This is a genomic window from Flavobacterium psychraquaticum, assembly GCF_034497725.1.
Lineage (GTDB): Bacteria > Bacteroidota > Bacteroidia > Flavobacteriales > Flavobacteriaceae > Flavobacterium > Flavobacterium psychraquaticum.
This window is the reverse complement of the sequence record NZ_JAXKVR010000028.1, coordinates 1-57671: the sequence shown is the minus strand read 5'-3', so window position 1 is coordinate 57671 and position 57671 is coordinate 1. Positions and strand designations below refer to the sequence as shown.

Here is a 57671-nt window from a genome sequence, read left to right as displayed (position 1 = left end):
AACCCTACATAAGGACCCGCTTCTAATGAAAATTTATCCGCTATTTCGTATTTGAATAGTAAAGGAATATTAATATAATTGAATTTAAAAGTTGCCTCAACATTATATACACTTCCGTCTACAAAGAGTGGCCCCTCAGATTTTGAACCTTGTGCTGAGTATAAAATTTCTGGCTGAAAAACTAACTTGTCAGCAACAGGAATTTCAATAAAAAAACCAGCATTAAACCCAACGAACATCTTTGCACCATCAGCATCATCACCAGCAAGGTTTGCGAAATTTATTCCTCCTTTTGCGCCAAATTTAATGTTCGCAACATTACTTGTTTTTTCCTGAGCACTTGCGCTTCCAAAAGCGACTAATAAAATTACTGCAAATAAGAATTTTTTCATTTTTTACTAATTTAAAATATCGACAAATGTAGGAAATATTGTAAATATTAACAAAAAAATCCTGCTCGAAAGCAGGATTGTCATTTTATAATGAATTATGAATTAGAATCTGTAATTAAATCCTAAGTTTAAAGAAGAAAAAGTTCCTCCCTCTACAGAAATTCCTTTATAACCCGCATAAACGCTAAATTCTGATACTTGAAAACCTACTTTTGGTTGATAATAGAATCCACCATCATTTTCGCTTGGTGCAATTCCTACGGCATAACCTAAATCAGCTCCTAAGAAAATACTGTCAGTAATTAAATACTGTGCTGTTCCATAGACAGGAACAAAACTTGCATCTTCAATAAAATCTTCTTTACCCATATAAAGACCGTAACCAGCACCAACACCCGCATCAAACTTATCAGAAATGGCCCAAGTATATGCAGCATCTAATCCAATAGTAAAAGAGTAAGAATCTTTGATGTCTCCCATAGGTAAACCTACATTAGCACCAACTTTGAATTTACCTTCTTGTGCATTAGCAAATCCAAATGTCAATACTGCAACAGCAGCAAATAAAACTTTTTTCATTTTTTGTTTGTTTGAAATTATAAGTAAAGATAAGAATTTAAAAGCTGAATTAAAGAAAATTCACAAAAATTAGCAAAAATGTTAAATAAAAAAATCCCGCTCGAAAGCGGGATTTTAAAAACTTTTTGAATTGCAAATTAGAATTTGTAACCTAAACCTAAACCGATGTTTGAAGTTTTGGTATCTACACCATCAAAATCAGATACATTAGATAAACCTAAAGAATATCTAAGACCAACATTAAGATTTTCAGTTACATCAAAACCAGCTCCTAAATTAAAAGCAAAATCAGTAGATTTAAAAGCATCTTTAACATCTTCACCATCTACTTTAGCTGACATTAAAAATCCAACTTGTGGACCTGCTTCTAAATTGAATTTTTCTGTAACATAAAATTTAGCCATTACTGGAACTAAAATGTAATTTGCATTAATCGCTTCATCAGAATCATTATCTTTTGCTCCTAATGCAGAAAATAACAATTCAGGTTGAACAGCAAATTTTTCAGTAACTTTGAATTCAGCAAAACCACCAACAAAAAATCCAATTTTTGAATCTGTATCAAAATCACCTGTGTAATTTGACATGTTCAAACCACCTTTAACACCAAAACTCATATTTGAAGAATCTTGAGCATTAGCGAAACCAAATGCAAAAACTGCAGCAGCAGCAAATAAAACTTTTTTCATTTTTTTATCTATTTAAAATTAATGGAACAAATTTATAAGTTTTTTTTGGATATTCGAGCACCATAAAATGGGTTATTAACACTTTTTTTAACTAAAAAAAATGCATTTCAGTGTAACCAACTATTCCTTAAGCACTAACAAACACAATGGTTTACAAAAAAACATAGGTAAAAGTTATTAACAATACGATTGTAAATAAAAATATAACTAAGTTAAAAATACGTCGAAATGTTAAAATATAGCAAAAGAAATAAGCAACCATAATAAATAGACGTAAATTCGTTTCATAATTAAAGAAAAAAAGTATGAAAAAATTATTTCTTTCAACAATACTTTTTCTTGTTGGATAAAGTGTTGCAGAGGCACAAATGGTGCAATTTGGTATTAAAGGCGGTGTAAACTTTGCTAACTACACTGGCGGTTATGTTGGTAGTTATGATTTTAAAACTATAACGAACTATCATGCCGGACTTGCGATGGAGTTAAAAATATTTGAAAATTTCGCATTACAACCTGAACTATTGTATTCTACTCAAGGTGCCGAATTAAAAGGTTTAGGTGAACAATTTAAAAATGAATTAGGATACATATCAATTCCGCTACTAGCTAAATTTTACCTATCTAGTAATAAATTAAGTTTAGAATTAGGACCACAAGCATCCGTATTAGTAAGCGAGCGAAGTACGGTTGATGCGGGAGACAGCAATACTTTTGACTTTGCAGTAGCCGGAGGATTAAGTTATAAAATTACAAAAGGTTTATTCCTCTCTGGACGATATGCCGCTGGTTTAACAGAGCCTAAAAGAGATGCTGACGTTAAAAATTCAGTAATTCAATTCGCGGTTGGATACATGTTCTAAAAAATTAAAAATTAAAGTTTTATTGAAACCATTCCATTAAATGAATGGTTTTTTTATTTTTACAAAAACATACTGCTATGAAACTAATTATCATCAATGGTCCTAACCTTAATTTATTAGGCAAAAGAGAACCTGAAGTCTACGGAAACGAAACATTTGAATCGTATTTTGCTGTTTTAAAAAACGAACATCCTTCGATAGCATTAAGTTATTTTCAGAGTAATATTGAAGGTGAACTAATTGACAAAATTCAAGAAGTAGGTTTTTCATTTGATGGAATTATTTTAAATGCAGGCGCTTATACGCATACGTCAATAGGAATTGCTGATGCCATTAAAGCAATTACAACGCCAGTGGTAGAAGTACATATTTCCAATACTTTTTCAAGAGAATCTTTCAGACATCAATCCTATATTTCGCCTAATGTAAAAGGAATTATTATTGGATTTGGATTACAAAGTTATAAATTAGCACTGCAATCATTTGTGTGATGCAACCTTTTCTACAAAATAAACGTCTATTAAATAAAGATCTGATGGTAAAAAACTTACTTCCTTTCCTAGCTTTGCTTTCTACTTTTTCCTTTGCTCAAATAAAAGGAACCGTAAAAGACGTTGATGGAAATCCACTTCCTTTTGTCAATATTTATATTGAAAACACTTATGTGGGAACCACCACGAACGAGTTAGGTAAATATGAAATCAATACCACTGAAAAGAAAAATGTGGCGCTTATTTTTCAATATCTAGGTTATAAAACACAAAAGCAAATCTTAAATATCACTAGTTTTCCTTTTATATTCGATGTTACACTTCAGGAAGAAAGCTTTGCGCTAAAGGAAGTCGTTGTGACTAATACTGAAAATCCGGCTTATGAGATAATTCGTCAAGCAATTGCTTCAAAAAAGAAAAACATGGCAAAAACGGATAAGTTTGAGGCCGATTTTTATTCTAGAGGAATTTTTAGAGTAAAAGATGTTCCCGAAAAAATTATGGGAATGAAAGTAAGAGTGCAAATAAATGAGTCTGGAGCAGATTTAGATTCAACTGGTAGCGGAATCATTTACCAATCAGAAACCGTTTCTAAAATAAAGTTTGAAAAACCAAACAACTTAAAAGAAGAAATCATAGCCTCAAAAGTAGCTGGAAACGATAAAGGTTTCAGCTATAACACGGCGATCAACACCAATTATGATTTTTATGAAAACTATGTGAATTTTGGTATTAATATGATTTCTCCAATTGCCAATAATACTTTTAATTACTACAAATTTAAATTAGAAAGTACATTTTATGACGACAAAAATCAGTTAATCAATAAAATTTTGGTTACTCCAAAACGCGATAAAGAACCTGTTTTTGAAGGCTACATATATATTGTGGAAGATTCTTGGGCAATATACGGTATTGATTTAGATATCAAAGGTTATAGAATGCAACAACCCATTCTTGAAACTATGAAGTTAAAACAGAATTTTAGTTATAATGGAACAACTAAAATTTGGGCAAAGAACATTCAATCTTTAGATTTTATTGCTGGAATTTTTGGTATTAAGTTTAATGGAACTTTCACACATGTTTTTTCGAATTACGTATTTAAAGATGCTTTCGAAAGTAAAACTTTTGGAAAAGAAATAGTCTCATTTGCCGAAAACGCCAACAAAAAAGAAAATACCTTCTGGACCGATATGCGACCTGTTCCTTTAACAGAAGAGGAAATTACCAATTATAGTAGAAAAGACAGTATTCAAACTGTCAGAGAATCGAAAGTATATTTAGATTCTATTGACGCTAAAGGAAATAAATTCAAAATTTATAAAATACTAACGGGATACAATTATAAAAACAGTTTCAAAAAATGGTCTTTTAATTATGATGGCGTTATAAACATTGGTTCTTTAGGCTTTAATACAGTTCAAGGTTGGAATTTAGACAGCGGAATTTCTTACCAAACAAGGAATGAAGAAACTGGAAAATACACCTTATTATCAACTACATTTAATTATGGTTTATCGGAAGATCGACTTCGAGTAATTGGACGTTATTATCATCGTTTTAACAACAGAAACAATGCATATATTTCCCTTTCGGGTGGAAGTAGCATCAATCAATTTAATCCAAACGAACCTATAATGAAAATTATAAATACAATATCATCCATTTATTTTAAGGATAATTACATGAAACTGTATAACAAAGAATTTGCAGAAATAAGTGGTGGTAAAGAAGTTTTTAACGGCATATTTGCAACAGGAAAAGTAGTTTATGAAAATCGTAGGCCTTTGATAAATACAACAAATTATAAGCTTTTTAAAAACAATCGCGACTATTTTTCAAATGATCCTTTGCAACCTGATAACTTTAGTTCTGTACCATTTGAACAGCATGAAGTTGTGAAAGCAAGTGTTGGAACTCGCATTCGTTTTGGCCAAAAATACATTTCGCGCCCTGATGGAAAAATAAATATTCAAAATGAAGATTATCCGGTTTTAAGCTTGTCTTATGAAAAAGCTTTTGGCACTTCAAATAGTGATTATAGTTACGACTTAATTAGTGGTGTAATCGATTATAACAAAACGTTGGGCAATAAGGGAAATTTCGGTTTGCGTTTAAAAGCCGGTAAATTCTATAATGCAGAGGACATCTCTTTTGTAGATTACAAACATTTTAACGGAAATCAAACCCACGTAAATGTATTGAGTAATTCATTAAATTCTTTTAATTTATTACCTTATTACACACAATCTACAAATGACGCCTATTTTGAAACACACGTAGAGCATAATTTTAATGGTTATATTATGAATAAAATTCCGTTATTAAATAAATTACAATGGAATTTAATTGGTGGTTTTCATCAAATTAACGTACCCGAAAGAAAACCATATCAAGAATTTACCGTAGGATTTGATAATATTGGATGGGGAAAATTCAGATTTTTACGAATTGACTATGTGAGAACTTACCAAGGTGGTTATCAAGGTGATGGTTTTATGTTCGGTGTTAAATTTTAAAAAGAGATAATTCCGTTTAAAAATAATTTAAAAAAATATCAAAACAAAAACGCTGTCGAAGTTCTAAACTTTGGTAGCGTTTTTTTTAGTCTTTTACTTTATAAAAACGTCATAACCAAAGCGAATTAAAGCAATTCCAACCACGATTAAAAAGAAAATACGTATGAATCCGTTTCCTCTTGAAATGGCTAATCTTGCACCAACCCACGAACCCATTGCGTTACAAAAAGCCATAGGAATTGCAATTGCCCAAATGATTTTACCTTTCAGAACAAATAATGTAATTGAACCAATATTCGTTGCCAAGTTTACCAATTTTGCGTTTGCCGAAGCTTGCATAAAATCGAATCCTAAAAAAGCAATAAAAGCCATAATCAATAAACTTCCGGTTCCTGGTCCGATGAATCCATCATAAAAACCAATTACGATACTGATGATAATTGCATAAACATATTGTTGCTTCATACTCATATTACTCGATTGAAATTGGCCAAAATCTTTCTTGAAATACGTATAAATTAGAAGTAAAATTAGAATTACGAAAAGCAACGGTTTCATAAAATCATTTTTCGTTACATTCAATAAACTCGAACCGAGATAAGCGAATGTAAAAGATACAATCGTCATTACAGCAAATAATTTCCAATTGATTTTTACTTGTTTCAAATATTGATAAGTTGCAATACTTGTTCCGCTAAAAGCTGGAATTTTTAACGTCCCGATGATGGTTGCAACGCTTTGAGCTGGTAATAAAATTAGAGCTGCAGGAGTCTGAATCAAGCCACCACCACCAACAATAGCGTCGACAAATCCAGCTATAAATGAAGCGATGCAAAGTAAAATTATAATGTAGGTTTCCATTATTTAGTATTCAGTTAAAAGTGTTTAGTTCAGCATAAAAAAACAAATTCCAAATCTCAAAACTAATTGGAATTTGGAATTTTAATTTTAATTTTTAACAAATTACATTCTAACAATATTAGCACCAATTGCTCGTAATCTTTCATCAATGCGTTCGTATCCTCTATCTATTTGTTCAATGTTTTGAATCGTACTTGTTCCTTTTGCAGTTAAAGCAGCGATTAATAATGAAATTCCCGCTCTAATATCAGGCGAACTCATTGTGGTCGCTTTCAATTCTGACTTAAAATCATGCCCCATAACCACAGCTCTGTGCGGATCACACAACATAATCTTCGCCCCCATATCAATTAGTTTATCGACAAAGAACAATCGGCTTTCAAACATTTTTTGATGAATTAAAACGTCGCCTTTAGCTTGCGTACAAATTACTAAAACGATACTTAATAAATCAGGCGTAAAACCTGGCCACGGTGCATCCGAAACTGTTAAAATAGAACCATCAATATCTGTTTTTATTTCATAGCCATCTTTGTGGGCAGGGATGTAAATATCGTCGCCTCTTCGTTCTAAAGTAATTCCTAATTTTCTAAATACATTTGGAATTTGACCTAAGTTATCCCAACTAACATCTTTAATTGTAATTTCACTTCTAGTCATTGCTGCTAAGCCAATCCAAGAACCAATTTCAACCATATCGGGTAAAATTCTGTGTTCGCAACCGCCTAAACTCTCAACACCTTCAATAACTAACAAGTTAGAACCAACGCCAGAAATCTTTGCGCCCATTGAGTTCAACATTTTGCATAATTGTTGCAAATAAGGCTCACAAGCGGCGTTATAAATTGTAGTTGTTCCTTCTGCTAAAACAGCAGCCATCACAATATTAGCGGTTCCTGTTACTGAGGCTTCGTCAAGTAACATATAAGCGCCTTTTAATCTTCCGTCTATTTCTACACCATAAAAATGGTCTTCTCGCTCGTATCTAAATTTCGCACCTAAATTAATAAAACCTTCAAAATGCGTATCTAATCTTCTACGTCCAATTTTATCGCCACCTGGTTTTGGAATGTAGCCGCAACCAAAACGCGCTAATAAAGGACCCACAATCATTATAGATCCTCGTAAGCTACCACCCTCTTTTTTAAACGCTTCCGTTTTTAGATAATTTACATTTACCTCATCCGCTTGAAATGTATAATCTCCAGGACCATTTTTTTGGATTTTAACGCCTAAATTCCCTAACAATGCAATCAATTTATTGACATCAATAATATCAGGAATATTAGTAACCCGTACTTTTTCAGAAGTTAACAAAACCGGACATAATACTTGTAATGCTTCATTTTTAGCACCTTGAGGAGTAATCTCTCCTTTTAATGATTTGCCGCCTTCAATTTGAAATGTACCCATGTAATTACTTATTTTTTGAATGTACTTTTATTATTTTTATTTAAAGGAGTTTTTCCGTTAGTGCTTTTCTTAACAATTCCTGTTTTTGCCGGACCAAACTGTGTTTTATTAGACACTTTCTTATTAACTTTCATCAAATCATGCGTATTTAAAAGCTCTTCATTGGAGTTTGAAAGATTAAATTTTCCTCCTGAAAGTTCTGATAAATGTCCAAAAATTACTTCATCTGCAACAGTATCTTTGTTCCAACTCAAATAACTTTTTTTCATGTGATTTGCAATTACCAAAACTAAGGCGTTTTTTAAATCACTTTCTTCCCAGCTGTTGGCAACATCAATCATGTATTTGATGTTATTTCCATAAAAACGATATTTTGGAAAATTTTGCGGATATTTTAAACGATCGGGTTTCTGCGTCAAAATATCTTTCGATGGAATAGGATAAGGCGAATCTACATCCAATCTAAAATCAGACATAATAAACAACTGATCCCAAAGTTTATGCTGAAAATCAAGTACATCACGTAAGTGTGGATTCAATGACCCCATTACTGAAATGATGTATTTGGCAGCTTTGTTTCGCTCGTCTCTATCTTCGATAGCTGTAGCTTGATCGATTAGCTTTTGCAAATGTCTTCCGTATTCTGGAATGATCAAATGCGACCGTTGCGAATTATATTCTAAATAACTTACTTGTTCTTGCATGGTTTTTTTATAATGAAATAATGCCTTCTATAGTAGAAACAGCAACATATTTATCTATTACACTTTGTGGATTTGCCATAGTAACACTAACAGAAACACTAGTAAATTTTCCTGTCTTTGATTGTTGAGTGCTAATTACAGCGCCCATATCATTAAACTCTGCTTCTACTTTCGCTATATTGTGCGAGTCTGATGGCATTATAAATTTATATAAATATTCTGATGGCCAAAGTGTTGAATTTGATAACTCTTCTTTTAATCTGCTGTAAAACTCCTCTGTTTTCTTATCCATTTTTGTGCACTTAATTAAAAAGCAAATATACTTTTTTAAGTTTAGAAAATATATTGTTAGAACTTATAAAATTTAAAAGTTGATTAGATTTCTAAAAAAAACTTACTTTTGCGCCTTATAATTTCAGATATGCATAAAGAAATTGTGGTTTTAATAGGCGGACCCAGTTCAGGAAAGACAACTTTAATTGAAGCACTTAAGCAAAAAGGACACACTTGTTATCCAGAAGTTTCTCGTGAAGTAATTAAAGAAGCACAAGAGCAAGGAATTGAACAATTGTTCCTTGAAAACCCCTTGCTATTTAGTGAATTACTTTTAGAAGGCAGAAAAAAACAATTTAGTGCGGCCCAAAATGAAACAAATTCTTTAGTGTTTTTAGACCGAGGAATTCCAGATGTTTTGGCTTATATGCATTATATTGGCGACTCCTATCCTGCTTTTTTTGATCAAGCATGCAAAGAACATCGATATAATTCTATTTTTGTTTTACCGCCGTGGCAAGATATTTATGTTAGTGATGACGAACGCTATGAAAATTACGAACAAGCGGTGTTAATTCACAAACATTTATTGGAAACTTATGAAAAATATGGTTATTCAATTGTTGAAGTGCCGAGAGATACTGTAGAAAACCGTGTGAATTTCGTATTAAACCACCTTTCTCTATAATTTTTTTTGTACTTTTATTTTTACAAATTAAAAACTCATAATGTCTGAAGCCTTACTACTTCTTCAAAAACATTGGAAACACGATAGTTTTAGAGCGCCTCAAGAAGAAATTATCCAATCGGTATTGGATGGAACGGATACTTTCGCGCTGTTGCCAACAGGTGGCGGAAAATCAGTTTGTTTTCAAATTCCGGCCTTACTTTTAAATGGGATTTGTTTGGTGGTTTCACCCTTAATTGCCTTGATGAAAGACCAAGTACAAAACTTACAAAGTAAAAACATACGAGCAATCGCTTTAACCGGTGGAATTTCACAAGATGAAGTAAGCGATATTTTAGACAATTGTCAATTTGGAAATTATAAATTCTTATACCTTTCGCCTGAACGTTTGCAACACGACTGGATTGTTGACCGATTGAAACAATTGCCGATAAACTTAATTGCTATTGACGAAGCACATTGTGTAAGTCAATGGGGGCACGATTTTAGACCAGCATATTTAAAAATTTCAGGACTTAAAACGGTTTTTCCAAAAGTCCCTTTTTTAGCACTAACAGCAACGGCTACAAAGCGAGTTCAAGCGGATATTTGTGCGAATTTAGCCTTAGAAAATCCACAATTTTTTACCAAATCTTTTACCCGCGAAAATTTAGCTTATCACGTAATAAAAACAGAAGACAAGCTTTTTAAAATCCAACAAATTCTGAAGAAGAATCCACAATCGGCTATCATTTATGTGCGCAATCGAAGGTCTTGCATTGAAACGGCACAACAACTGAATCAATTGGGATATAAAACAACCTACTATCACGGTGGATTGCCTTCAAAGGAAAAAGAAAAAAATATGCAATCTTGGTTGGAAAATAAAGTCCAAGTAATGATTGCAACAAATGCATTCGGGATGGGAATCGATAAACCCGATGTAAAAACAGTTATTCATATTCAATTGCCCGAAAATATTGAAAATTACTACCAAGAAGCAGGAAGAGCAGGAAGAAATGGCGAAAAAGCATTTGGAATTATTTTAACCAATTCGACCGATATAGGTCATACAAAAGGGCAATTTATAGATGTTTTACCCGATAAAAAATTTGTGAAAGATGTTTATATTAAATTAAATAATTTTTTTCAAATTGGCTATGGCGAGGGTTTTAATGAAAGTTATGCCTTTAATATGAATGAATTTTGTGCACGTTACAGCTTATCAATCGTGAAAGTTTTCAACAGCTTACAATTTTTAGACCGACAAGGAATTTTAGTTTTTCAAAACGAATCGACAGAAAATGTGAGTTTACAATTCATTATTCCGAGTAAGGAAATGATTCGTTACATCAGTTTACATTCGCAAGATGAACCAATTATCACTACGATTCTTCGCACTTATTCAGGTATATTTGATGTAGAAACAAAGGTAAATCCAAATTTAATAGCAAAAAAATCTAATGCAACCGAACCCGAAGTTATAAAAGCGATTGAACGCTTAGAAGAAAGTCAATGTATTATTTTACACGCAAAAAACAACGACAGTTCTATCACATTTAACGAAGTTCGGGAAGATGATTTAACAATTAATCGTGTGGCTAAATTTTTAGAACATCAAAATCAATTAAAAAAAGATCAACTAGAAAGTGTAATCGATTACATTAATGACGAAGATAGTTGCAAAAACAATCTTTTATTAGCCTATTTCGATGAAAAAACCACAACCGATTGTGGTATTTGCTCCTATTGCATCTCAAAACGAAAAACTAATCCAATTGAAAACTCAGTTTTAATTCTTCAATTACTAGAAAAATCAAATTTATCTTCACGAGAAATTGAAAATATACTTTCTATTTCTACTGAAGCCCTTATCTTTGCTTTGCAATTGCTTTTAGAAAATAATAAAATTGCAATAAATTCAAACAATCAATATTACTTATTATAATGGAAAAGCTACGGATTGTATTCATGGGAACACCCGATTTTGCGGTTGGAATTTTGGATACTGTTTATCAAAATAACTATGAAATTGTGGGTGTAATTACGGCTCCAGACAAACCTGCAGGACGTGGCCAAAAAGTGAGCACTAGTGCTGTAAAAGAATACGCCGTATCAAAAAACTTACATTTATTGCAACCTACTAATTTAAAATCGGAAGATTTTTTAGCCGAATTAAAAAGTTTAAATGCGAATTTACACATTGTAGTTGCATTTAGAATGTTGCCCGAAGTGGTTTGGAAAATGCCGAAATTAGGAACGTTTAATCTACATGCTTCTTTATTGCCAGAATATCGTGGTGCTGCCCCAATTAATTGGGCAATCATCAACGGTGAAACGAAAACAGGTGTTACTACATTTTTTATAGATGATAAAATAGACACTGGTGCAATGATTTTGAGTAAAGAGTTATTGATTGGTTCTGAAGAATCTGCTGGTGAACTTCATGATAGATTAATGCATTTAGGAAGTAAAACAGTTATTGAAACTTTACAATTAATTGCAACTGGAAAAACAACTACAACCATCCAAACAGAAAATGCAGGTATCAAAACGGCTTACAAATTAAACAAAGAAAATTGTAAAATTGATTGGTCGCAATCTGGAAAATTAATATTTAATCAAATACGTGGTTTATCTCCTTATCCTGCTGCATGGACGTTTATAAGAGATGGTGAAACCGAATGGAATGTAAAAATCTACGCAGCCAGTTTCGAAAAAAATGAACATTCACAAGAAATAGGGAAAATTTCGACCACTAAAAAAGAGATAGTAGTAACTACTAGAGACGGAATTATAAAAATCATTAGTTTACAATTTCCAGGAAAGAAAAGAATGTTAACCCACGAACTTTTAAATGGAATATCTCTTTCTGAAAATGCTGTAGTGCTGTAAGCCCTGAAAACCCTGATAAGGAACACAAAAATTAAAAATCCAAACAATGTTATTAACATTTAGTCGTTTTTATTAACAATTTAGCCGAAATTGCATTAAAATATTTGTGTAATTCAGTTATACGTCTAAATTTGTAATAAATAATTAAGTTTAACCAATTATAAATAACTTTTAACATGAACAAATCAGAATTAATCGACGCAATGGCAGCTTCTGCTGGAATTACTAAAGCAGCTGCTAAATTAGCTTTAGAATCATTTTTAAGCAATGTTGAAGGAACTTTAAGCAAAGGCGGAAGAGTATCTTTAGTAGGTTTTGGATCTTGGTCAGTATCTAACAGAGCTGCAAGAGATGGAAGAAATCCTCAAACTGGAAAAACTATCCAAATTGCTGCAAAAAATGTAGTAAAATTCAAAGCTGGTGCAGAATTAGAAGGAGCAGTAAACAAATAATATTTTTTTTACTATACAGTATAAAATCCCGATTTTTCTCGGGATTTTTTGGTTTATAATCGATTTTTCTTGAATTTGTAAAGTTTTTTTTATAACTTTATTCTATAAAAAACAGCAATATGATATCAACTTTACCAAAAAAAGGTCACTTACTTATAGCTGAGCCCACTATTTTAGGCGACGTTTCATTTAATCGCTCTGTAATTTTATTAGCAGAACACGGCGAAGAAGGTTCTATCGGATTTATCTTAAATAAACCTTTAAACTATACAATAAGAGAATTGCTTCCTGAAATTGAGGCTTCGTTTGTAATTTACAATGGCGGTCCTGTTGAACAAGATAACTTATATTTTATTCATACTATTCCTGAAATCATACCAAATAGCGTTGAAATTTCAAATGGAATATATTGGGGTGGCGATTTTGAAACGACCAAATTATTGATAAACGATGGTAAAATCACCAAAGATTGTATTCGTTTTTTTCTAGGTTATAGTGGCTGGAGCGCGAATCAATTAGAAATGGAAATGCAGGAAAACGCTTGGATTGTTACAGAAAATACGTTAAAAAGTGAACTCCTTTCAAAAGCGAGTGATCTGTTTTGGAAAGAGAAAATCATTGAACAAGGTGGCGAATATATTCTATTTTCAAATGCGCCCGAAAACCCAGCACTTAATTAAACCTAATTTTGGCATTCAATTTAACAATGATTTGTTCTACGAAATTGGATGTAAATTCTTTTTTTCTATATTTTGTTATAGGTTGAATTCCTGAAATTACATTCGTAAGAAATAATTCATCTGCTTTTTGCAAATCAAATGGAGATATTGATACTTCTTTTAATTCAATACCTTCCATTTTCTTTAAAAGCTCAATTATTTGCTTTCTCATAATTCCGTTCAAACAACCATCTGAAACTGGGGGAGTTGAAATAACATTTCCCATTTTCATAAATAAGTTGCTTTGTAGTGCTTCAACTACGTTTTTTTCATCGTTTAGCATCAAACAATTATCGTAATCGTTTTCTTTAGCGAAAATACTTCCAGTGATTTGAAGCATCTTATTATTAGTTTTTAAGGTTGAAAGCAATTGCTTTGGAATGAAAAAGTCTTTGTACAATTCTACCTCGTAAATTTCTTTTTCAATCCTATACAACTCATATTCCAAAGGACGCGCCACAACTATAAATTCAACTTCATTAGAAACTGGATTATAAAACCCGTCTGAATTTCTGAAAACAGAAAATCGAACTCTAAAACTATTGGATTTTGGTAAAAAAGAGACCAACTTTATGATCTGTTCTTCAATAAATTCCATAGTAAAACTCATTGGAATTTCCATTCTACAAATGCGCATTGAAGCCATCAATCTAAAGTAGTGATCTTCTAAAAACAACACTTTATTGTCAAGTACTTTTATTGTTTCAAAAACTGAATCACCAAATAGAAAACCTCTATTAGATTCTACTAAAACACCACTATTTTCCTGAATATTTCCGTTATAATTTACCATAAAAAAATCCCGATTAAAAACCGGGACAAATATACTCTTTATAATTTATTTTATGCCGAACCTAAGACATGTTTTAAGTCAGAAATCTGATTTTCCCAAAGCAGTTTGTTTTCTTCCATTTCATCCTCTTCTGCAAAATCTGAAATAACTATTGAAACATCTTTCGTAATTTCATCCTCTATAATTTTTAATTCAAAAAAATAATCTGTTTCCGAATTATCTTCATTTAACCATCTAAACTTGATTCGTTCACCCGATTTTTTAGAAGCTAATTTAGCTTTCTCTTCAGAATCATCCCAAATAAAAGTGAAGTACTCTCCTCTTGAATTAACGTTGTCCGCGAACCATTCAGACAAACCTGATGGTGTTGAAATATACTGATATAACAATTGTGGCGAAGATTGTATTGGAAACTCCAATTCATATTTAATTTTAGTACTCATTGCAATTGGTTTTAAAACGTGAAATATATACAATATAATTGAAAATACAAAAAAATTAATTTATTTATCTTTTTTTATAGGATAATGTTTGCAAAGAAAGGAAATAGTTTTATATTTGCACCCGCATTCAACAAGGATGTGACACAAACCTTTTGGCGAGGTAGCTCAGTCGGTTAGAGCGCAGGATTCATAACCCTGAGGTCACGGGTTCAACTCCCGTCTTCGCTACTTTCTAACACCCTAAACCGTTGATAATCAATAGTTTAGGGTTTTTTATTCCCGATTAACTCCCGACTTTTGTAAAAAGTGTACTCTATAAACACCTGTTAATCAATGTGAATAACTAAAAAAGATAAATGGGTTTTTAAACAAAAATCATATAAATTACCCCCTTTTTTATAATTTACAAATCTTAAAAATGAACTCTTATAAGTATTTTAGCCCCTGTACATTTAAAAACTATCTTCTTATATTTTAATATATACGTAATCCGACACTAATTAACAATTTAAAAAATCGGACTTTTTTGGAATAATAAAGGAAAACTCTTGAAAAAGCAATTACAACTAAAATTAAAAATTTAGAATTATTAAATAAATTAATTTATCCTTATAATAGCTTTGTCTATTTCATTTTTTTTGTAATAAACTCTATTTCCTATACCATAGGCTTTTATTTTTCCTTTTTTTGTCCAATTCCATAGTGTTGTCATATTTATATGTAGATACTTAGCAGTTTCAATTCTTGTTAAAAGTAGCTCTTGTTCTCTTTCCTTTTGTAAATGCTTTAAACGGCTTTCTAAACCGTCTAAAACGCTATTGCTAATCATTGCAACCAGTTCTTCAACTGAAATGTTTTCTATTTCGATAATTTTTTTTTGTAGCATTAGTTTATAATATTAAAAATCAAACCTAAGTAATTTAGCATTGATGATTTTAAATTTTAAATCTTCACTAAATTCGTTTTCGTAAATGAATGAAGAAATAATTTCAAACAATAAATCTTTATCAATAACATTATCAGCTACATCAACGGCTATATTTTCAATTTCTCTCATAAAACGACCCACTATAAAGCCCAAACCATTTATTTGAAAAAAATAAGCTGTTAAAACGATTGACGACCTCTTATTTCCATCATTAAAAGTGTGATTCTTATTTAAGGCATAAAATAAATAAGTGGCCTTTTCTTCAATTGTTGGATAGTACTCATCGTTTTTGACAAATTCTAAAACAGCTTCCAAATGTCCTTTGTTTTTTATTCCACTTAAGCCACCCGATTGCTCAATGATGTAATCGTGTTCTTTGATAGAATGTTCGACATCAAAATATAAATATTTCATTATCTATCTTTTAGTCGTTTAAAAACATCAATATTTTCGTCAATACGCTCTTCTAAAGTTTTGCTTTTGTCGCCTAAAAAACGGTCAAAATCAGATTTAGAAACACTATCAATATAATTTTCAAGATTTTCGTGAAAAACTCTTCTGAATCCATAATCACGACTAGCCATTTTTGTTCTAGCATCTTCAATTAATGGTTTATATAAAGGATGATTTGAAAAATTTTCCAACAAATCATTCATTTCATTTTGATTTATTTTTCTATTTAATTTTTTAGAAAGACTTTCCATTTCGTGAGCCAATCCAGTTTCATAAGATGCAATTAACTTTAAAACTTCCGCATACATCGTATCTCTTACATTTTCTGTCTGTTTAAGGTTTAGAAGTTTCTTGTATTCTAAAGCATTTTCGTTAAAAACACATTTATAAATCTTGTCGGTGTAGTAAGAATACTTAAAACTTCCTAAATCTAAATACATATTTAAAGCATTCGTAAACTCTTTTCTGTAATGTGGTTCTTTCAGTATTGAGTTCAAAAAATCACCATCTCGTTGATTGATATATTTTGTTGAGCCACCTGATTTATGATTTAAACTATCGATTACAATATCTAGAATTTTGCTTCTGATGGCTTTCGCCATTTCGCTTTCTACTAATAGCATTCCAAGATTTAAAAAAGCCCTAAAGTTAAATAACCCTAATTGCGGTGTTTTGCTAGATAAATTGGCAACAACTCCAAATTGGTCTTTAAATTCTTTAAGTGTTTTACCTTTAATAACAACATAGCCATTGTTTTTCAATTCATTTTCATTTCCCTCTAAATAACGGTCTATGGTTGCTATGTCGACATGATAAAAATCGGATATTTGGTTTTTGGTAAATCGGTATTCTTCTTTAAAATACATTCCAGAAACGCCAAGATGCACCTGAACGGTTTCTAAAACTTCATTATTATTTAAAATATTCTGTCTATCTATGTTTGAAGTTGTTAAATCTTTCATATAACCAAATTTTGTTGATAACTTTTTTATGTTTACCGCATCAATGAGGGAAACATCTCTTTTTTGTGTTGCAATGTGTTGCTATTCAAGGGTTTTGTAATTTATTATTTTTCAACAAAACTAACAACTAAATGTTTTTTTTTTTAGTTTTTAATATTTTTTAACTATTTTCTACTATACTAATTTCCTCCTCCGTTAAACCATACAACTCATATACCATTGCATCAATAGCTTTGTCGGTTGCAGTAATTTCGTTTTTGGTTGCAACGGCTTTTAGTTGTTCTTGTAAAAAGTAATCTTCCCACTCGGCTTCTTCTGATAGGGTTAATTTTACTTTCTTTTTAGCCAACTCCTTAACAAATTCTGCAAAAGTTAACTCGTACCAGTTTTCTAACTTTTTAGGTAAACTTTCTAATTCAAATTTGCGTTGTAAAGTGCGTTGGAATTTAGTTGAAACCATTTGTAATTCCTTATTTAAAGAAAGCATTAAATCTGCTTTTTTTATGAATGGAATTTGATTTTCTTGAGAAATTTCTTTAATTGGTAAAGGGTCAATATAAATAATTTTTACTTGAGCAAAAACCTTTCCTCCTTCATTTATTTGTGATTCATATAAAAACCTTATCAAGGTACTATTTAAAATTGAAAGAATAAATTTTATATCAAACTTATCATTTATAAGTAAACCATTATGTACAGTATCTAAAGTAAAATACTTTTCATTATCAATCATACAAATCGGATAAGCTCCAGTTTGTCTTAATAATATTTTTTCATTAGCTTCAAATATTTCTCTTTTTCTTGGTCTATGTAATTTTTTTGTATCATATATTATTAACTGATTTGTATCATCTAATAAATATCTATTAAAATCTGAACCTGTTAATATTTTTTCTGTAATTTCAGATTTTTCAGTAATTAGGTATTTACTATTTCCACCTGTAATAATACCTTGATTGAAGTTGATTATTTCCCTTAATGGTATTGTGTTTTTTGAAACTCTTTTAATTAACTTATCATTTATTGTAATTAACATTGATAAATCTTCATTTGATATAATTTCAGATAGTTTAAACTTATCAATTGTATAAGATTGATTTTCAAATGATTTTATATTTGAAATCTGCTTAAATTCATATTTATCACAAATTTTATTTTCAAGAATTAAAATTATAGAATCTACAGCAGCATCTTGAAAAACTAAAACACCTTTAAAATCTATTAATTCAATTATGGTTGAGTTTTCAAGGATAAATCTTCTGGATTCTTTATAATATTGATTTTTTAGTATTGTGTATGGTGTGATATAGCCAAGTACTCCACTATCTTTTAATACTTTTAAACCTTTTTCATAGAAGATAGGATATAAATTAATTCTACCATAAGCAGATTGATAATTTTTCTCTAAATAAGTTTTATCATTTTCATTTATAAATTCAGTAGGAACATACGGCGGATTTCCAATAATTACATCAAAACCACCTTTAGTGAACACTTGCGGAAATGCAGTTTGCCAATTGAATGCTTTGTCGCCCGCAATTACAGGGTCGTCAATTAAAGAGTTACCACATTTAATATTTCCGCTTAAATCGTTTAATTTTCGGTTGGGTTGAGCCGTTCGCAACCACAAAGACAATTTTGCAATTTCAACACTTTCTTCGTTTAAATCTACGCCAAACAAATTGTTTTCTAAAATGCTATTTTCTACATCGCTCAAAATAAAAGCATCTCCAAACAACTTGGCTTGCAACTCGTCTATATAAGTATGTTCTTTAATTAAAAAATCTAAAGCTTGGTTCAAAAAAGCACCACTTCCACAAGCGGGGTCGCAAATAGTTAGTTGCAACAACCAGTTGCGATATAGTTGCAACTTGTCTATAAGTGCCTGTAAAGTCTTCTTTTGTCGCTTTTTATCGGTAGTATAGTCTTCTTCATTTAGTTGCAACTGGTTTTTCTTTTCATTGCATAATGTTCCAACCGTATTTTCAACTATATACTTCGTTATGTATTTTGGCGTATAAAAAACACCGTCTTTTTTTCGCTTGGTTTTTGTTTTATCAATTACTTCGCCCTCTAGTTCGGCTTTAATTTCGTCTAATTCATTTAACGAATTTTCAAAAATATGTCCTAGAATATTAACGTCCACTTCACTTGCAAAATCGTATTCTGATAATTTTAAAGTATGAGCATATAATAAAGCATCATCAATTTTGATGTTGTCTAAAAGTTCATCGGCTTTAAACAAACCACCATTATAGGCATAGACATCAAAGTTTTTTCCTTTGTAGCCTGTATTGAGATAACCAAAGTATTTTTTAAATCGTTCGTATAGCGGAACTTCTTCATCTAACTCTTTTAGTTGATTCCATTGTTGTAAAATTAAACGAACCGAGTTTGGCGGTAATAATTGGCGGTCTTCTGCAAAGAATATAAATAAAAATCTGTCTAGAAGTTTTTGTGATTTTTCAAAAAGTGCAATGGGTTCATATTCGGGATTTAATTGCACCAAACTATGATACAATGCTCTTTTAAAAGTAGAATAATCTTTGTATAACTTTTTAGTAATTACGTCTTCCTGACTTACTGATTCGTCTTTTAATTTTTTAGCAATTCCTTTGGCAATATTTTCGTGAGCTAAACACAGGTACAATAATTCAAATTCATTTGGTTGTAACTGGAACAAGTTGAATTCAATATATTCAATTGCATTATCTATGTAGAAACGTAATTTTTCAAAGTTTGAAGTAATAATGTAAACGCAATCAGGTTGGTTGTTTTTATAACCAAATGCTTGGGTTTCAATTTTGCTTAAATCGGTTGTATTAGTTCCTTTAAGTTCAATAACGGCACTGACCTTGTTATCAATCAAAATTGCACCATCTGCTTTTTTGCTGTCTTTGACATTTTTATATTCTGTAGTAAGATTGAAATCGGGTTGCGGATTTTTAGTATATCCTAAAACATTGACAAACAAATCAATTAAAAACTCGCCTTGATATTGTTCTTCTTTACTACTGCGAATATTATCTTGAATAGTGGGGTTGTGAAAATGGTTTTTAAATTGCAACCATTTCTCATTAAGTTGTTCTTTGTTTTGGGCTTGTAGATACTTTTTTATTACTGCGTTTTGGAATAATGCCATTGAACAAAATTAAGATGTTATGTACTATAAAACCCTGATGGTTTTATAATTACTTTAAGTGTACTAAAGTAGGTAAATAATTTCTCAATTTAAAAACAAGTTATTAACATAAAAGTAAAAAAGGTTGCAATGATTTTTTTTCACACTACACCTATTAAACTAAGCAAAAAGCCTTGTAGAAGCCTACATTCATTAGGTTGCAACTGCTTTTGCAACCATTTTTGCAACCAAAAAAGCATTTCAATTGCAACTATTTTTTAAACTTATTTATTTGTTTTTATAACGCCAAAACTTTGTTTTTTTTATACCGCACTTTGTAACCATTGCGATAAATAGGAACAACATCCTTTCTTGTCCAAACCCATAGTATAACAAGCGAAACCTTTAATAGGTTTGCTGTTTCTTGGCGGATTAACAATGTATCTTCTTCTTCTTTATTTTTATTTAATAAGGAAGTAATAACGTTTTTAAATTCAAGTAATAAATCTGCTTTGTGTACATAAGTAGTTGTTTTTTGTTGTATTGTTGAAAATTAGCGATATTTTACTGAATATCAACAACTTATAACATCAACATTCATTCAACAAACATTCAACAGCAACAATCAGTACAAAATAATAATTGTTAGATAAAAATCAACAACAACGACTAGTATTGTGTTGTTGACTTATTGTTGAAACCTTGTTGCACTCGCCAACCCATATAAACAATGAGATTTAGCTACGAATTCAACATTTCAACATTAATTTACAAAAAACTCCTTATTAAATTCAAAAAACCTACCTTTTTCAGAAGTGCAACCAGTTGCAACTGGACTGCCATTTGAATAAATTTCAGAGCGATACCATTGATAACTCGAGTTTTTAGATTCTAAATTATACTTAGTTTTTAAGGTGTTTATAATATAACTATTAGAAACATTTAGCCCTCTACTTTTAAGCATTTCGCACAAATTTTTACCTGAATAGCACAATTTATCTAGTTCAAAAACGGCAAATTCATCTTTAAGCATTTCCTCCAGTTCTTTTTCAACAGAAGTTTTATTTCCTTTAATTAAGACATTCAGAGCTTCTGTATGGATTTGTTCTTTAGTAAACCACATTCTAGTTGCTTGTTTGGTTGCAACCACTCTTTCGCTCAAGAAATATGCAAATGCAGGTACTTCATCCCTAAGTAAGTCTAATAAATTTGGATTAACTGACATTCCTAAAGTTGGTATTTTACGAACCCAATAGCGTATCTCATTAAAATCGATTTTAATAAAATTTTCTTCGTTATTTGAACATAAAATAAATTTTCCAAAAAATTCAACTTCTTCTTTATCCTTTCCTTTAGATTCGGCTTTGTAATATTTAGCAGTTGAGAGGTTTTTTATTCGCTCACTATCTTCTTTTTTATCGAGTAATACCTCGTCAATTGCTATTATTAGTTTTCCTGTCCAATCTCCGTTAAACCTACTTCTAAAATCTTCATTTGTATTTAAAGTCATATTTCTTTCAAAAATTAACTTCAAGAGATTTAAAAAAGTTGTTTTTCCTGTATTACGTTCCGAACTTACCAAACATAAAATAGGAAGTACTTGCGTTGGTTTTTGCCATAACAGGGTTAAATAATCCAATCCTAGTTCGTATTGTTCATCAAAAACGTGGCGTAATAGTTTTTCGATGTTTTCCCAGTTTCCATTTGGTTGCAACGAATAAGATAAAGGTTCGTAACTATTATAAAAACCATTAATAGTTTTCTGAAAATTTAAATGTGATGGTTTATAGCAAAATCCCTCAAACTTACCGATTTTGCTTATTACATCTTTGCCAAAATCGTCTACAACTGTTTGTTTATTCCACCTTTTCAATACTTTTAAATTTTCTCCTGACATAGGAATTTCAACTTCTTTGAAATAATCAACTCCTACTCTGATGTATTTATTTATATCTTTCATACTTCAATTTTTAAACGAGCGCTTGCTGCTGGATTATTTGGTCTTTTAGTATTATCAATTTTTATAGTAACACTTCTTAAAACTTTATCCTCCATAAAAAGTCTATTCACTTCTTTTAGTATGTGAATTACTAAAATAAGATTATTGTGAAATAAAATATTACTTATAAGCTTTATTTTATCTTTAAACATTTCACAATAGAGATAAACTGATTTATCTCTATTGTGAAATGTTTGGAATGTATCAATTCCAAGTTCTAATTCGTTTAAATGACAACTTAGGTCATTTAAATACTTTTCTGTTTTTTGATTGTTTGACGATTGCATAACTAAAGACGGCTTTGAAGATTAATAAAGTCATTTATCGCTTTTCGTCTGTACAGCGTTTTTCTTCCGATTTTACACACATCAATTAACTTGTCCTTTGTTAATTGCCACAATTTAACTGTAGAAATATTCAGGATTTTTGCAGTCTCAACCCTAGGAATTAATTCGTTTGGGTTTTCTTCTCTTGTTTGGTTGTAAATCCCTAAATCCTTGATTTGGGCAACAACTCCTCTAATGATTTCATTTTTAAAATCTTCAGAGTTTTCGATTTCTAATTGGATAATTTTTTTCATTTTTAACTGATTTAAAAAACAAAGAGAGCCAAATTAAAAAACGAGATGTTAGGTTATGTTAGGTTATGTTAGGTTATGTTAGGTTATGTTAGGTTATGTTAGGTTATGTTAGGTTATGTTAGGTTATGTTAGGATAAGCTAGGTTATGCGAGGTTATGTTAGGATAAGCTAGGTTACACTAGTGAATAACGTTTATTTGACTTTAACTCAGGATTCGATAACAACTTAGATTTTTATTAAATTACATAGCTTAAAAAATGTTCATGCCTTTATTTACTGAGAACTAATAGTAAAGACTATGAAGACTTATAATATCATTTCAAACGCTATTGTTTATTATTCCAATAGTCTTCTAAGTTTTGAGCGTGTTCGCTTAGCGTTGTTTTTACATACTTCATATATTGTGTGTAACTTTTATGAGTCGTAATAGCCATAATGGTTCTGTCATCTATTTTACCATAGTGGTTGGAAACAAATGAGCGCCTACAGGTATGACTTGATATTAATTTATACTTTTCATAATAACCCCTTACTTTTCTTTTAGTTTCAGGGTCTTTAACACTACCTAGAATAACTTCATCAATTTTTGCTAATTGACAAATTAATTTTATGTTTTTGTTGAAGTTTTGGTCGGTAATTATAGGCAAAGTATTATTACGTCTTTTAAGAACTTCTTTAAGTTGAGCGTGAATTGGAATTTCAACAGTAGATTTTGTTTTTTCAGTTGCTATAATTCTAATTCTATTTTCAGAAATATTAAATTCATTCACTCTTTTTATATCAGAAACTCTTAAACCAGTCCAAACTCCAAAAATGAGCAAATCTCTAGCATCCATTAAATAGCTTTTTTCAGATAAGTCAAGCTTAAATATTTCATTAATCTCGTTTAAATTTAAGTAAGTATCTAAAGTTTCCTCCCGTTTAAAAGTAAAATTTTTACTTTCTACTTCAGAACTTACTTCATATCCTAAAACTTTAGCTTCTTTAACAAAACCTTTAATTTGACTGATATATTTTTCAATTAAAGTGTTTGAATAATTCCCCTCAATCTTCAGAAAGGAAGTAAACTTATTATGGAAATCTAAATTAATTTCTTTAGTTCTTAGTTTACTACCTTTCAAGTCTTCGAATTCTTGTAGGCGTTTTAAAGTAGTTGTATAATTCTGTATTGTTTTGCTTGAAATGAGTTCGCCTGTTCTAGGATTAATTCTCGATTTAGATTGCTCAATATAGTTACTTAAAAAATCTAAAAAGTATAAAGTTTCATCAAATCCATCAACAGGTTTGTCATTAATTTTATTTATAATAGTAACCAACCAATTCTTATCTATTAAAATACCTTTTGGATAATCTATTCTAAATTGACCTAAAATTAAATCTCTAATTTCTGAAGTTTTATTTTCTAGATCAATTTTTAATGCTTCATTTGCATTTTGTTTAACTTTGAAAGTTTTATTACTCCAATCGTTTGGAGAGATAAAAATATTCGTTTTTGCTGAACAATCAATTTTATTATGATAAAATCTAACATTCAAATTAACAGGGTCATTTTTACCCATTGCTCTAAATTTCACGTTTGCCATAGCTATTTAATTCCCGATTAATTCCCGACTTTTTACAAAACTAATGAATTTTACCAAGAATAACCAAAATTAATTTTACCAATAACATCAATAAAATAAGGGCTTACTAGCGATTTAAAATTTCACAGGGATTTACAGAAAACAAACAACCTACTCCCGTCTTCGCTACGAAAACCCGAAATTTTACAGCAATGTAAGTTTCGGGTTTCTTTTTTTTATTACAAATCATTGAAAATGAGATTAAAAACCATATTACTATTCCTTTTTATAAATTACACTTTTAACTGTGTTGCACAGTTAAAAACCATCACCAACCAAACTACTTATCCGTTTTGGATTAATGTTCCCGCTAACGAGAAAACTGAAAAGCAAGCTATTTTGATTTTTCTGCACGGAAAAAGTCTCTCTGGAACTGATTTAAATCGAGTAAAAAGATACGGGGTTTTGCGTGCAATGGAAAGAGGAAGAAAAATCCCAGCCATTGTAATAGCGCCTCAATTAGCAAAAGGAAGTTGGAATCCGGATAAAGTGCTGGAAATTTTAGAATATGTTCAAAAAAAATACAATACCGATACTTCCAGAATTTATGTTTGTGGCATGAGTTTAGGTGGATATGGAACTTTACATTTCGCAGGAAAACACGCTGATAAAATTACAGCAGCCGTTGCAATATGCGGTGGTGGAAATATTGCTGATGGTTGTAATTTAGCGAGAATTCCTCTTTGGATTCAACACGGCGATAAAGATTTTATAGTGCCAATTTCGGAATCAGAAAAAGTGGTAAATGCCATTAGAAAGTGTAAGAAAAAGGCAAATTTAATTTTTACAATTATAAAAGGTGGAAATCACAGCAGCGTGGAACAACTTTTTCACGAAGATGCTATGTACGATTGGTTATTCGCACAAAAGAGAGAATAATTTTACCAGAAATCCACTATCTTTGCGAACTATGAATACAACTTTATTATCATCTCCGCTTCAAGGATTTACCGATTTTCGATTTAGAAATGCATTCCACGAATACTTCGGAGGAATTGATACATTCTATTCGCCGTACATAAAATTAAACGGAAAATTAGTCATAAAAGGTTCGTATGAAAGAGATATTCTTCCCGAAAACAACACTACTTTAGAAGTTATTCCACAAATTATTACCAGTGATGCCGATGAGTTTTTATTTGTCGCAAAGTATGTTCAAGAATTAGGTTACAAAGAATTGAATTGGAATTTAGGCTGTCCTTATCCGATGGTAGCCAAATGTGGGATGGGTTCGGGTTTAATTAAAAACACCGATCAAATAGAACATATTTTAAAACGTGTTCACAACGAAACTGATATTATTGTTTCGATGAAAATGCGAATGGGTTACGAAAATCCGACAGAAATTTTAGATGTTTTTCCAATTTTAGACCAATATCCAATTAAAAATATTGCCATTCACGCTCGAATCGGAAAACAATTATACAAAGGCGGTGTCGATTTAGATTCGTTCCAAAATTGTTTAGCTCATACCAAACATAAATTATATTACAACGGCGATATTACTTCCGTAGCGAAGTTTCAAGAAATGCAAGAGCGTTTTCCTTCAATCGATCATTTTATGATAGGAAGAGGATTGATTGCCGATCCGTTTTTACCCTCGATGATTAAAAACAATACTACTGAATATCCTAAAAATAGATTCGAAATTTTCGAAGCATTTCACGATACTATTTACCAAGAATATGATGCATATTTATCTGGTCCAACGCCAATTCGAATGAAGATGTTAGGCTTTTGGGAATATTTTTCAGAATCCTTTTCAAATCCGCAAAAGACGTATAAAAAGATTAAAAAAGCAGGAAATAGTAAGAATTACGAAATTGCTGTTAAGGAGATTTTTAAGGGAGAAAAGTAATTACACCTTAAATCGATCGCCTATTTTCTTGCCAATAACATACGCAATTCCAACACCAAGAATTAAAATCCATAGATTCATAAAAATAAAAAATGTGAAAGCTAATGGATTTTCTAGTGAATTATAGCAATAAGTCTCCAACAAGAAACAAAAACTAATCGTTTCTTTAGTGAAAAATGTCAAGACATAACTTAAGACAAACGTAATTCCCAAAGCCGATAAAATGTAAACCAAATTTTTATTCATTGGCTTTTTACCGGTTGGCTTAAAAACGTTTCGTTCTTCTTCACTTCGTTTGTTGTTTTGAAGTGACCAAATTACTTTATTCGCTTCGTCGTCTATATTGCTCATTTTTACTTATTTTTAACCACAAAGCCTTCAAGGTTTTTGCTATTTTTTTAAAATTTCTCAAATTCTTCAAATCTGTGATTCTTCTAGAATCGGAAAAATCTGCGTTTGAAAATCCGTTGAATCCGCGTTCAAAAGGCAGCAAGTGAAACACCTTATTATCAAAACAAAATTTCGTTATTATTTATTGCAATAAAGTACTCAAAGTTTCGAAATCAACTTTTTGTTGTTCGCCCGAAACCAAGTTTTTAAGCGTAAATTCATTCGCACTTATTTCCTCCTCACCTACTAAAACAGCAAATGGAATTCCTCTTTTATCGGCGTGTTGAAACTGTTTTCCAATTTTTGTATTATCGGGATATAATTCCACTTTAATTCCTGATTGACGCAACTTTCCAATGGCTTGCATCGCGTATAAAGCTTCTTTATCGCCAAAATTCAAAAACAATGCTTTTGAAGTGGCTAAAACCGTTTCTGGAAATAAACCCAGTTCTTCAATTACCAAAGCAATTCGGTCTAAACCAAAGGAAATCCCAACACCACTCATATTTTTTAAGCCAAAAATCCCGGTTAAATCGTCATAACGACCACCACCGCCAATCGAACCCATTGCAACACCTTTTGGAGCCGAAACTTCAAAAATTGCACCGGTATAATAATTTAAGCCACGAGCTAAAGTGACATCTAAATCTAAGAAAGCAGTTTGTAATCCTAAAGTAGAAACGTTATCACAAATGAATTTCAATTCGTCCACACCTTTCATTCCTTCTTCCGACAAAACTAATAAATCGGCTAGTTTTTGTATTTTTTCAGTAATTGTTCCGGAGAAATTGAATAACGGTTGAACTTTTACGATCGCTTCTTCTGAAATTCCTTTTTCAAGCATTTCTTTTTTAACGCCGTCCTCTCCTATTTTATCTAATTTATCCAAAGCCACCGTAAAATCAATCAATTTATCAGAAGCACCAATTACCTCAGCAATTCCCGATAATATTTTACGATTGTTAATTTTAATGGTAACTCCAGCTAATCCCAATTGACTAAAAACGGAATCATATAATTGCACCAATTCTACTTCTTGCCAAAGCGAATTCGAACCTACCACATCCGCATCACACTGAAAAAACTCTCTAAATCTTCCTTTTTGAGGACGATCTGCACGCCAAACCGGTTGAATTTGGTATCTTTTAAATGGAAACTCAATTTCATTTTGGTGTTGCACTACATATCTTGCAAAAGGAACAGTTAAATCATAACGCAATGCTTTTTCAGAAATATGACTTGTTAACTTCAAACTATCTCTATTTTCTAATAAATTAGCATCGGCTTTAGCCAAATAATCACCCGAGTTCAAAATCTTAAAAATCAAGCGATCGCCTTCTTCACCGTATTTTCCCATTAAGGTTTCCGAATTTTCAAACGAAGGTGTTTCAATAGGTTGGAAGCCAAATTTCTCGAAATTCGTTTTTATCGTACTAAAAATATAATTACGCTTTGCTACTTCAGCAGGTGAAAAATCTCTTGTTCCTTTTGGTATACTCGGTTTTTGGGCCATTTTTAAATTTAGAATTTTAGGATTGGATAATATGATTGTTTCTAATGCAAATATCGGATTTATTCAACGTTTAAAAAAAAAATAACAAACTAATTAAACATATAAGTCATATGAGTTTTTTAAAAGCTTAAATGTTAAACTATAAACTTAAAAGAAGATGATTTAGAGTATCAAATTAACTTAAATGACTTATATGTTTAAAATATTTAATCCTAATATTGTGTAACAAAAAACACACTCTTTAGTCTTATAGTTATGGTAGGATTATTTAGAGAAAATACGAAAATTGCGCTTGATTCTATTAAAAGTCAGGCTTTACGAACGTCTTTAACAGTGATGATTATCGCTATTGGAATTACCGCTTTGGTAGGAATTCTTACAGTAGTTTCGGCCTTAGAGAATACGATTTTAAAAGATTTTGCCTCTATGGGTGCGAATACTTTTTCGATAAGTCAATACGATTTATCATCAGAAATTAATCAAAATGATGCTACGCAAAGGGTAAATTCAATCATTAGTTATCCGGAAGCCAAGGCTTTTCAAGACAAATATAATTTCCCTTTCACCACCACTTCTCTTTCATTTACAGCAGGTTCTGCAGTTGAAGTAAAGTACGGCGAAAAGAAGACTGACCCAGAAATTAGTATTTTGGGTGTGGATGATAATTTTTGTCCAAATAAAGGTTTAAAAGTCGCAAGTGGCCGAAATTTCAATTCCTTTGATATCGAAAACAACAATTACGTTTGTGTTTTAGGATCTGATTTTGAGAAAGGTTTGTTTGCAAATTTAAATCCAATCGATAAAGTAATTTCAATTCGTGGCGCAAAATTTAAAGTAATTGGAGTGCTGAAAGAAAAAGGCTCTACTTTTGGAAATAGTCAAGATTTACGGGTTTTAATTCCGGTTCAAGTGGCGCGTTCTCTTTTTTCGGCACCAAATATAAATTATGATTTAGATGTTATGGTAGACAACGAAGCTTTGTTAGATGAAGCGGTTGATGACGCCATTATTACGATGCGACGAGTTAGAAAACTAAATCCGATTTCAAAAAATGATTTTGGAATTGAAAGAAGTGATGATTTAATTCAGACGCTATTATCCAACACAGCTGTTTTAGGGATTTCGGCTTGGGTAATCGGAATTATCACAGTTTTTGGTTCGTCAATTGCATTGATGAATATTATGTTGGTTTCCGTTTCTGAACGAACGAGAGAAATTGGTATTAGAAAAGCTTTGGGTGCGAAAAGAACCACCATTGCTTGGCAATTTTTTACTGAAACATTAATTATTGGTCAATTAGGAGGTATAGTTGGAATTATTTTAGGAATTCTGATTGGTTTTGGAATTGCTTCTGCAATCGGATTTGCATTTGTAATTCCCTGGACAGCAGTTATTGCAGCAGTTTTAACAACATTTCTTGTTACTATTGCTTCTGGGTTATATCCAGCATTAAAAGCGTCTAAACTAGATCCAATTGAGGCTTTACGACACGAATAAAATTAACGATTCGTTAATTCATAATTACAAACAACCTTTTATCATTCGATCATTTCCATAAATATCTTTTTTTAATTCGATATTTTTGAAACCTAAATCCTCAAGTAATTCAATGGTTTCTTTTCCTAAATATTGATTGATTTCGAAAAACAGTAACCCGTTTGGTGTTAAGTTTTTTAGTGCTAGTTGAGCAATTTTTCTGTAAAACAGTAAAGCATCATTATCTTCAACAAACAAAGCTAAATGGGGTTCGAATGCTAAAACATTCTTCTTAATTTCCTGTTTTTCCATATTACGCACATAAGGCGGATTCGAAACTATAATATCAAATTGTTGTTTTAGATCTTCTGTTTCTAAAATATTTTGAAGGATAAAATTGATCTCGACTTTATTTTCTAAAGCATTTCTTTGGGCTACTTTCAAAGCTTCTTCAGAAACATCAATTGCAGAAACTTCCGCTTGCGGTAAATTCTTTTTTAAAGAAATTGGAATACAGCCCGTTCCAGTTCCTATGTCTAAAATCGTTAGCTTTTCTTTTTTGTCATTTTTCTTTTCAGTTGCAAAAATCCAATCTACCAATTCTTCCGTTTCGGGACGCGGAATTAAAGTGTGCTCGTTTACATAAAACTTCGAATCATAAAACCAAGTTTCTCCAAGGATATATTGAATCGGTTTTTCGGTTTTTAATTCAGAAATTATGGATTCCCATTTTTGAACTTCTGCTTCTGAAATTTCAAAATTCGGATTTAAGGCTAAATCAATTCGCTTCAAATTGTGCAAATATTCAGTTAAGATGAAAAAGAAACTTTCGACTTCATTTTCATCGTGAATTCCTTTTAAAGATTCGAAAAAATGAATTCTAAATTGTTTAAGTAACATTAGATTAAGTTTTAAAAATTATAATTTCTTCGTCATCCAAACCTCACAACTATTATGACCCGTATTTCCCATTGGGCCAGAAATATGTTCAAAACCAATTCGTTTATATAATTTTTGTGCAGCCGTCATAAAAGACAAAGTTTCCAAATAACACAGTTCAAAATCTTGAGATTTGGCATAATCTAAACAATTTTGAATAATTTTCTCGGCATAACCGGTTCCTCGAATTTCAGGAGCAAAATACATTTTCTGCAATTCACAAACAGAAATAGCTTCATTTTGTAAGGGTGCAATTCCACAACCGCCAACTACTTTTCCATCTTTTTCGACCACATAATAGTTGGAACGTGGCGTTTGGTAGACTTCAAATAAAGTATCTAAAATAGGATCGGCATAAGCAGTCCCAACTTTTGGTGCATCTAATTCGTGGAAAATATCGCGAATTACTTTGGCAATCTGCACATTATCTTTTTGCTGGATTTCTCTAATTATCATAGCGGTAAAAATACATAATTTGGCTGAATCGATTAGTACTTTTAAATTTTTAACATATAAGTCATTTAAGCTTTTCCAATCACGAGAGTTAAATTCGAATTAATAATTTTTTTAAAATATATAAAACTTACCTGACTTATATGTTTATTTTATTAATCATAAAAATGCTACTTTTGTGAGATGACTACACACGAATTTCACATAAAACGCTGCATTGAACTGGCAAAAAACGGTTTGGGAACTACTTATCCAAATCCGTTAGTAGGAAGTGTTATTGTTTACAACGACCAAATTATTGGCGAAGGTTGGCACAGAAAAGCAGGCGAAGCACACGCTGAAGTAAATGCAGTAAATTCGGTAAAAGACAAATCGTTATTGAAAGATGCGACTATTTACGTGACTTTAGAACCTTGTAGTCATTTTGGAAAAACACCACCTTGTTGTGATTTAATTATTGCAAATAAAATTCCGAATGTAGTAATTGGAACAATTGATCCTTTCGCAAAAGTAGCTGGAAATGGAATCAAAAGATTAATTGAAAGTGGAAAAAATGTAACCGTTGGGATTTTAGAAGAAGAATGTAACGAACTCAACAAACGTTTTTTTACATTTCATCAAAAAAAACGACCTTATGTAGTTTTAAAATGGGCAGAAACTTCAAATGGATTTATTGCTCCTTTAACTAAAGAAGAAAAGAGTCCCGTTTGGATTACAAATCCCTATTCACGTCAATTGGTGCACAAATGGCGTACCGAAGAACAAGCGATTTTAGTAGGAACGAATACAGTTTTAGAAGATAATCCAAAATTAGACGCAAGAGACTTTAGAGGAAATAATCCCATTCGAATTGTATTGGATAAATCTGGAAAAATCTCAGAACAATATAATGTGAAAGATGCGACTCAAAAAACAATTTTCATCACGGAAAGCAAAAAATTTACTTCAACTGAAAATTGTATTTATGAAAATGCTATCTTTGGAAATAGCCTTGCCAAATCTATTTTAAATATTTTGTATGAAAACGACATACAATCTGTGTTAATAGAAGGCGGAACAACCACACTGCAAACCTTTATAAATGAAGGTCTTTGGGATGAAGCAAGGATTTTTAACGGAAATGTAAAATTTCAAAACGGAATAAAAGCGCCAAAATTAATTGGTGAAAATTTTTCTCGTTTTGACATAATGGATGACCACCTTAATATTATCAGAAATTATGATTGAAGCTATTATATTTGATTTTGGAGATGTTTTTATAGATTTAAAAAAAGAAGCGATTGATACCGAATTTAGAAAATTGGGATTAACTGCTTGGCACGATGATTTAGATGTTTTGAATAAAAGGTATGAAATTGGAAAAATTGATGAATTCGAGTTTATGCAAGGTTTTCAAAAGTATTTACCGAATGCCGAATTAACTGAAATAAGAGCGGCATGGAATGCTCTTTTAGGTGATTTTCCACTGTATAGATTAGAATTCTTACAGATGATAGCGACAAAATATCGTTTGTTTCTTTTAAGTAACACCGATCATACTCATATCGAAAAATTTGAGCACCAAGAAGGTCAAACTTTTGCAAGAGATTTTTACAGTTGTTTTGAAAAGGTATATTTCTCTTACGAAATTGGCTTAAGAAAACCAGATGAAAACGTTTTTAAATACGTAATTAACAACCATAACTTAAATCCAAAAACAACCTTATTTGTTGATGATAATAAGCAAAACACCGATGTAGCCAAAGAATTAGGTTTGCAAGTGTGGACATTACAGCCTGGAATTGATGATGTTACTGAACTTTTTGATAAAAAAATTATTGAATAAGTAGTGCTTTATTTATTTCTTAGTATTTTATTCAACACTTTACCGTTTGTGCTATTTAAGCTCTTTGCGAAATACAATATAGATATATTACAAGCATTGGTTGTTAATTATCTAATCGCTTTTTGGGTTGGCTTTCTGCTTTTAGAAGATTCAACATCGTTAATTAAAATAGACAATCAAAACTGGTTCGTAGGAAGTATTTGTTTAGGTGTTATCTTTATTGTAAATTTTTATTTTACCACATTAGCAACGCAACGCAATGGGATTTCTGTTGTAACAGTCGCTTCAAAAATGTCTGTTATTATTCCTGTCGCATTAGGGGTTTTTCTATATAACGAATCATTAGGTTCAATAAAAATAATAGGAATTAGCATAGCTTTGCTAGCCATCTACTTCACTTCGCTGAAGGAATCAGGTATTTCTAAAAGCACCAATTACCTACTATATCCGAGTTTAGTTTTTTTTGGTGCTGGAATAATCGATTCGAGTTTAAAATATTTACAAACTTTTTATATTAAGACTGAGGAAGTACAATTGTTTTCTTCCTTGACTTTTTTATTTGCTTTTTTTGTGGGAATGGTAGCAATGATTTACAAATCCATCAATGGAACGATAGCAATTAGAGGAAAAAATATAATTGGAGGCATCATTTTAGGAATCCCAAATTACTTTGCCTTGTACTTTATGGTGAAGATGTTAGAAGCAAAAGCGTTTCAAAGTGCTACTTTATTTACCATTCATAACATTGCTATCGTAATAGTTTCTACCTTTGTAGGCATACTATTCTTCAAAGAAACCATTTCAAAAAGGAATGTTTTCGGAATTGGATTGGCTTTATTAGCCTTATTTTTAGTTACTTATTAAAATGTCAGATTTAGAAAACGACACATACAAAACTCTTGCACTTCCGTCAGAAGAAGTTTTATACAAAGAAAAAAACAGTAAATTCTTTGGCTATGCTTTTCCTGTAACTACAGAAGAAGAAGTAAAAGAGATATTAGAAAAACTACGAAAAGATCATTTTTCGGCAAGACATTGGTGTTATGCTTATCAAATCGGCATAGAAAAAATTCAATATCGTGCGAACGATGATGGCGAACCAAATAATAGTGCTGGAATGCCAATTTACGGGCAAATACAGTCATTTGATATTACAAATGTTTTAATTGTAGTTGTTAGATATTTCGGGGGAGTTAAACTAGGCGTTGGCGGATTGATATCCGCTTATAAAACTGCTGCTCAAATGGCATTGGAAAGTGCTGAAATTATTGAAAAAACTATTGACATTCATTTTCTTATTTGTTTTGGATACGCAAATATGAATAAAGTGATGCGCATAATAAAAGAAAAAAATCTACAAATAGTAGCTCAGAAAATGGAAATGGATTGTGAAATTGAAATTGCAACCCGAAAAAAAAGTGCCCAAAACATATTGGACACTTTTGAAAGCTTGTACGAAATTAAGCTAACTAAAATTTAATTTTCACAGCCCATTTATCTTCTCTAAAACATAATCTGGGGGCAACATTGGGCGGCCCGTTTTCATATCTACAAACACCAACATTGAGTATCCAGTTGTTAATAACTCCTTTTGCTCGTTGTAAATTTCATAGTCAAATTCTATCTTTACAGATGTTTGACTTTTTAAGATAGTTTTAACGGTTAACAAATCGTCATACCGTGCTGGTTTCTTGTAATTCATTGATAAAGAAACGACGGGCAACATCACGCCGTTTTCTTCCATCCATTTGTACGAAACCCCCATATTCCTTAGCCATTCCACACGACCCATCTCAAAATACTGTGCATAATTTCCGTGATAAACTACTCCCATTTGATCGGTTTCGGAATAACGCACGCGCACTTGATACTCATATTCTTTCATCGTAAAAATTATATTAAATTAATCTAAAAACGTTTATACTCGTTACAATATTTTTTTCGCAAAATCAATAGAAAAAAACTTTTTTATACAGAAAATTGTTCACATATTTGCTAACCCAAATAAACAGTAAAACAAGACCTTATTATTTTTGTAAGGTAACCTATACGAAACAAAAAAACAACTTTTGATAATTACAATTTTATGACTAAAACTGCGCAATCAGTATGGAACAACTGCCTGTCTTTTATTAAAGATAATATTCAAGACCAAGCCTACAAGACTTGGTTTGAACCTATCCAGTCAGTTGAACTAAATGACAATGCGTTGTCTATTCAAGTACCTAGTAAATTTTTTTACGAGTGGCTAGAAGAACATTACGTAAAATTATTAAAAGTAGCATTAACTAAAGAACTTGGACCAGGTGCAAAGTTATTGTATAAAATCAAAATGGAAAACACTTATGGCAATAAACTTCCATTTACTGAGCAAATACCTAGTTACAACAGAACTGCAGTAAAAACACAAGAGGTTGATGTACCTACAGCTAATAAAAATCCAGAACTTAAAAATCCTTTTATAATTCCTGGCATTCGTAATTTAAAAATCGAATCCCAACTGAACGCTAACTACAGCTTTGACAACTTTCTAGAAGGAGATGCAAACCGTTTAGCACGAAGTGCTGGTATGGCAGTAGCTAATAAACCTGGAGGAACTTCTTTCAATCCTTTATTGATTTTTGGAGGAGTTGGTTTAGGAAAAACACATTTAGCACACGCTATCGGTGTTGAAATTAAAGACAAATACCCTGAAAAAACAGTTTTATATATTTCTGCTGAAATTTTTACACAGCAATTTATTGATTCGGTGAAGAAAAACACACGCATCGATTTTATTCACTTCTATCAATTGATCGATGTATTAATCCTTGATGATGTTCAATTTTTATCTGGTAAGTCAGGAACGCAAGATGTTTTCTTCCATATATTCAACCATTTGCACCAAAATGGTAAACAAGTAATTCTTACTTCTGATAAAGCTCCTGTGGATATGCAAGATATTGAGCAACGCTTACTATCACGATTCAAATGGGGACTTTCAGCTGAATTACACCAACCCGATTATGAAACTCGTATTTCAATACTGAAAAATATTTTATATAGAGATGGTGTTGAAATTCCTGAAGAAATAATTGAATATGTCGCTAAGAATATTAAATCTAACGTTCGTGAATTAGAAGGTGCTATTATTTCATTAATTGCACAATCTTCTTTTAACAAACGCGAAGTTACTATTGACTTGGCAAAACAAGTAGTAGAGAAATTCGTAAAAAACGTGAAACGTGAAATTTCTATTGATTATATTCAGAAAACTGTTTCTGATTATTTTCAATTAGATATTGAAACTTTACAATCTAAAACAAGAAAACGTCACGTGGTGCAAGCCCGACAATTGGCAATGTTCTTTGCGAAAAAATTCACGAAAGCTTCTTTAGCAAACATAGGTTCGCAAATTGGAGATAGAGATCACGCTACCGTTTTACACGCTTGTAAAACTGTAGATAATTTAGTGGCTACAGACAAACAATTTAAAAAGTTTGTTGACGATATCAATAAAAAATTATCGCTATAAAATGTCGGTTAAAATCTTAATGGTTTGCTTGGGAAATATTTGTCGTTCTCCTTTGGCAGAAGGAATTATGCGTGCAAAACTTTCAGAAAATTACATTGTTGATTCCGCTGGAACTGGTGCTTGGCATTCAGGGCAATTACCTGATAAAAGGTCAGTTACAACTGCAAAAAACAGAAGTTTAGACATTACCAACCAAAGAGCAAGACAATTTAAAGTCAGTGATTTTGATACTTTTGATTACATTTACGTGATGGATAATTCCAATTATAAAGATGTAATTGCCTTAGCTCCTACTGAAGAATCAAAATCAAAAGTAAGGCTAATTTTAAACGAAATATTCCCTAACGAAAATGTTGATGTTCCAGATCCTTATTATGGAGGAGACGATGGCTTTGAAAATGTTTTCGATATGTTAGATCAAGCTTGCGAAGCTATTGCAAGAAAACTTTAAAAAGCATTATTATGAAATCGCTAGGCAAACTCTATTTAATTCCTTGTACTTTATCTAATCCTGGAGAAACTACTGTAGTTCCGGAAGATGTATTACCACAAACAATTAAAAGAACTATTGATTTTATTGATTCATTTATTGTAGAGAATGAGAAAACAGCTCGTCGATTCATAAAAAGTATTCATCCTGAAAAGAAACAACCTGAGTTGAAATTTTCAGTATTGAATAAACACACAGAAACTGCGGAACATTACGAATTCATCAAACCACTTTTAAACGGAGAAAACATTGGATTATTGAGTGAATCAGGTTGTCCTGGAATTGCTGATCCTGGTGCTGTGATTGTAAAAATCGCACACGAAAAAGGAATTCAGGTCGTACCTTTAGTAGGTCCGAGTTCTATTTTGTTAGCTTTAATGGCAAGTGGAATGAATGGACAGAGTTTTGCTTTCAACGGATATTTACCAATAGATAAAGACGATAAAAAACAAGCTATTAAAGGCTTTGAACGCTTATCGCAAGAAAAAAATCAATCCCAATTGTTTATTGAAACACCGTATAGAAATAACAAATTAATGGAAGATTTGGTTCAAATATTGCAACCGAGTACTTATTTATGCGTGGCGTGCGATATTACACTACCTACAGAATACATAAAAACCAAAACTATTAACGAGTGGAAAAAAGATAAGGCCGATTTACATAATCGGCCTTGTATCTTTATTATACACAAAATGTAATTATTCTAAAACTACTTTTGCATTTACGTCTGCATCGATGTGTGAAACATCATAACCTGCAAACTTTTTAATGTAACTTGACAATGAGGTCCCGAAACCGTCTTTAAAACCGCTTCTACCATTACTTCTCAGGTATTTTTTTACGGATCCTGCACCACCTAAATGAGCAGCAGCCACTAAACCTGATTCTGTAATTTCGATTCCGTTTATTACCTTACCAGAGTATTTTTCAATTTCTTTTCGCAATTGCCATTTATTACGTGCAATTAAAGCTTGAAAAGCTTTGTCTTGCCATTCGGCGTTACGTAAAAATTCTTGAAAATCATATACACCTACGGTTCGTAATGTACTTTTACCGAATTGATATTTTCCCATATATCCAAATGGATTAACTAAATGTAAAATACCTCTTGACTCACGGTAAGCCATTTTTTGAGCAAAACCTGCGAACGATTTTCCTACGTGTGGAACTGAAACTTCCACCTTTTCTTCAACAATAACTTCATTTTCTACGGTGTACAAAATTACTTCGTTATCCGCCAAATGAAACCCTTTTACCTTTTTTTCGTCCAGGCTAATAAAACCCGACGAAATTACTGCAACTAGGAGTGTCAATCCTAAAATGTAAGACCCTTTTTTTATCATGAATTGTTATTTCTCAGCGTCTGTCACCCTTCTGAAATTACCGAGGCAAAGATACAAAAAAAAATACAATATTGATTTACAGCTTGTTAAACTTTTCTAAAAGTAGATAAAGTGTGCTTTAAGTCCGTTGTAATCATTGTATTGCAAAGTTGGTGCGGGAATTTTTATAGTGTTAAAAACGGAAAAAATTGTCTTCAAAAAATGTGATTTTGTCTCAATTTTCGTCAGATCGATGTCCAAACTTAGGTAAAATTGACGATATTCTTGTTGAAAAACACCATTTTGAAGTGCTTCAGAACGGCTTCCATAAAGCATATTTTCACCTCCATATCCGATGGCTAAATTTAACCATTTTGGAATAAAGGAATCCTTAGTAAAAGAATGTATATTGAAAGATAACCAATACGTTTGCCCGTTATAATCTTTTAATAATTGTTCGTTTAAAGATTTCCCAAGAGTTTCTGGTCGTAGTTCTGCAAATTTAGTTTGATGGAAAGAGAATTTTGGTGTGATGCGTTGTTCCTTCCAAAGTAATTCTTGCGAAACATATAAAGTGGTTCCGGTTGCGTTTGCGATAATATCTCCAGTTGATGCTCCCCATTCTTGAGAAAAACCATCAAATACCTCGACAACCGTTAAAAATGCAAAACCTACTGTTGCTCCATAAAGTAGTTGCTCTTTTTGAGAAGCTCCACTCCATTGCAACAACTCCGCTCCCGCTCTACCTAAATGATAAGAAGAATAAAGGTGTCCAACTTTATCAATTTGCAACCATTGATCGTTGTCGTTAAAGAAATGAAAATTAGATTGCGGGTAATCTTTGTACCAAATTTGGTTCAAGCCAATTAGTGTAGCACCTAATGCCACTGATTCTCCAATGTAAACTCCAGATTGTCTCGGTTTATTTATAGAATCTGACGGTGTTAGAAAAGATTCTAAAGACGATTGTGCCTGACTAAAAACACTACCAAAAATGAAAATGAAACACAACTTAGCCCTGATTGCAGTGGAAATCTTTTTATAAAACCCAGAGGTTTTATAAAAAATTGCAACGGAAAGCAGGAATATGGCAACCAAAAGAGCCCATAACATTCGCTCCAAAATCTATCGGTTTATGCCTAATTTATTTACCCAAGCCGAGTAGCGTTTCGCGTTTTCTTGATGCATTGCATAATTGGAAGCAAATGCGTGATAACCCGGTTTGTCTGGATTGGCACAGAAATAAATGTAATCGTGGTTTTCTGCGTTTAGAACGGCATCAATTGAAGAAACATCTGGCATTGTGATTGGTCCCGGAGGCAATCCTTTATTAATATAGGTGTTGTAGGGCGAATTTATGCGAAGATCGTTGAAGAAAACACGTTTAATTTCCTGATCAAAATCGCCCGAATTCTTTTTGATGGCATAAATCACGGTTGGATCTGCTTGTAATGGCATTTCTTGTTGTAAACGATTCAAATAAACTCCCGCAACAACAGGACGTTCGTCTACTTTTGCTGTTTCTTTTTGCACTATCGAAGCTAAAATACTAACTTCTGTAGGTGTTAAATTCTTTGCTTTCGCTTTATCTAATCGCTCTTGATTCCAAAACTTTTTATATTCTTTGGCTAATTTGCTAGCAATTTTATCCGCTGGCGTGTCCCAATAAAACTCGTATGTATTTGGGATAAAAACAGCTAAGATTGTTTCTTCTGTAACATCATTTTCTTCTAAAAACTTTGGGTTTGTAAAAGCTTCTTTCAATGTTGAAGTGTCTGGCTCAAGTTGACTTGATAAACGTTCTACCAGTTTCTCTATAGTTTCTTGATTATTAAAAGCGACTTTAACGGGAACATCCAAACGAAGGCTTCGAACGATATCAAAACTCGTCATTCCGTTTTTTAATAAAAATTTACCTGATTTTACTGACGTATCGTAATTTCTTGAAGTGGCAACAAAATCAAATTTACTGAAATTCTTAACCATTGGCTCCATAATTCCCTTCACATCTTCATAAGTGGAATTAGTAGGAATGTATACAAAAACTTCGTTTTGAGAGAAATTTGTGTTGGGTGTAAATGCTTTAAAATAAACATAGACACAAATAGATGTTGCGATAAGTGCTCCAGCAACAACAATAGTTGAAAATACTTTTTTTACGTTCAAAAGAAAAAATTTTAATTATTATTTACTAATTGAAGCAGTAATTCGTCTTTATAAACGTTGTTTACTTTCATCCAATCTTTTTTTGTGCCAATGATTTGAAAGCCAAATTTAGTAAAAAGTTGCAAACTAATTTCATTCTCACTCCCAATATTTGCATATAACTGATGCAATTGCAGTTGATGAAACGCGTATTGAATAATAAGTTCCAACGCTTGTCCGCCAATTCCTTGATTGCGATGGTTTTCATTTGAAATTAAAATGCCAATTCCGGCTCTATTATTTCTGGGATCAAAATCAAATAAATCGATTAATCCGACGGCTTCCAAAGTGTCGTTTAGACAAATCGCTAAACGCAATTGCTTGGCTTCATATATATCTTGATGTGCGTTTTCTAAATACTGACGAATTAAAAAACGACTGTAAGGCGATTGCGTATTACTGACTTCCCAAATGGTTTCGTCATTTTCTATTCGGTAAACAAAAGCTAAATCTTCGGGTTCTAAAGCTCTTAAATAAATAGTTGTTCCTTTTAAAGTAATCAAAATAGTGTGTTTTAAATTTTTATTTTGCCTTCAAATACAAAAGTTGCGGGTCCAATTAGAAAAACTTTGGTGTAATTTCCGTTATTCACTTCGAAATTTACTTTTAATTTTCCGCCTTGAACTTTTATAGCAATGGTTTTGTTTTTTGTTTTTCCGGTTTGATGCATCGCGATCGCTACTGCTGTTGCTCCAGTTCCGCACGACAAAGTTTCATCTTCCACACCTCTTTCATACGTGCGAACTGCAAAAATGTCATTTGCAATTTGGTTGACGAAATTAACGTTGCTTCCGGCTGAGCCATATAAATCCGAATAACGAATTTTTGAACCTTCGAATTTCACATCTAATTTTTCTAAATCGCCAATAAATTCAACGTGATGAGGCGAACCCGTATTTAAAAAAGTATAATTGGTTTCATTTTTTATGGCATCAACATCTTTCATTTGAAGCGAAACATTATTTTCTGAATCAATTGTAGCAAAATGATACCCATCGACTGCTTCAAATTCGGCTGTATCGGAAATTACGCCCATTTGCTTCGCGAAAGCGACTAAACATCTTCCACCATTGCCACACATTGAACTTTCATTTCCATCCGAATTATAATAGACCATTTTGAAATCATATTGCGGATGATTTTCTAACAGAATTAATCCATCAGCTCCAATTCCAAAACGCCTATCGCACAATCTTTCAATAAGTTGCACATTAGCCTTCGGGAAAAAATCGGTGCGATTGTCAATCATCACGAAATCATTGCCAGTTCCTTCGTATTTATAAAAAGTAAGCATCATTTTATTTTTATTTAGTACAAAAGTACGATTATTAATAAGATGTTAAACAATGTTAATCGTGCGTTAAACTCATTTTTTGGAATAGAATTTGTAATTAACTTTACGTAAATAAAATTTAATACTTATGAAAAAATTTGGAAGTTTATTACTCGTAGCACTTTTAAGTGGGGCTATCACATTAGGTGCTTACAAATTCTTTTTAGAACCTAATAATGCAGGAAAAATCGCTCTTGCTTCACCTAATTACGCTAAAAATGTAAATTTAGGTGCAGAAAACATCGATTTTACAACTGCTGCAGAAAACACTATTCACACGGTTGTTCACGTAAAAAATAAGACAATTTCTAAAGTGCCGAGCAGTCCGTTTATGGAATATTTCTATGGCTATCGTGGCGACAGGGAACAAACCCAAATTGGAACCGGTTCAGGTGTAATTATTACGGAAGACGGTTATATTGTGACCAACAATCACGTGATTCAAAATGCTTCGGAATTAGAAGTTACTTTGAACAATAATAAATCGTACATCGCCAAGTTAGTTGGAACGGATTCAAAAATGGATATTGCATTATTGAAAATTGATACGAGCGAAAAATTGCCTTATACTGTTTTTGGTGATTCGGATGCGATTAAAGTTGGCGAATGGGTTTTGGCAGTTGGGAATCCGTATAATTTAAACTCAACGGTTACTGCTGGAATTGTTTCGGCGAAAGCTAGAAATTTAGCTAAAGATGGATTGCAATCGTTTATTCAGACGGATGCCGCCGTGAATCCAGGAAATAGTGGTGGTGCTTTAGTGAACACAAATGGTGAATTAATCGGAATTAATACGATGATTTCTTCTCCAACCGGAAGTTATGCGGGTTATTCTTTTGCAGTTCCTTCAAATATTACTCGAAAAATAATTGAAGATTTGATGCAATTTGGAAATGTTCAAAGAGGTGTTTTAGGAATTGAAGGTGGCGAATTGAATTCGAGCTTTTCAAAAGAAATCGGAATTAAAGAAACGCAAGGCTTCTACATTAATAAGGTAACGAAAAATTCGGGTGCTGAAAAAGGTGGTTTGCAAAAAGGAGATGTTATTACGCAATTAGATGACAGAAAAATAAACGGTTTTACCGAATTGAATGCATATATTAATACGAAAAGACCTAATGATGTTGTTCAAGTTAAGATAATTAGAGATGGAAAACAGAAAACGCTTCCAGTAATTCTGACTAAAAAAGAAATTTTAAATTATGAATTCAACGGTATCGAGTTTGAGGACATTGATGCTTCCGACAAGAAACAATTGAATATTACAGAAGGAATAAAAATTAAAAGTGTTTCGAATCCTGAGTATTCAGAATATAAAGAAATTTTAGAAGGTGCTGTTATTTTAAGTATTGACGGACAAAAAGCTAAAGATATGGAGTCCGTTTCAAGCTATTTAGCTAAGAAAGAAAATCAAAAAGCACGTTATCAAATTATGACTAAAAACGGTCAGATGTATAGCATTATTATGTAAATTAATTTGGTGAAAATAATCAAAACCAGTCTTTTCAAACAAGGCTGGTTTTTTTATGCAAAAAGTTTCACGAAAAGGTTATAAATCTATACTTTTGCAAATATAAACACACAATAACTATTTTTGATGGACAACATAACTTTGTACGAAAAAGAGATTGCTTTTCAGACTGATAGAAGGAAAGCCGGAGTTGAATTTATTAAAATCATTAGTGATTTATGGTATGATAAATCAATTGAATTGGTTTTATTTCGTAATCAACTAATTGATAATAACGTTAGTGAAATTATCAACTTGCACGAATATGCTGTAGCTTTCGTTGGCAAACCTATAAACATATTTGATTCAGTAGAAATTGCAAGTGCTATAGCTGAATTAGATTTACCACCTTCTAGAATTGATATAGGAAAATTAACTTATGAATATCATTTAGAAGACAATAAATATAACGATGCAAAAGCTTTCGTTATCGACAAACTTAAGAATGCTAAAAACTTCCACGAAATTAAACCAAAAGATGTAGTTTTATATGGTTTTGGAAGAATTGGACGTTTATTAGCGCGTGAAATGATGTCAAAAATTGGAAAAGGACAACAATTACGATTGAGAGCGATTGTTACAAGAGATAAAAATGATGCTGTTTTATTAGAAAAAAGAGCTTCATTATTACGATATGATTCAGTTCACGGGGATTTTCAAGGTTCAGTAATTGCTGATCCTGAAAACAATGCGTTGTTAATTAATGGAACTACGGTTCATATAATTACAGCAAATTCTCCAGAAGAAATTGATTATACTGCTTACGGAATTGAAGATGCATTGATCATTGACAATACAGGAGCATTTACTACGGAAGAAGCTTTGAGAAGACATTTATCATCAAAAGGTGCAGACAAAGTTTTATTAACTGCTCCAGGAAAAGGTGTTCCAAATATTGTTTATGGTGTAAATCACGATGAATACAATCCAGACGAGGTTAACATTTTCTCTGCTGCGTCTTGTACAACTAATGCAATCACTCCTATTCTAAAAGCCGTTGAAGATACTTTAGGCGTTGTTAAAGGACATTTAGAAACAATTCATGCGTATACAAATGACCAAAATTTAGTGGACAATATGCACAAAAAATACCGTCGTGGTCGTGCTGCTGCCTTAAATATGGTTATTACAGAAACGGGTGCAGGAACTGCAGTTGCAAAAGCATTACCAAGTTTAGCCGGAAAATTAACTTCAAATGCTATTCGTGTTCCGGTTCCAAACGGTTCATTAGTAGTATTGAATTTAGAAGTTGGAAAAGAAACTTCAGTTGCTGCAGTTAACGACATTATGAAGCATTATGCTTTAGAAGGTGAATTAGTAGAACAAATTAAATATTCATTAAATAACGAATTAGTTTCTTCTGATATTGTAGGAACTTCTGCTCCTGCAATATTTGATAGTAATGCTACTATCGTTTCTGCAGACGGAAAAAATATTGTATTATATGTTTGGTATGACAACGAATATGGTTATAGCCATCAAGTAATTCGTTTAGCAAAATATGTTGCTAAAGTGAGAAGATATACTTACTACTAGTAGAAATAAAAATATAGAATATAAAAATAGCTCCTTTATGGAGCTATTTTTGGTTTACAAAATTATCTAAATAGAATAATTAGTATTTGTTTTAAAAAAATCCAAAAAAAAAATTCAAAAAAAACTCCTACAAAATTGCAGGAGTTTCTGTTATAAATAATTTTAAAATTTATGCCTTACCAGCTGCAATTAAATTTAATGCAGAACCGGCAACAAACCAGCCAATTTGGCTATCGTTATAAGTATGATTCGCTACAATTAAATCTTTAGTTCCATCAGCGTGAATAAATTCTAATGTTAATGGTTTTCCTGGAGCAAAAGTTGTTAAATCTAAGAAATTGATTGTATCGTCTTCTTGAATTTTATCATAATCCGCTTCGTTAGCAAAAGTCAAACCTAACATTCCTTGTTTTTTTAAGTTCGTTTCGTGAATACGAGCAAATGATTTTACTAATACTGCTTTCACACCTAAGAAACGAGGTTCCATAGCCGCGTGCTCACGAGAAGAACCTTCACCATAATTATGGTCACCCACAACTACAGAAGGAACACCTGCTGCTTTATAAGCTCTTGCTACAGCCGGAACTGCATCATAAGAACCCGTTAATTGATTTTTAACTGAATTTGCTTTACCATTGAAAGCATTTTCTGCACCAATTAGCATATTATTAGAAATATTATCTAAATGTCCACGGAAACGCAACCAAGGACCAGCCATAGAAATATGATCCGTTGTACATTTTCCAAAAGCTTTGATTAACAACTTTGCTCCTGTAATATTTTTTCCATTCCAAGGTTCAAAAGGCGCTAATAATTGCAAACGATCTGAAGTTTCAGAAACCGCTACCTGAACTGATGAACCATCAGCAGCTGGCGCTTGGAATCCTGCATCTTCAACAGCAAAACCTCTTTTTGGTAATTCATCGCCATATGGAGCTGTTAACATTACTGCTTCACCTTTGTCATTTATTAACGTATCTGTTAATGGATTAAAGTCTAAACGTCCGGAAATTGCTAAAGCAGCAACCATTTCTGGAGATGTAACGAAAGCGTGTGTATTTGGATTTCCGTCTGCTCTTTTAGAGAAATTACGGTTAAACGAATGTACAATTGTATTTTTTTCTTGTTTATCTGCGCCTGCTCTATCCCATTGTCCAATACATGGTCCACAAGCATTTGTAAATACTTTAGTACCCATTTTTTCGAAATCGGCGATAATTCCGTCTCTTTCTATTGTGAATCTAATTTGTTCTGAACCAGGGTTGATTCCGAATTCAGCTTTTGGCGTAATTCCGTGTTGCACAGCTTGTCTCACAATTGAAGCGGCGCGTGCCATATCCTCATAAGATGAGTTTGTACAAGAACCGATTAATCCCCATTCTACTTTCAATGGCCATCCATTCGCTTCAGCTTCCTTTTTCATTTCTGAAACTGGAGTTCCTCTATCTGGTGTAAATGGACCATTAATATGTGGTTGTAATTCTGACAAGTTAATTTCGATTAATTGGTCGAAATATTGCTCTGGATTAGCATAAACTTCAGCATCAGCTGTTAAATAATCCGCAACTTTATCTGCCGCATTCACTACATCTTGACGACCTGTTGCAGCTAAATATCTTCTCATTGAATCATCATAACCAAAAGTTGAAGTTGTTGCTCCAATTTCAGCACCCATGTTACAAATTGTACCTTTACCCGTACAAGACATTGCTAAAGCACCTTCTCCAAAATATTCAACAATTGCGCCTGTTCCACCTTTTACAGTTAAGATATCAGCGACTTTTAAAATTACGTCTTTTGGAGCCGTCCATCCTGATAATTTGCCTGTTAATTTAACTCCGATTAATTTTGGAAATTTTAATTCCCAAGACATACCAGACATAACATCAACCGCATCAGCACCACCCACACCAATAGCTAACATACCTAATCCACCTGCGTTAACAGTATGTGAATCAGTACCAATCATCATTCCGCCGGGAAATGCATAATTTTCTAAAACGATTTGGTGAATAATTCCCGATCCTGGTTTCCAAAATCCAATTCCATATTTATTCGAAACTGATGATAAGAAATCAAAAACTTCTTTTGATTGTGTGTTTGCTAATTGCAAATCTTTTTTAGCACCATCTTTAGCTAAGATTAAGTGATCACAATGCACTGTTGTAGGAACTGCAACTGATTTTTTACCCGCATGCATAAACTGCAATAATGCCATTTGTGCTGTTGCGTCTTGACAAGCTACTCTGTCTGGTGCAAAGTCTACATAGTCTACTCCTCTTTTATAAACACCCGAAGCTGTTCCATCCCATAAATGAGAATACAATATTTTTTCTGTTAATGTAAGTGGACGTCCAACTAAGTCGCGAGCTTTATCAACTCTTTCGGCCATGTTAGCGTATACTTTTTCGATCATTTCTATATCAAAAGCCATACTACAATAAGTTATTTGTGTTCGTTTGTATTTTAAGTGGTACAAATTTAATGAATCTTAACGAGATTTAAAAGTTTTAAATAAATCGCCTGATTAAAAGAATTATTATTTATAAAGATTCTATTTTACTACTAATATTTCAACAAATCATCATAAAAACAGCATTTTTTAAACAATTCGCAATCAACCTTCAAACTATTGAAAAATTAATAAAAAAAGTAGTAATATTTCGAGATAGTATTAATTTTTAGCAAAAAAATACTAAGCCAAACGACAGAATAACAAAACATTTTTCAAAAGTTGTTGTTTAAAACAACTTCTTAATAATTTCTTCTTCCGAAATACCTTCGGCATCTGCTTTATAATTTTTTACAATTCTGTGACGTAAAATTCCGGTTGCAACCGCTTGAACATTTTCAATGTCAGGTGAAAATTTTCCATTGAAAGCTGCATTTGTTTTCGCCGCTAAAATTAAATTTTGTGAAGCACGAGGACCCGCTCCCCAATCGATATAAGTTTTGACAAAATCATTGGATAACGGATTGTTTGGTCGTGTTTTATTAACTAAAGTTACGGCATATTCAATAACATTATCGGCTACTGGAATTTTACGGACTACATTTTGAAAATCAATAATTTCTTGGGCCGTAAACAATGGATTTACTACTGGTTTAAAGTCAGAAGTTGTGGCTTTTACCACATCTACTTCTTCTTGAAAACTTGGATAATCTAAGTTAATAGCAAACATAAAACGGTCCAATTGCGCTTCCGGTAGCGGATAAGTACCTTCTTGTTCAATAGGATTTTGAGTTGCTAAAACGAAGAAAGGTAGGCTCAATTTATAATGATGTCCTGCAACAGTTACAGAGCGTTCTTGCATTGCCTCTAGCAAAGCTGCTTGCGTTTTTGGCGGCGTTCTATTAATCTCATCTGCCAAAATGATGTTTGAAAAAACAGGTCCTTTTATAAATTTAAATTGTCGATTTTCATCTAAAATTTCACTTCCTAAAATATCAGAAGGCATTAAATCTGGCGTAAACTGAATGCGTTTAAAATCTAATCCTAAAGCTTGTGAAATAGTATTTACCATTAAGGTTTTTGCTAATCCTGGTACACCAACGAGTAAGGCGTGACCACCCGAAAAAATACTTAAGATAATTTGATGCACTACTTGTTCTTGGCCTACAATAACTTTCGCGATTTCCTGTTTTAAAGCTTTTTGTTTTTGAACTAATTCTTGAATAGCTGCTACGTCTGACATAATGGATTTTGAATTTAGAATTCAGTAATTTTTAATTTTTATCAAAGTACTAATGTAAGAAAAAATACTTAAAAAAAACCCTCTGAAAATTCAAAGGGTTTATGTATTGTATATTTTATTTTTTTAACCAGTTGTTTGTGAATTCACATCCTTTGTATTCGTCGTTAATTTTAATATAAGTCTCTTTGATTTTTTCTTCACTCCATTTTGCAATCTCTTTAATTTGCTTGTCGCGCAATGCTAATTCCTTAATTTTCAAATAATCGTTAGCAAAATCTGCTTGATGCTCTTCAGTTCTATTGTTAACGGTAATGAGTTTGTAGAATTTTCCTCCACCACGTTCTTCATCTAATAGTGGAATAGTAATCTCTCCATCTTTCAATTCAGAAACCTGTGCATATAAAGTAGGATCCATTTTGGTTAATTCAAAGCGTGGTTCCATAGTTCGTGGATTTAACAACACACCTCCGTTATTACGTGTTTCTTTTTCATCGGAAGAAGATTTTGCAGCATTTGCGAAAGTAATTTCATTATTTATGATTTTATTTCGGATGATATCAATTTTTTCTTTTGCATCTTTAATTGCTTGCGAAGAAACTTTTGGTGAAATTAATATATGACGTAATTCAACTTCTTGTCCTTTAATTTTTTCAACCATAATGATATGATAACCAAACTCAGTTTCAAAAGGTTCTGAAATTTCTCCTTCCGCCAAGGTAAAGGCTACGTCTTTAAATTCTTTAACAAATTGCGTTCTACGATTCATTTTGTAGAAACCTCCATTTGAACTTGATCCTGGATCTTCCGAGAACAAAACTGCTTTACTAAAGAAACTTGCACCACCAATAACTTCTTGGCGAATTTGATTTAACTGATCAATAACCCTTTTCTTTTCTTCCTCTGTGATTATTGGTTTTACTACAATTTGAGCTACTTCCATTTCAGCTCCAAACGTTGGAATCTCTTCTTTTGGAATTGCTTTGAAAAAACTTCTTACTTCTTCTGGTGTAATGGTAACATCGTCAACAATCTTTTTTTGCATTTGCGAGGTCAACTTATTCATTTTTATGACATCATAAAAGTAACTTCTAAAATCTTCTTCATTCTTTTTTTTGTAAAATTTCAAAACTTTATCCATTCCTCCAACTTGCACAACCATAGCGTCTATTTGTTCATTCATATAGCTATTTACTTCAGCATCAGTAACAACAATACTATCTTGAATAGCTTGGTGTGCATACAATTTATCCTCTAATTGCTTCCCAAATAACTCACAACGAGTAATATTTTTTGTATCGATTCCTTGTGCTTTTAATTGCATAAGTTCGGAATCAATATCAGAATCTAATACAATATAGTCACCAATAACGGCAATTACACCGTCTACTTTTTCTTTCTTTTGTGCGAATGAAAATGCAGTTGCTATTAAAAAAAGGCTCAGGAAAAAATTTTTATTTATAAATTTCATATTTATTGTCATTGATTGCATCATTGGTAATCTCTTTTTCTATTGTATTTACTAATTCTAATTTTCTATTGTTAACGATGATTTGTTTAATCGTTGGTTTTAAAAACTCTAAAGGAGTTGGACTATCTTTTGGCAAAACTTCATTGACTTTAACCAACCAAATAGTGGTAGCATCTGGATATTGAAAATTGATTCCATTACTAATAAATCGGTCTTTGTTTTCAAGATTTACAAACGGTAATTTTTCAAATACTTGATTGATATCTACCCAAATTGAGTCATTAAAAGCATAACTTTTAAAGTTAACCGCTTGTTGTTCTAAGTCTTTTCTGTCTTTTTTTGTAAAGGAACTAAACTTTGATTTAATATTTACAAATTTTGGATTTTCTTTAACTAAATTGATATATCTCATTTTCACCAATTCAGATGAGTTGTTGAAAAACTGCTTATTATTATCATAATACATTTTAATCTGCTCATCTGTAACCAGCGTATCAATTTGTCTGACAACCAAATCTTCAATATAGTTTTTGGTGTATAAATCTACTTTATATTGTTCAATTAACTCGTTAAATTCTGTTGTTTTTGCCTTGCTAATATTTCTTTCTGAAGCTTCAAATAACAACTTTTTACTTGCCCAATTATCTATAAAAGATTTTACTATTGCAATACTATCCTTTTTAGAAGTTCCGCTTGGTACTAAATTTAAAATATCATCTTCATACAAAAAACTTTTACCTACACGCGCAATTGCTTTAGGTTCTTTTGGTGCTCTAAAATAGTCACATGAAGAAACCAAAAAAATTATTAAAAGTAATTGAAGCAAATATTTCATTTATTTTTGTAATTGTTTTTTAACGGTTTGAAAAACATCAGAATTAACTTTAATCTTAAACTCCTTTTTCAATTCATCTACCCAATTTGCTTCTAAAAATTGCTGATAATCATTTACTACTTTTCCCGTGCATTCCGTTAATTTCTTAGCTTCAATTTGTTTTACTTCAGTTACATCAACTACAAAATAATATTCGTCTTTTGTTACCACAGGAGAAACGCCTTTGACTAAATTATTATAAGCCGGCAATATATCATAATCCTCTTCAAAAAGACCCGATTTTACCATTACATTAATTTTTCCGTCTTTATTTAATTGCTCCTTTATGTACGTAAGCGATTTCCCTCTATCTAAAAACTTCTTTACTTTTGTTATAATAGATTTATCTGTCGAAGAGAAAATATTGGTATTATAACGTTTTTTCCACTGATAATTTTTGATGTTTTTTTCGAAATAATTGGTTAAGCCCAAAGTATCTGTTTTAGCTTTAGTCCAAATTTCTCGCTCCATTAAATCAAACAAAAGTAATCCGTCTCTGTATTCATCCATTACATATCTAAATTCTGGAAACTCATTTTCTAAATTTTCATTGTGATAAGTTGTTACTTGCTCATCAATAAATTTTTCAAATAATTCATCAACCAACTTCGCTATTGGAGCCGTCTTACTTTTCGCTTTTTGTTGCAATTCAATAAAATTCAAAAAAGCAACACCTGAAACATCTTTTAGTTTATCAATTGTCAATATTGCTTTGCTATAATCGCTAGCATTTTCTGGAGCTTGCCAAGTTTGGGCATAAAAATCATTAGTAACATTTTTTTTCACAGCAGCCACCATTTTTTTATCTGTAGTGAAAGCATATTTAGCTCTAAGTTTCTTAGCTAATGAATTTGTTATTAACAAAGAACGCTCATCTCTTCTTACTTTTTCTTCTAACTCCGATTTCATTTCCGCAAGACTTTGAAGTGGATGTTTCTCTATAAGTTTTACTATATGCCAACCAAATTGCGATTGAAATGGTTTTGAAATATCATCTTTATTTTGAAGTGAAAAAGCTACATTTTCAAATTCCTCAGAACTCAACTGGCCGGAACCAAAGCGTTGCAAAACGCCACCTTTTGGAGCCGAAGATTTATCTTCTGAGAATTGTTGGGCTAAATTTTCAAAACGTTCACCTTGTTGAATTTTTTGATAAATATCATCAATTGTTTGTTTTGCTTTTGCGTCTAATTGGCTGTCTTTTGTCGTAGGTTTTAAAATCATAATATGAGCAATCGTAACTTCTCCCTTATTATCTCTTTTATCAATTACTTTTACGATATGGTAACCAAAGCGTGTTTTGAAAGGTTTAGATACATCACCTACATTAGTAGTATATGCTGTACTTTCAAAAGGATAAACCATTCTAAAAGCTGAGAAATAGCCTAAATCTCCATTATTATCTTTTACGGATGGGTCTTCAGAATATTTTTGAGCTACTAAATTAAAATCTTCACCTGCATTTAGTCTGTTTTTGATGTCCTTTATTTTATTGTAAGCTTTTAAAGTATCGGCTGGCGAAGCACCTTCAGCTACTAAAACTAAAATATGAGAAGCACGAACTTCTTTTTGCATTCTATCATAAGCCTCTTGAACTAATTCATTAGTAACTTTAGAATCATTCATATAACTTTTTGAAAGTTGTGTTCTGTATGATTTTAGTTCATTTTGATAGGTAACCCCATCTTGTAAGCCAATTTTATTTGCTTTTTCAACCTTAAGCTTATACCCTAAGAATAATTCTAAATAATTATCAAGATTTTTTTGAGAATCGTCTTTAACTAAATCTAGATTTTTGTTATAGACTCTAATAAATTCATCTGTATAATAGGGGTGTGCATCAATTGTAAATAAAACTTCTTTATTCTGTGCAAAAATAAATGACTGTACTAGTAAAAAAACTAGAATAATCAGACGACTAATTTTCATATAAACTTAATTTTATTATTGTAAAGGACAAAAATAACAAATCGTGTGTATTTCGCAACATTTATAAGCTAGTATTAACAAAAAAAGCATCAAAATTAATTGATGCTTTTTTTGTTAAAAAATATACCCCTTACATTGCTGTAATTATAAACTCACTTCTGCGATTTGCTTGATGCTCTTCTTCTGAACATTTTGATTCGTTTGTTGGTTCACAACCACAATCATTAACTAATTGCGACTCGCCATAACCTTTGCCTGTTAATCGATTTGCCGAAATACCATTTTTAACTAACCAAGCCATAGTAGCCTTAGCGCGTCTGTTTGATAAAGATTGATTGTATGTAACAGTTTGTCGGCAGTCGGTATGTGAACGAACATCTACTTTCATAGTAGGGTTTTGTTTCATTACTTGTGCAATTTTCTCTAATTCTAACGCAGCATCGGCTCTGATGTTAGATTTGTCTAAATCAAAATAAATGATTTTGATGTTAAACGTTTTAGCTAAATCTGATCCTACTCCTACTTGCTTGATACGCTTAGTAATTGGTAATTGTGTACTTGTGGTGCCTGATTTACTTCCCGTTACAACAGCCATTTCAACCGTTTCATAAGCTGTGTTTTCTGCTCTAACAAAATAGGTTTTCTCACAATCTAATCCTTCAAAAATATATGCTCCTTTTTCATTAACAACCATACTGCTAATTAATTTCATATCCTCATCAAACAAAGTAACTGTAGTATTGGTTATGATTTCTTTGGTTTGTTCATCTACAATTACACCAGAAATAACCTGATTGCAATCATAAGGTAAAGGCATTTCTTCTACAAATTTATAAATATCATCGTTCCCTTTGCCACCAGCTCTGTTAGAGGAGAAAAATCCTAATTTTGTTTTTGAATTAAATAGATATGAAAAATCGTCTTGAGGACTATTTACTGGTGTTCCTAAATTGTACACTTTTGACATTGTACCATCTGCATTCATTTTAACAGAAAAAATATCTAATCCACCTAAGCCTAATTGACCGTCTGATGCGAAAAACAAAATATTGTCATCCGATACAAAAGGAAAAGTTTCACGTGCTTCGGTATTAATTCCGCCACCTAAACTTGTAGGAGTTCCAAAAGTTCCATCGGCATTGATTGCTACTTTAAAAATGTCGGATTGACCAACACTTCCGGGCATATCTGATGCAAAATACAAGGTTTTTTCATCTGGACTTAAAGCCGGATGGGCACAACTGTATTGGTTGCTATTAAAAGGTAATTCTTGAACATCAACCCAACTACCATCACTACCCATAGTTGCTTTATACAATTTTAGTAAGGTGATTTTTGAGGCATCCATTCTTTGTTTACCATCCGTGAAGTTATTACGCGTAAAATACATAGTATTGCCATCTTTTGTAAACACAGCAGATGATTCATTAAACTTTGAATTTATTTTTCTTTTCAAAGCCTTAGGATTTACTAAATAGCCTTCTGGAGTAACTGTTGCGCTATATAAATTATAAAACGAAGCATTAGTCCATTTGTGTTTTACATTTGAAACGCCTCCGGTATCTCTGGCAGAGGTGAATATAAAATCTTCTTTGTAAAAAGAACCTCCATAATCTGAATATTCCGTGTTTATACCTGCTAATTCTACTTTTTGTCTTCCAGAATTTTGCTTTATTTCCGACAAATAATCCGCGTTAGCTACAAATATTTTAGCTCTATTATCTGCTGATTTTTTCTGAGAAAACTTCGTTAAATAGTCATTAGCCTTTGTATAATCGCCAACTGATTTTAAAGTTTGAGCATATCTGAAGTAATATTCAGGTGCTACTTCTTGACCTAAAGCGAATAACTCAGCATACCATTTATTGGCCTCTGTTAAGTTGGCATTAAAATAATAAGAATCTCCTAATTTCTCAAACAAATCAACCGATTTATGTCCTTTTTCTGCTACTTTTTTATAAATGGCAATGGCGTCAATATAAGCTAAATCATCAAACTTTTTATCGGCTGCTGCTAGCCTACTTTTTTGAGCAAAACTTGAAGAAATACTCAAGACTAACACTAATAATATTACTTTTATTTTCATAATGTATTTTTTTAGAAGAATCTTGGAGAAACTACTCTATTGTAATTTTTAAACAATTCATATCGTAAGAAAAACTCATGAGAACCTGAATTATAGTTGGCCAATTTAGTAACCTCCAAATCATAACCGTAACCAATAAACCAAGAGTCAGAAACCTGAAAGCCAGCCAACAAACTAGCAGCAGCATCCCATCTATAGGCTGCCCCAAGGGTAAACCTGTCATTAAATAAGAAATTTGCAGATAAATCAATTTGTAAAGGTGCTCCTTGAACTACTTTTGTCAAAAGCGCTGGTTTTAATTTTACACTTCCAGATAAATCAAATACGTGACCCGCTATAAAATAATAATGCATTCGTTCTGAAGCTACCGAGTTTGCTGAAAAACCCAATTGATCTTTATCAAAATGCTTGGTCTCTAAAAAATTAGGAACAGACAAGCCAAAATATGTTTTATCCGAATGAAAATAAATTCCTGCTCCAACATTTGGTGAAAACTTATTCGCTACATTATATTGTGCCAATACATCACCTGGATTATAAATGTTCAATTTTGTAAAATCTACATTCAATAAATTTGCAGTTCCTTTAACACCAAAAGATAATTTATAGTTTTCTGATACTGCAATAGTGTAAGATACATCGGCGGATATTGAATTCTCATCCGATGGACCAATTCTATCATTAACAATAGAGATTCCTAATCCAAAATTTGAATTGTTGATAGGTGTATTTATAGAAAAAGTATTGGTAACAGGTGCGCCATCTAGTCCAACCCATTGGTTTCTATGCAATCCAAAAATACTTAAAGCTCCGCGAGAACCAGCATAGGCAGGATTAATATTAACAGTGTTGTACATATAATTTGTGAATTGCGAATCTTGTTGCCCATAAGATGATGCCGCTACAAGTGTGACAATTAATATTAAAAATCTTTTTTTCATTTTTTCACTTTTTATAAGAGTTTTAAAAGGGAATTGCTTCCCCTTTAAAGCTTTTTATTATCTATTAATATATAAATATCCTGAACGTTCTTTACCGTTGCCAGCATTATTCCTGTATTTAACAACATAGAAATAGGTTCCAACTGGTAATTCTGAAGATTGACTAATGGTTACTCTTCCCTGTGAAATACCTCTAAAGTATTTACTATCCTGACCATAACCGCTAACCTCATAAACCAATATACCCCATCTGTTATAGATTTCTACTGTATTATCTGGATATAATTCAATGTTTCTAATGGTAAATACATCATTATCATTGTCGCCATTTGGTGTTACTAAGTTGAAGATCTCTAAATCATCTTCTGATGGTGCATAATTATTAGGCTCTAAGAAATCTGGTATGCCGTCTCCATCTGAATCTAATGGATCTGTTGGTATTGGACCATATTCTTCGCCATTGGTTAATCCATCACCGTCACAATCACCGTCTAAAAATTCTTGCGATTGCTCCTCTGTTACATTTGCTGGAATGAAATCACAATTATTATCTGGATCTGTACCGTCTGCTATTTCAGTAATATTAGTTACCCCGTCGCCATCAGAATCGGTTACAACGATAAATGTTGCTGTTGCTGTATCACAATTTGTTGGTGATACCGGTAATCCTGTTACTGGATCAACTTCACACAATTCATAAACAATTGTATAAGTCCCGGCTGATGTTCCTGGTGCGATAGTAACATTCCCTAAGGCATCAATACTTAATGGCCCCTGCGTTGAAGGCGTAACATCTGTATTAGTAGTTGTAACAAGTATGCTATTTAAAGTATCATTGCCTAAGACATTTCCAGCAAAAACTGGTCCTGTAACATTTATTTCAACAACTTGTGCTGGATCATTAACCGCATCAATTGGATTCAACACCACAACCGTAACTGTAGCTTGATCACAATTCGCTGGGACAGCTCCAACTTCACAGATTTCATATACAACAGTATATGTTCCTGAAGGCGTGTTTATATTTACTGTGATGGTTCCATCTGCATTTAATGTTAAGCCCGTTGGTACAGTTACTCCTGTTAAGGTTACCTCTCCTGGATTTGTTCCAATTACAACTGGACCAGATCCATCTAATGTATCGTTATTTACAACACTTGGCGTGTCATTACCTCCACTAATTGGTGTACCACTAAAGTCAACATCATTAGCAATAATTGGATTCAAAACAACAACCGTAGCTGTAGCTGTATCACAATTTCCTGGGGGTGTTGGAGTAGCGCCAACTTCACAAATCTCATAAACAACTGTGTACGTTCCTGATGGTGTTAATGGATTTACGGTGATGGTTCCATCTGCATTTAATGTTAAGCCAGTTGGTACGGTTACTCCTGTTAAGGTTACCTCTCCTGGATTTGTTCCAATTACAACTGGACCACTTCCATCTAATGTATCGTTCAAGACAACACTTGGCGTACTATCGCCAACTGTTACTACTGCTGGTGTATCGTTAACTGCATCAATTGGATTTAAAACAACAACCGTAGCTGTAGCTGTATCACAATTTCCTGGGGGTGTTGGAGTAGCGCCAACTTCACAAATCTCATAAACTACAAGATAAGTTCCTGATGGTGTTAATGGATTTACGGTGATGGTTCCATCTGCATTTAATGTTAAGCCCGTTGGCACGGTTACTCCTGTTAAGGTTACCTCACCTGGATTTGTTCCAATTACAACTGGACCACTTCCATCTAATGTATCGTTCAAGACAACACTTGGCGTACTATCACCAACTGTTACTACTGCTGGTGTATCGTTAACTGCATCAATTGGATTTAAAACAACAACCGTAGCTGTAGCTGTATCACAATTTCCTGGGGGTGTTGGAGTAGC

General features: G+C 32.1%; 54 protein-coding genes, 1 tRNA gene and 1 pseudogene (1 of these 56 running past the window's edge). 21 read left to right on the top strand and 35 right to left on the bottom strand.

The window, feature by feature from the left end; all coding sequences use genetic code 11:
- The 3 genes from T1L09_RS07295 to T1L09_RS07285 all read right to left on the bottom strand — a co-directional run.
- Window positions 1–392: the 5' portion of a porin family protein gene (locus T1L09_RS07295; protein WP_322550298.1), read on the bottom strand. Its footprint begins 241 nt before the window's first position; 392 of the gene's 633 nt are visible here — the first part of the coding sequence; its start codon is at window positions 390–392; the stop codon falls past the left edge of the window.
- A 102-nt stretch (window positions 393–494) separates the two neighbouring features.
- Window positions 495–971, bottom strand: a complete 477-nt coding sequence (locus tag T1L09_RS07290) for a hypothetical protein (protein WP_322550297.1) — start codon at window positions 969–971, stop codon at window positions 495–497.
- 137 nt (window positions 972–1108) lie between these two features.
- Complete coding sequence (locus tag T1L09_RS07285; RefSeq protein ID WP_322550296.1) at window positions 1109–1660, bottom strand: porin family protein; 552 nt, start codon at window positions 1658–1660, stop codon at window positions 1109–1111.
- A 305-nt stretch (window positions 1661–1965) separates the two neighbouring features.
- Here T1L09_RS07285 and T1L09_RS07280 point away from each other — a divergent pair.
- The 3 genes and pseudogenes from T1L09_RS07280 (at window position 1966) to T1L09_RS07270 (ending at window position 5533) form a co-directional block, all read left to right on the top strand.
- Window positions 1966–2520 (top strand): annotated as a pseudogene (locus tag T1L09_RS07280) (porin family protein).
- 77 nt (window positions 2521–2597) lie between these two features.
- On the top strand, window positions 2598–3011 hold the full coding sequence (gene aroQ / locus T1L09_RS07275; protein WP_322550294.1) for a type II 3-dehydroquinate dehydratase: 414 nt from the start codon (window positions 2598–2600) through the stop codon (window positions 3009–3011).
- A 44-nt stretch (window positions 3012–3055) separates the two neighbouring features.
- The gene (locus T1L09_RS07270) at window positions 3056–5533 is read left to right on the top strand and encodes a DUF5686 and carboxypeptidase regulatory-like domain-containing protein (RefSeq protein ID WP_322550293.1); all 2478 of its coding nucleotides are present in this window, start codon (window positions 3056–3058) and stop codon (window positions 5531–5533) included.
- Between the two features lie 93 nt (window positions 5534–5626).
- Here T1L09_RS07270 and T1L09_RS07265 read toward each other — a convergent pair whose 3' ends face one another.
- The 4 genes from T1L09_RS07265 to T1L09_RS07250 all read right to left on the bottom strand — a co-directional run bounded on the left by T1L09_RS07265 (window position 5627) and on the right by T1L09_RS07250 (window position 8803).
- Window positions 5627–6394, bottom strand: coding sequence for a sulfite exporter TauE/SafE family protein (locus T1L09_RS07265; protein ID WP_322550292.1), 768 nt, complete (start codon window positions 6392–6394; stop codon window positions 5627–5629).
- Between the two features lie 102 nt (window positions 6395–6496).
- Entirely contained in the window at window positions 6497–7807 is a 1311-nt protein-coding gene (gene murA / locus T1L09_RS07260; RefSeq protein WP_322550291.1) for a UDP-N-acetylglucosamine 1-carboxyvinyltransferase, read from the bottom strand.
- An 8-nt stretch (window positions 7808–7815) separates the two neighbouring features.
- Window positions 7816–8511 (bottom strand): DUF4290 domain-containing protein, encoded by a 696-nt coding sequence (locus T1L09_RS07255; protein WP_322550290.1) that lies wholly within the window; start codon window positions 8509–8511, stop codon window positions 7816–7818.
- Between the two features lie 7 nt (window positions 8512–8518).
- On the bottom strand, window positions 8519–8803 hold the full coding sequence (locus tag T1L09_RS07250; RefSeq protein WP_322550289.1) for a DUF493 family protein: 285 nt from the start codon (window positions 8801–8803) through the stop codon (window positions 8519–8521).
- A 129-nt stretch (window positions 8804–8932) separates the two neighbouring features.
- Here T1L09_RS07250 and T1L09_RS07245 point away from each other — a divergent pair, with 129 nt between their 5' ends.
- The 5 genes from T1L09_RS07245 to T1L09_RS07225 all read left to right on the top strand — a co-directional run bounded on the left by T1L09_RS07245 (window position 8933) and on the right by T1L09_RS07225 (window position 13478).
- Window positions 8933–9472, top strand: coding sequence for an AAA family ATPase (locus T1L09_RS07245; protein WP_322550451.1), 540 nt, complete (start codon window positions 8933–8935; stop codon window positions 9470–9472).
- Window positions 9473–9512: 40 nt separating this feature from the next.
- A complete protein-coding gene (locus tag T1L09_RS07240) occupies window positions 9513–11399 on the top strand; it encodes a RecQ family ATP-dependent DNA helicase (protein ID WP_322550288.1) in 1887 nt (628 codons plus the stop codon).
- Window positions 11399–12346 carry a methionyl-tRNA formyltransferase gene (fmt, locus tag T1L09_RS07235; RefSeq protein WP_322550287.1) on the top strand — a complete coding sequence of 316 codons (948 nt, stop codon included), beginning with the start codon at window positions 11399–11401 and terminating at the stop codon, window positions 12344–12346. The genes T1L09_RS07240 and fmt overlap by 1 nt, the downstream gene beginning before the upstream one ends.
- Window positions 12347–12522: 176 nt before the next feature.
- Entirely contained in the window at window positions 12523–12798 is a 276-nt protein-coding gene (locus T1L09_RS07230; protein ID WP_322550286.1) for an HU family DNA-binding protein, read from the top strand.
- A 119-nt stretch (window positions 12799–12917) separates the two neighbouring features.
- Window positions 12918–13478 carry a YqgE/AlgH family protein gene (locus T1L09_RS07225; RefSeq protein WP_322550285.1) on the top strand — a complete coding sequence of 187 codons (561 nt, stop codon included), beginning with the start codon at window positions 12918–12920 and terminating at the stop codon, window positions 13476–13478.
- Here the strand turns inward: T1L09_RS07225 and T1L09_RS07220 are convergent.
- Both T1L09_RS07220 and T1L09_RS07215 read right to left on the bottom strand, forming a co-directional pair.
- Entirely contained in the window at window positions 13471–14310 is an 840-nt protein-coding gene (locus T1L09_RS07220; RefSeq protein ID WP_322550284.1) for an aminotransferase class IV, read from the bottom strand. The two genes, T1L09_RS07225 and T1L09_RS07220, sit on opposite strands and share 8 nt — an antisense overlap.
- Before the next feature lie 50 nt (window positions 14311–14360).
- On the bottom strand, window positions 14361–14753 hold the full coding sequence (locus T1L09_RS07215) for an START-like domain-containing protein (RefSeq protein ID WP_322550283.1): 393 nt from the start codon (window positions 14751–14753) through the stop codon (window positions 14361–14363).
- Window positions 14754–14907: 154 nt separating this feature from the next.
- Here T1L09_RS07215 and T1L09_RS07210 point away from each other — a divergent pair.
- Window positions 14908–14981, top strand: a tRNA-Met gene (locus tag T1L09_RS07210).
- Between the two features lie 370 nt (window positions 14982–15351).
- Here the strand turns inward: T1L09_RS07210 and T1L09_RS07205 are convergent.
- From T1L09_RS07205 to T1L09_RS07170, 8 genes are all read right to left on the bottom strand, one after another.
- Window positions 15352–15639: a helix-turn-helix domain-containing protein gene (locus T1L09_RS07205; RefSeq protein ID WP_322550282.1), complete on the bottom strand. Its 288-nt coding sequence runs from the start codon at window positions 15637–15639 to the stop codon at window positions 15352–15354.
- 12 nt (window positions 15640–15651) lie between these two features.
- A complete protein-coding gene (locus T1L09_RS07200) occupies window positions 15652–16095 on the bottom strand; it encodes a type II toxin-antitoxin system death-on-curing family toxin (protein ID WP_322550281.1) in 444 nt (147 codons plus the stop codon).
- Window positions 16095–17096, bottom strand: a complete 1002-nt coding sequence (locus tag T1L09_RS07195) for a DNA-binding protein (protein ID WP_322550280.1) — start codon at window positions 17094–17096, stop codon at window positions 16095–16097. Before T1L09_RS07195 ends, T1L09_RS07200 begins: the two co-directional genes overlap by 1 nt.
- A 160-nt stretch (window positions 17097–17256) precedes the next feature.
- Window positions 17257–20238 carry an Eco57I restriction-modification methylase domain-containing protein gene (locus T1L09_RS07190; RefSeq protein ID WP_322550279.1) on the bottom strand — a complete coding sequence of 994 codons (2982 nt, stop codon included), beginning with the start codon at window positions 20236–20238 and terminating at the stop codon, window positions 17257–17259.
- A gap of 742 nt (window positions 20239–20980) precedes the next feature.
- Window positions 20981–22177 (bottom strand): primase-helicase family protein, encoded by a 1197-nt coding sequence (locus tag T1L09_RS07185; RefSeq protein WP_322550278.1) that lies wholly within the window; start codon window positions 22175–22177, stop codon window positions 20981–20983.
- Window positions 22174–22503, bottom strand: a complete 330-nt coding sequence (locus T1L09_RS07180) for a hypothetical protein (protein ID WP_322550277.1) — start codon at window positions 22501–22503, stop codon at window positions 22174–22176. Before T1L09_RS07180 ends, T1L09_RS07185 begins: the two co-directional genes overlap by 4 nt.
- A gap of 2 nt (window positions 22504–22505) precedes the next feature.
- On the bottom strand, window positions 22506–22796 hold the full coding sequence (locus tag T1L09_RS07175; protein ID WP_322550276.1) for a helix-turn-helix domain-containing protein: 291 nt from the start codon (window positions 22794–22796) through the stop codon (window positions 22506–22508).
- A gap of 326 nt (window positions 22797–23122) precedes the next feature.
- Complete coding sequence (locus tag T1L09_RS07170; RefSeq protein WP_322550275.1) at window positions 23123–24379, bottom strand: tyrosine-type recombinase/integrase; 1257 nt, start codon at window positions 24377–24379, stop codon at window positions 23123–23125.
- 234 nt (window positions 24380–24613) lie between these two features.
- Between T1L09_RS07170 and T1L09_RS07165 the strand changes: the two genes are divergently transcribed.
- Window positions 24614–25297: a carboxylesterase family protein gene (locus T1L09_RS07165; RefSeq protein ID WP_322550274.1), complete on the top strand. Its 684-nt coding sequence runs from the start codon at window positions 24614–24616 to the stop codon at window positions 25295–25297.
- Window positions 25298–25328: 31 nt separating this feature from the next.
- A complete protein-coding gene (locus T1L09_RS07160; protein WP_322550273.1) occupies window positions 25329–26276 on the top strand; it encodes a tRNA dihydrouridine synthase in 948 nt (315 codons plus the stop codon).
- On the opposite strand, the gene T1L09_RS07155 is transcribed toward T1L09_RS07160, so the two are convergent.
- Window positions 26277–26627: a hypothetical protein gene (locus T1L09_RS07155; protein WP_322550272.1), complete on the bottom strand. Its 351-nt coding sequence runs from the start codon at window positions 26625–26627 to the stop codon at window positions 26277–26279. It abuts the gene before it with no gap.
- Between the two features lie 181 nt (window positions 26628–26808).
- Window positions 26809–28179 carry a histidine--tRNA ligase gene (hisS, locus tag T1L09_RS07150; RefSeq protein ID WP_322550271.1) on the bottom strand — a complete coding sequence of 457 codons (1371 nt, stop codon included), beginning with the start codon at window positions 28177–28179 and terminating at the stop codon, window positions 26809–26811.
- Between the two features lie 255 nt (window positions 28180–28434).
- Between hisS and T1L09_RS07145 the strand changes: the two genes are divergently transcribed.
- A complete protein-coding gene (locus T1L09_RS07145) occupies window positions 28435–29676 on the top strand; it encodes an ABC transporter permease (protein WP_322550270.1) in 1242 nt (413 codons plus the stop codon).
- 24 nt (window positions 29677–29700) lie between these two features.
- Here the strand turns inward: T1L09_RS07145 and prmC are convergent, their stop codons facing one another.
- Together prmC and T1L09_RS07135 are read right to left on the bottom strand one after the other, a co-directional pair.
- Window positions 29701–30555: a peptide chain release factor N(5)-glutamine methyltransferase gene (gene prmC / locus T1L09_RS07140; protein ID WP_322550269.1), complete on the bottom strand. Its 855-nt coding sequence runs from the start codon at window positions 30553–30555 to the stop codon at window positions 29701–29703.
- Between the two features lie 18 nt (window positions 30556–30573).
- Window positions 30574–31050, bottom strand: coding sequence for a GNAT family N-acetyltransferase (locus T1L09_RS07135; RefSeq protein ID WP_322550268.1), 477 nt, complete (start codon window positions 31048–31050; stop codon window positions 30574–30576).
- A 180-nt stretch (window positions 31051–31230) separates the two neighbouring features.
- Between T1L09_RS07135 and ribD the strand changes: the two genes are divergently transcribed.
- From ribD to T1L09_RS07115, 4 genes are read left to right on the top strand one after another with little or no spacing between them, the layout of a single operon-like run.
- The gene (ribD, locus tag T1L09_RS07130) at window positions 31231–32274 is read left to right on the top strand and encodes a bifunctional diaminohydroxyphosphoribosylaminopyrimidine deaminase/5-amino-6-(5-phosphoribosylamino)uracil reductase RibD (RefSeq protein ID WP_322550267.1); all 1044 of its coding nucleotides are present in this window, start codon (window positions 31231–31233) and stop codon (window positions 32272–32274) included.
- A complete protein-coding gene (locus T1L09_RS07125; protein WP_322550450.1) occupies window positions 32267–32872 on the top strand; it encodes an HAD family hydrolase in 606 nt (201 codons plus the stop codon). Before ribD ends, T1L09_RS07125 begins: the two co-directional genes overlap by 8 nt.
- Window positions 32873–32875: 3 nt before the next feature.
- Entirely contained in the window at window positions 32876–33736 is an 861-nt protein-coding gene (locus tag T1L09_RS07120; RefSeq protein WP_479691084.1) for an EamA family transporter, read from the top strand.
- 1 nt (window position 33737) lies between these two features.
- On the top strand, window positions 33738–34352 hold the full coding sequence (locus tag T1L09_RS07115; RefSeq protein ID WP_322550265.1) for an IMPACT family protein: 615 nt from the start codon (window positions 33738–33740) through the stop codon (window positions 34350–34352).
- A gap of 3 nt (window positions 34353–34355) precedes the next feature.
- Here T1L09_RS07115 and T1L09_RS07110 read toward each other — a convergent pair whose 3' ends face one another.
- Window positions 34356–34757: an acyl-CoA thioesterase gene (locus T1L09_RS07110; RefSeq protein ID WP_322550264.1), complete on the bottom strand. Its 402-nt coding sequence runs from the start codon at window positions 34755–34757 to the stop codon at window positions 34356–34358.
- Between the two features lie 201 nt (window positions 34758–34958).
- On the opposite strand from T1L09_RS07110, the gene dnaA reads away from it, so the two are divergent.
- Genes dnaA through T1L09_RS07095 form a run of 3 tightly spaced genes read left to right on the top strand, consistent with a single transcriptional unit; the run spans window position 34959 to window position 37577 of the window.
- A complete protein-coding gene (gene dnaA / locus T1L09_RS07105) occupies window positions 34959–36386 on the top strand; it encodes a chromosomal replication initiator protein DnaA (RefSeq protein WP_322550263.1) in 1428 nt (475 codons plus the stop codon).
- A 1-nt stretch (window position 36387) separates the two neighbouring features.
- Window positions 36388–36837, top strand: a complete 450-nt coding sequence (locus T1L09_RS07100; RefSeq protein WP_322550262.1) for a low molecular weight protein-tyrosine-phosphatase — start codon at window positions 36388–36390, stop codon at window positions 36835–36837.
- An 11-nt stretch (window positions 36838–36848) separates the two neighbouring features.
- Entirely contained in the window at window positions 36849–37577 is a 729-nt protein-coding gene (locus tag T1L09_RS07095) for an SAM-dependent methyltransferase (RefSeq protein ID WP_322550261.1), read from the top strand.
- Here the strand turns inward: T1L09_RS07095 and T1L09_RS07090 are convergent, their stop codons facing one another.
- The 5 genes from T1L09_RS07090 to dapF form a co-directional block, all read right to left on the bottom strand.
- Window positions 37578–38222, bottom strand: coding sequence for a peptidoglycan-binding protein LysM (locus T1L09_RS07090; protein ID WP_322550260.1), 645 nt, complete (start codon window positions 38220–38222; stop codon window positions 37578–37580). It lies immediately after the preceding gene.
- A 96-nt stretch (window positions 38223–38318) separates the two neighbouring features.
- Window positions 38319–39323, bottom strand: a complete 1005-nt coding sequence (locus T1L09_RS07085; RefSeq protein ID WP_322550259.1) for a DUF2279 domain-containing protein — start codon at window positions 39321–39323, stop codon at window positions 38319–38321.
- 3 nt (window positions 39324–39326) lie between these two features.
- Window positions 39327–40367 carry an endolytic transglycosylase MltG gene (gene mltG / locus T1L09_RS07080; protein ID WP_322550258.1) on the bottom strand — a complete coding sequence of 347 codons (1041 nt, stop codon included), beginning with the start codon at window positions 40365–40367 and terminating at the stop codon, window positions 39327–39329.
- 11 nt (window positions 40368–40378) lie between these two features.
- Window positions 40379–40909 carry a GNAT family N-acetyltransferase gene (locus T1L09_RS07075; RefSeq protein ID WP_322550257.1) on the bottom strand — a complete coding sequence of 177 codons (531 nt, stop codon included), beginning with the start codon at window positions 40907–40909 and terminating at the stop codon, window positions 40379–40381.
- A gap of 11 nt (window positions 40910–40920) precedes the next feature.
- The gene (gene dapF / locus T1L09_RS07070; protein ID WP_322550256.1) at window positions 40921–41703 is read right to left on the bottom strand and encodes a diaminopimelate epimerase; all 783 of its coding nucleotides are present in this window, start codon (window positions 41701–41703) and stop codon (window positions 40921–40923) included.
- Window positions 41704–41827: 124 nt separating this feature from the next.
- On the opposite strand from dapF, the gene T1L09_RS07065 reads away from it, so the two are divergent.
- Both T1L09_RS07065 and T1L09_RS07060 read left to right on the top strand, forming a co-directional pair.
- Window positions 41828–43210: a S1C family serine protease gene (locus T1L09_RS07065; RefSeq protein ID WP_322550255.1), complete on the top strand. Its 1383-nt coding sequence runs from the start codon at window positions 41828–41830 to the stop codon at window positions 43208–43210.
- A gap of 126 nt (window positions 43211–43336) precedes the next feature.
- On the top strand, window positions 43337–44785 hold the full coding sequence (locus tag T1L09_RS07060; RefSeq protein ID WP_322550254.1) for a glyceraldehyde-3-phosphate dehydrogenase: 1449 nt from the start codon (window positions 43337–43339) through the stop codon (window positions 44783–44785).
- Window positions 44786–44954: 169 nt separating this feature from the next.
- Here T1L09_RS07060 and T1L09_RS07055 read toward each other — a convergent pair whose 3' ends face one another.
- The 8 genes from T1L09_RS07055 to T1L09_RS07020 form a co-directional block, all read right to left on the bottom strand.
- Window positions 44955–47219 (bottom strand): aconitate hydratase, encoded by a 2265-nt coding sequence (locus T1L09_RS07055; protein WP_322550253.1) that lies wholly within the window; start codon window positions 47217–47219, stop codon window positions 44955–44957.
- 307 nt (window positions 47220–47526) lie between these two features.
- A complete protein-coding gene (locus tag T1L09_RS07050) occupies window positions 47527–48480 on the bottom strand; it encodes an AAA family ATPase (RefSeq protein WP_322550252.1) in 954 nt (317 codons plus the stop codon).
- 115 nt (window positions 48481–48595) lie between these two features.
- Complete coding sequence (locus T1L09_RS07045) at window positions 48596–49948, bottom strand: peptidylprolyl isomerase (RefSeq protein WP_322550251.1); 1353 nt, start codon at window positions 49946–49948, stop codon at window positions 48596–48598.
- A complete protein-coding gene (locus tag T1L09_RS07040; protein ID WP_322550250.1) occupies window positions 49932–50783 on the bottom strand; it encodes a hypothetical protein in 852 nt (283 codons plus the stop codon). The genes T1L09_RS07045 and T1L09_RS07040 overlap by 17 nt, the downstream gene beginning before the upstream one ends.
- Window positions 50784–52751: a peptidylprolyl isomerase gene (locus T1L09_RS07035; protein WP_322550249.1), complete on the bottom strand. Its 1968-nt coding sequence runs from the start codon at window positions 52749–52751 to the stop codon at window positions 50784–50786. It abuts the gene before it with no gap.
- Window positions 52752–52881: 130 nt separating this feature from the next.
- Window positions 52882–54837, bottom strand: coding sequence for an OmpA family protein (locus T1L09_RS07030; protein ID WP_322550248.1), 1956 nt, complete (start codon window positions 54835–54837; stop codon window positions 52882–52884).
- A gap of 11 nt (window positions 54838–54848) precedes the next feature.
- Window positions 54849–55778 carry a PorP/SprF family type IX secretion system membrane protein gene (locus T1L09_RS07025; RefSeq protein WP_322550247.1) on the bottom strand — a complete coding sequence of 310 codons (930 nt, stop codon included), beginning with the start codon at window positions 55776–55778 and terminating at the stop codon, window positions 54849–54851.
- A 57-nt stretch (window positions 55779–55835) separates the two neighbouring features.
- On the bottom strand, window positions 55836–57671 hold a 1836-nt coding region (locus tag T1L09_RS07020; RefSeq protein ID WP_322550246.1), incomplete at its 5' end, for a T9SS type B sorting domain-containing protein.

Bases quoted from the DNA above. Each gene is read 5' to 3' on its own strand.
- T1L09_RS07290 (WP_322550297.1), bottom strand. From the start codon at position 971: ATGAAAAAAGTTTTATTTGCTGCTGTTGCAGTATTGACATTTGGATTT.
- T1L09_RS07285 (WP_322550296.1), bottom strand. From the start codon at position 1,660: ATGAAAAAAGTTTTATTTGCTGCTGCTGCAGTTTTTGCATTTGGTTTC.
- aroQ (WP_322550294.1), top strand. From the start codon at position 2,598: ATGAAACTAATTATCATCAATGGTCCTAACCTTAATTTATTAGGCAAA.
- T1L09_RS07270 (WP_322550293.1), top strand. From the start codon at position 3,056: ATGGTAAAAAACTTACTTCCTTTCCTAGCTTTGCTTTCTACTTTTTCC.
- T1L09_RS07265 (WP_322550292.1), bottom strand. From the start codon at position 6,394: ATGGAAACCTACATTATAATTTTACTTTGCATCGCTTCATTTATAGCT.
- murA (WP_322550291.1), bottom strand. From the start codon at position 7,807: ATGGGTACATTTCAAATTGAAGGCGGCAAATCATTAAAAGGAGAGATT.
- T1L09_RS07255 (WP_322550290.1), bottom strand. From the start codon at position 8,511: ATGCAAGAACAAGTAAGTTATTTAGAATATAATTCGCAACGGTCGCAT.
- T1L09_RS07250 (WP_322550289.1), bottom strand. From the start codon at position 8,803: ATGGATAAGAAAACAGAGGAGTTTTACAGCAGATTAAAAGAAGAGTTA.
- T1L09_RS07245 (WP_322550451.1), top strand. From the start codon at position 8,933: ATGCATAAAGAAATTGTGGTTTTAATAGGCGGACCCAGTTCAGGAAAG.
- T1L09_RS07240 (WP_322550288.1), top strand. From the start codon at position 9,513: ATGTCTGAAGCCTTACTACTTCTTCAAAAACATTGGAAACACGATAGT.
- fmt (WP_322550287.1), top strand. From the start codon at position 11,399: ATGGAAAAGCTACGGATTGTATTCATGGGAACACCCGATTTTGCGGTT.
- T1L09_RS07230 (WP_322550286.1), top strand. From the start codon at position 12,523: ATGAACAAATCAGAATTAATCGACGCAATGGCAGCTTCTGCTGGAATT.
- T1L09_RS07225 (WP_322550285.1), top strand. From the start codon at position 12,918: ATGATATCAACTTTACCAAAAAAAGGTCACTTACTTATAGCTGAGCCC.
- T1L09_RS07220 (WP_322550284.1), bottom strand. From the start codon at position 14,310: ATGGTAAATTATAACGGAAATATTCAGGAAAATAGTGGTGTTTTAGTA.
- T1L09_RS07215 (WP_322550283.1), bottom strand. From the start codon at position 14,753: ATGAGTACTAAAATTAAATATGAATTGGAGTTTCCAATACAATCTTCG.
- T1L09_RS07205 (WP_322550282.1), bottom strand. From the start codon at position 15,639: ATGCTACAAAAAAAAATTATCGAAATAGAAAACATTTCAGTTGAAGAA.
- T1L09_RS07200 (WP_322550281.1), bottom strand. From the start codon at position 16,095: ATGAAATATTTATATTTTGATGTCGAACATTCTATCAAAGAACACGAT.
- T1L09_RS07195 (WP_322550280.1), bottom strand. From the start codon at position 17,096: ATGAAAGATTTAACAACTTCAAACATAGATAGACAGAATATTTTAAAT.
- T1L09_RS07190 (WP_322550279.1), bottom strand. From the start codon at position 20,238: ATGGCATTATTCCAAAACGCAGTAATAAAAAAGTATCTACAAGCCCAA.
- T1L09_RS07185 (WP_322550278.1), bottom strand. From the start codon at position 22,177: ATGAAAGATATAAATAAATACATCAGAGTAGGAGTTGATTATTTCAAA.
- T1L09_RS07180 (WP_322550277.1), bottom strand. From the start codon at position 22,503: ATGCAATCGTCAAACAATCAAAAAACAGAAAAGTATTTAAATGACCTA.
- T1L09_RS07175 (WP_322550276.1), bottom strand. From the start codon at position 22,796: ATGAAAAAAATTATCCAATTAGAAATCGAAAACTCTGAAGATTTTAAA.
- T1L09_RS07170 (WP_322550275.1), bottom strand. From the start codon at position 24,379: ATGGCAAACGTGAAATTTAGAGCAATGGGTAAAAATGACCCTGTTAAT.
- T1L09_RS07165 (WP_322550274.1), top strand. From the start codon at position 24,614: ATGAGATTAAAAACCATATTACTATTCCTTTTTATAAATTACACTTTT.
- T1L09_RS07160 (WP_322550273.1), top strand. From the start codon at position 25,329: ATGAATACAACTTTATTATCATCTCCGCTTCAAGGATTTACCGATTTT.
- T1L09_RS07155 (WP_322550272.1), bottom strand. From the start codon at position 26,627: ATGAGCAATATAGACGACGAAGCGAATAAAGTAATTTGGTCACTTCAA.
- hisS (WP_322550271.1), bottom strand. From the start codon at position 28,179: ATGGCCCAAAAACCGAGTATACCAAAAGGAACAAGAGATTTTTCACCT.
- T1L09_RS07145 (WP_322550270.1), top strand. From the start codon at position 28,435: ATGGTAGGATTATTTAGAGAAAATACGAAAATTGCGCTTGATTCTATT.
- prmC (WP_322550269.1), bottom strand. From the start codon at position 30,555: ATGTTACTTAAACAATTTAGAATTCATTTTTTCGAATCTTTAAAAGGA.
- T1L09_RS07135 (WP_322550268.1), bottom strand. From the start codon at position 31,050: ATGATAATTAGAGAAATCCAGCAAAAAGATAATGTGCAGATTGCCAAA.
- ribD (WP_322550267.1), top strand. From the start codon at position 31,231: ATGACTACACACGAATTTCACATAAAACGCTGCATTGAACTGGCAAAA.
- T1L09_RS07125 (WP_322550450.1), top strand. From the start codon at position 32,267: ATGATTGAAGCTATTATATTTGATTTTGGAGATGTTTTTATAGATTTA.
- T1L09_RS07115 (WP_322550265.1), top strand. From the start codon at position 33,738: ATGTCAGATTTAGAAAACGACACATACAAAACTCTTGCACTTCCGTCA.
- T1L09_RS07110 (WP_322550264.1), bottom strand. From the start codon at position 34,757: ATGAAAGAATATGAGTATCAAGTGCGCGTGCGTTATTCCGAAACCGAT.
- dnaA (WP_322550263.1), top strand. From the start codon at position 34,959: ATGACTAAAACTGCGCAATCAGTATGGAACAACTGCCTGTCTTTTATT.
- T1L09_RS07100 (WP_322550262.1), top strand. From the start codon at position 36,388: ATGTCGGTTAAAATCTTAATGGTTTGCTTGGGAAATATTTGTCGTTCT.
- T1L09_RS07095 (WP_322550261.1), top strand. From the start codon at position 36,849: ATGAAATCGCTAGGCAAACTCTATTTAATTCCTTGTACTTTATCTAAT.
- T1L09_RS07090 (WP_322550260.1), bottom strand. From the start codon at position 38,222: ATGATAAAAAAAGGGTCTTACATTTTAGGATTGACACTCCTAGTTGCA.
- dapF (WP_322550256.1), bottom strand. From the start codon at position 41,703: ATGATGCTTACTTTTTATAAATACGAAGGAACTGGCAATGATTTCGTG.
- T1L09_RS07065 (WP_322550255.1), top strand. From the start codon at position 41,828: ATGAAAAAATTTGGAAGTTTATTACTCGTAGCACTTTTAAGTGGGGCT.
- T1L09_RS07060 (WP_322550254.1), top strand. From the start codon at position 43,337: ATGGACAACATAACTTTGTACGAAAAAGAGATTGCTTTTCAGACTGAT.
- T1L09_RS07055 (WP_322550253.1), bottom strand. From the start codon at position 47,219: ATGGCTTTTGATATAGAAATGATCGAAAAAGTATACGCTAACATGGCC.
- T1L09_RS07050 (WP_322550252.1), bottom strand. From the start codon at position 48,480: ATGTCAGACGTAGCAGCTATTCAAGAATTAGTTCAAAAACAAAAAGCT.
- T1L09_RS07045 (WP_322550251.1), bottom strand. From the start codon at position 49,948: ATGAAATTTATAAATAAAAATTTTTTCCTGAGCCTTTTTTTAATAGCA.
- T1L09_RS07040 (WP_322550250.1), bottom strand. From the start codon at position 50,783: ATGAAATATTTGCTTCAATTACTTTTAATAATTTTTTTGGTTTCTTCA.
- T1L09_RS07035 (WP_322550249.1), bottom strand. From the start codon at position 52,751: ATGAAAATTAGTCGTCTGATTATTCTAGTTTTTTTACTAGTACAGTCA.
- T1L09_RS07030 (WP_322550248.1), bottom strand. From the start codon at position 54,837: ATGAAAATAAAAGTAATATTATTAGTGTTAGTCTTGAGTATTTCTTCA.
- T1L09_RS07025 (WP_322550247.1), bottom strand. From the start codon at position 55,778: ATGAAAAAAAGATTTTTAATATTAATTGTCACACTTGTAGCGGCATCA.